Origin of the sequence: Streptomyces sp. NPDC058000, from assembly GCF_042886435.1 — a bacterium.
In the GTDB taxonomy this organism is placed as follows: Bacteria; Actinomycetota; Actinomycetes; order Streptomycetales; family Streptomycetaceae; genus Streptomyces.
Map to the genome: position 1 here is coordinate 1 of NZ_JBHVQS010000002.1, position 56,926 is coordinate 56,926.

Below are 56,926 nucleotides of genomic sequence, written 5' to 3' on the forward strand. Positions count from 1 at the left end.
GAGAGCTACCTCGCCGGACTCCATCTCCGCGCAGCGACCATCTGGATCGGCAGTCTCCTGCAAGCCGATTGATCACAACCACAGACAGCCCCTAGCCCTGGATGGACTTCCAGAACTCGTCGAAGGACATCTGGCCGTCGCCGTCGGTGTCCTTGGCCTTGATGACCGCTTCGGCCACCGGGCCGGTGACGAGGTGGTCGCCCATCTCGGCCATCGCGTGCTTGAACTCGTCCGGCGTGACCCGGCCGTCGCCATCCGCGTCGAACCGCGCGAACGTGGCCCTGGCCTGCTCTATGTCTGCCACGGGTGGTGCCCCTTCGTCGTGCCGCAGCCCGTTGTGTGCCGGAACTGCGGGGTGATCTGACCCGCGTACATTAGCGGACCGTCAAGAGCGGTCCCGGTGCGCCCTGCGGCGGGCGAGGTAGGGGGCGGTGCGGCTGCCGGGGGTGGCGGCGACCTCGTCGGGGGTGCCCGCGGCGACGATCCGGCCGCCCGCCGCGCCGCCGCCGGGACCGAGGTCGATGACGTGGTCGGCGCCCGCCACCACGCCCATGTCGTGTTCGACGACCACGACGGTGTGGCCCGCGTCGACCAGGCCGTGCAGCTGCCGCAGCAGCACTTCGGTGTCAGCGGGGTGCAGGCCGGTGGTGGGTTCGTCGAGGAGGTAGAGGGTGTGGCCGCGGCGGGCCCGCTGGAGTTCGGTGGCGAGTTTGATGCGTTGGGCCTCGCCGCCGGAGAGTTCGGTGGCGGGCTGGCCGAGCCGCAGGTAGCCGAGACCGACGTCCTGGAGGGTGCGCAGGCTCCGGGCGGCGGCGGGGACGTCGGCGAGGAACTCCGCGGCGTCGTCGACGGTGAGGCCCAGGACGTCGGCGATGGTGCGGCCGCGGTGGGTGATCTGGAGGGTCTCGGGGTTGTAGCGGGCGCCGTGGCAGTCGGCGCACGGGGCGTAGGTGCCGGGCAGGAAGAGGAGTTCGACGGCGGTGAACCCCTCGCCCTGGCAGGTCTCGCAGCGGCCGGCCGGGACGTTGAAGGAGAACCGGCCGGCGGTGTAGCCGCGGGCGCGGGCCTCGTCGGTGGCGGCGAAGACCTTGCGGACGGCGTCGAACAGGCCGGTGTAGGTGGCGAGGTTGGAGCGCGGGGTGCGGCCGATGGGCTTCTGGTCGACGCGGACCAGCCGGTCGACGGCGTCCAGGCCGGTGGCGGCGGTGAGCCGGGCGGGGACCGCCGGCCCGGTGTCCTGGTCGTCGGCGGCGGCCGGGTCGTCGCCGTCGGGGCGGGGGGCCGCGGCGCCCAGGCGGTCCTGGACGGCCTCCGCGAGGACCCGGGTGACCAGCGTGGACTTGCCGGATCCGGAGACGCCGGTGACGGCGGTGAAGACGCCGAGCGGGAAGGTGGCGTCCAGGTCGCGGAGGTTGTGCAGGGTGACGCCGTGCAGGGTCAGGGTGCCGGTGGGGGTGCGCGGGGTGCGCGCGGGTGGTGGTTCGGCGGCGAAGAGGAAGCGGCGGGTGGCGGAGTGCTCGGCGTCCGCGAGGGCGGCGACCGGGCCGCTGTGCAGGACCCGGCCGCCGTGTTCCCCGGCGCGCGGGCCGATGTCCACGAGCCAGTCGGCGCGGCGGACCACGTCCATGTCGTGCTCGACGACGAAGAGGGTGTTGCCGGCTTCCTTGAGGCGGCCGAGGACGGTCAGCAGGGCTTCGGTGTCGGCGGGGTGCAGGCCGGCCGAGGGCTCGTCCAGGACGTAGACCACGCCGAAGAGGCCGGAGCGCAGCTGGGTGGCGAGGCGGAGGCGTTGGAGTTCGCCGGCGGAGAGGGTGGGGGCGGGCCGGTCCATGCCGAGGTAGCCCAGGCCGAGTTCGGTGAGCACCTCGATGCGGGCGACCAGGTCGCGGGCGAGGGCCGGGGCGGGATCGTCGCCGCGGCGGGCGGCGGTGGGGCGGAGGAGTTCCGCGAGGGTGCCCAGCGGTAGGCCCGCGAGGGTGGCGATGTCGCGGCCTTCGAAGGTGACCGCCAGTGCCTCGGGGCGCAGCCGCCGGCCGTCGCACACCGGGCAGGGCTCGGCGGTCATGAACTGGCGGACGCGCTTGCGCAGCGTCTCGCTCTTGGAGTCGGCGAAGGTGTGCAGGACGTAGCGCCGGGCGCTCATGTACTGGCCCTTGTAGGGGCGTTGGATACGGCCGGCCTCGCGGACCGGGTGGACGGTGACGACCGGCTGTTCGTCGGTGAACAGGATCCATTCCCGGTCGGCGGGCGGCAGGTCGCGCCAGGGACGGTCGACGTCGTGGCCGAGGGCGGCGAGGATGTCGCGGAGGTTCTTGCCCTGCCAGGCGCCGGGCCAGGCGGCGATGGCGCCGTCGCGGACGGAGCGGGACGGGTCGGGGACGAGGGAGTCCTCGGTGACGCGGTGGACGGTGCCCAGCCCGTGGCACTCGGGGCAGGCACCGGCGGCGGTGTTGGGCGAGAAGGCGTCGGAGTCGAGCCGCTCGGTGCTGCCCTGCGGGTAGTCGCCGGCGCGGGAGAACAGCATCCGCAGGGTGTTGGAGAGGGTGGTGACGGTGCCGACCGAGGAGCGGGAGGTGGGCGCGGAGCGCCGCTGCTCCAGTGCGACGGCCGGCGGCAGCCCGCTGATCTCCTCGACCTTGGGGGCGCCGACCTGGTGGATCAGCCGCCGGGCGTACGGGGCGACCGACTCGAAGTAGCGGCGCTGCGCCTCGGCGTAGAGGGTGCCGAAGGCGAGGGAGGACTTGCCCGATCCGGACACCCCGGTGAACGCGACCAGCGCGTCCCTCGGGATGTCCACATCGATGCCGCGGAGGTTGTGCTCACGGGCGCCGCGCACCCGGACGTACGAGTCGGTCATCTCTCCATGATCGGACACCGTCCGCCGTGCTCGCGGCACCCGCACCGGGTGGGCGGGACCGTCAGCCGGCGGCGGTGGCGTCCCGGACCCGGTCGCGTGCCTCCTCCCAGGGGACGGGGGTGGCGACCAGTGCGCGGAGCGCCCGTATCTGACGCGGTGGCAGGGCGCAGGCCAGGACGCCGACGGCCTGGCCGTCGCGGCCGTAGAGCGCGACGGCGCGGCGGGCGTCCCGGTCCAGGACGGTGGTCTCCACCTGATCGGCGCCGCCGGTCAGGCCGTACGCCTGGAGCTTGAGGCCGTACTGGTCGGACCAGAAGTACGGCACGGGGGCGAACGGCCGGCGCTCCGGCGGCTCGGTGCCGTCCGCGGCGCCCTCGGGGGTCTCGGCGGGCGCTTCGGCGGCCAACTCGGCGACGAGGTTGCGGGCGGCGGCCATGGCCTGCTCGGTGGCGTTCATCCGGTGCTCGAAGCGGAGCGGGCGGCCGTGCACCGGGTGCTCCCAGCGGGCCACGTCGCCCGCGGCGTAGATCCCGGGGGCGGCGGCGCAGTACGCGTCGCAGCCCAGCCCGTCGGTGGTGTCCAGGGCCGGGTCGGCCAGCCAGCCCACGGCGGGCTCGGAGCCGATGGCGAGCAGCACCAGATCGGCGGGGAGCCGGCTGCCGTCGGCCAGTCGGACGCCGCTGACCTGCGCCGGCGTGCCCTCGGCGGCCGTGGCGTCCGCGGTGGTCTCGAACGCGGCCACCTCGCCGGTCAGCAGCCGGACACCGCGGGCCCGGTGCTCCTCGGCGAGCAGGTCTCCGATGCCTTCCCCGACGGCCGGGGCCATGGGCACCGGCTCCCGGCCGACCAGGGCGACCTCGTGCCCCAGCTCCCGGGCCACCGCGGCGGCCTCGCAGCCCAGGACGCCGTTGCCGACCACGACCAGTCGGCGGGCGCCGCCGGACAGCCGGTCGCGCAGTGCCAGCGCGTCGTCCAGGGTGCGCAGGGTGAAGACGCCGGCGAGGCCGTCGGCGGCGGGCAGCGTGCGGGCCGCCACGCCGGTGGCGATGATCACGCCGGCGCAGGCCAGCTGCTCACCGTCGTCGAGGGTGAGAGTGCGGGTGGCGACGTCGAGGCCGGTGGCCCGGGTGCCGAGCCGCAGGTCGAGGCCGAGCGGGGTGAGCTGCTCCGCGGTGCGCAGCAGGAGCCGCTCCGGCTCCCAGGCGCCGTGCAGCAGCTGCTTGGACAGCGGCGGCCGGTCGTACGGGAGGTGGGGTTCGTCGCCGATCAGGGTCAGTGGGCCGGTCCAGCCGGCCCGGCGCAGGGCCTCGGCGGCGGTGATCCCGGCGGCCGAGGCTCCGACGACGGCGATCGGGCGGGTCGTCATTCCTGCACCTCGATCACGGCGGCGGGGCAGATGGCGGCGGCCTCGTGGACCGCGGCGTGCTGCTCGGCGGGCGGTGCGGCGTCGAGGAGGACGACCACGCCGTCCTCGTCGCGCTGATCGAAGACCTCGGGGGCGATCAGCACGCACTGGCCGGCGGCGCAGCACTTGTCGGCGTCAAGGGTGATCTTCATGGCGGTGGCTCCGTGGGGGTGGGTCGGGTTGGTGGGTCGGCCGGTGCCGCCGGTCACCAGGTGACGGGCAGGGCGTGGCAGCCGTAGATGGCCATGTCCGTGCGGAACGGGATCTCGTCGACGGGCCCGGCGGGCCGCATCGTGGGGAAGCGGCGGAGCAGGGTGGCTATGACGACCTGGAGCTCGACCCGGGCCAGGGCCTGGCCGAGGCACTGGTGGATGCCGTAGCCGAAGGCGACGTGGTGCTGGGCGTTGGGCCGGCCGACGTCGAGGCGGTCGGGGTCGGCGAAGACGGTCGCGTCACGGTTGGCGGACGGGACGGCCACCACGACGCCCTCACCGGCCCGGATGAGCTGCCCGCCGATCTCGATGTCGGTGGTGGCGGCCCGGCGCGGGCCGTTGCGGATGATGCTGTGGAAGCGCAGCAGTTCCTCGACGGCGCCGCGGATCAGCGTCGGGTCCTGGCGGAGCCGCTCGGCGCTGTCGGGGTCCTGCATCAGGGTCAGGGCGCTGAGGCCGATCATGTTGGCGGTGGTCTCGTGGCCGGCGATCAGCAGGAGGGCGGCGAAGGCGGCGACGTCGTCGTGGGTGATCTCGCCGGTGTGCCGCTGCTCGACGATGAGCCGGCCGAGGATGTCGTCGCCCGGCTCCTTCTCCTTGGCGGTGACCAACGCGTCGAGGTAGTCGCGGAGTTCGATCCGGGCGGCTTCGCGCTCCTCGTCCGCGATGGTGCGGGAGAGCAGCTTGCCGGTGAGCCGCTGGAAGACGTCGTGGTCGTCGTAGGGGACGCCCAGCAGCAGGCTGATGACGAGCGAGGGGACGGGCAGGGCGAGCGCCTCGATCAGGTCCACCGGCTCGCCGGCCCGGCGCTCCATCGCGTCGCACAGTTCGTCGGTGAGGCGCTGGATCTCCGGGCGCAGCGCCTCGACGCGCTTGACCATGAACTCGCGGGTGACCATCCGGCGGAGCCGGGTGTGCTCCGGCGGGTCCATGCGGATGAAGCCGCGGTTGTTGGTGTTGCCGCCGCCGGTCATGCCGCTGAGTGGGTAGCCGTGGAGGGTGGTGTCGGAGCTGAAGCGGGTGTCGCCGAGGATCGCGCGGATGTCGGCATAGCGGGTGGCCAGCCAGGCCCAACTGCCGTCGGGGAGCGAGATCTTGGAGATCGGCTCCTCGGTGCGCAGGGTGCCGAACTCGGCAGGGGGGTCGAAGGGGCAGCCGCTGGGGGGTTGTACGGGCAGCGGCGCCGGGGCGTCGGGAACTGTCGTGTCGATCATCTCGGTCATCTCGCTCCTCGCGCGCACACCGGTCGGGTGTGCGCCATGAGTCGATCCTTCGCCTAACGAGCGTAAACTTACATGCGTAATGATCGGGTAAACGCCCCGGGGGTCGCGTCGGAACGTGAGGAACGGAACACCCCGCAGCCGGCCGGCGGCGGGGACGCGCAAGGCCCCGGCCGACGGGCGGCCGGGGCCTTGGGGGCCTCGGGGCTATGGGGATGAGCGGGGGCGGGAGCGTCACACGAGGCTCCCGGGGCGACGCCGGGGGGTGCGGGCCCGGGTTCAGCGCTCCAACAGCAGTTGGAGGATCTCCTCCACGAACCCGTCCAGTCGGCTGGTGTCCTTGCGGCTCGGCATGACCTGCCAGATCATCACCCGGCCGTGCACCGCCGACCACAGCAGGTACGGCGCCTCGGCGCGCGAGCCCCGCACCTGCCAGCCGGCCTCCTCGCAGGCGGTCAGCGCGTGGTGCCAGCTGCGGACCAGCAGCCCGGCCGGGTGCCCGGCGAGCCGTTCGGGGCCGACCGGGGTCTGCCGGGTCTCGTAGAGCAGGCGGTAGTTCGCCGGGTGCTCTATGGCGTAGCGGCAGTAGGCGCGGAGCTGGGCGCGCAGCCGGGCCACGGGGTCGTCCAGGTCGGCCTGCTCGGCGGCGTCGTTCATGGCGTGCGCCAGCCGCTCGTAGCTGACTTCCAGGGTGGCCCAGACCAGCTCGGTCTTGTCGGCGAAGTGCCGGTAGATGCTCGGGGCGGCGACCCCGGCCTCCCGGGCCACCGCGCGCAGCGACAGCGCGTCCTCGCTGCCGACCTCCTCCAGGAGGCGCTCGGTCGCCCGCAGCAGTTCATCCCTCAGGCGGTCGCCCTGCCCACGCGGGTTACGGGGCCGGACGGCCGCACTCTCGCTCACTGCCCTCCGGTCCTTTCTCTTCCTGGCCGATCCGGTCGTCAGCGGGGTCGGCACTCCTTCACCAGGGTTTCACACCACGGCGGCGGACCGTACCGGAGGACCACGGTCCGGTCCATCGGGCTACCGGAGGCCGGCGCCGCGAGCCCGCGCTCACCACCCCGGCACCGGCCCGTCGTCCGGGGCGCCCCGGCTGAGCACGGCCCGATCGATCTCCGCAGGGACGACCCTCGTAGCCGGGGGGTGCGGGCTCCAGGACCGGGATCTGCGGCCCCCGACGCCGTTCCGCCCGGAGCGGCCCGAGTGCGGCGAAGGGGGCACCGGGCTCGCCTTCGGCCGCGCGGACCTCGTCAGCCACCCCCTATGACGACGTCGGCCTCCAAGACCACAATCAGGTCTTGGAGGCCGACGTGCCGAAGCTGTAACGGCAAAGCCGTGGCTCAGCCGCCGATCGGGCCCAGGGGGATGTCCGAAACGGTGACGCTGAGGGACTTGATGGAACCGCCGGTCAGGATGGGCAGGCCGTTCGGGCCCGGGGCGAACTTGGCGGTCAGGCCCTCCAGGGAGCCGGAGACGGAGAGACCGCCCGCGACGTTGTCGAGGTCGTCGTCGGCTATCTCGCGGGTCTCAATGCCGTGGGTGTTGCTCATGATGATGAGCTTCCTTCTTCGCTAGTGGTGGGTCGCAATGCGCAGGCGGCATTGCGGCGGGAATTTGTTGAATGGCTCCCGCCGTGCGTCACATTGCCCGCTCGCGTGGGGTGCGGAGAACGAAACACCACTCTCTTCACTCGCCACACACACCAGGGCTTTAAGTGGAAGGTGAGCCTCAAGCAGGGCTCCGCGCGAGCCCACCGCATCCGGCGCTGCCGGAGGGCCGAACTGAGGCCGGATATGGCCCCTTTCGCCGCTATCTGCCCATGACCAATCCGGCCTTGCCCGCGCCCCTGCTCAGCACCACGTGGCGGATGTGGTGGCGGAGGGGTTTGAGGTCCGACCGTCCGGCGTTGATCGCCTTGTTCAGGTTGATCACGCGGCCGGCCGCTTCGTCCCACCACAGCGGGACGCATTCGGCCTTGGTGACCTCCCAGCGACCGCCGGGTGTGGTCGGGGGTGTGAAGGTGAATCGAGCGGCGGTACTCATCTTTCCGCTCTCGTCGTGATGGGTGCCTCCGATGAGGTCGCCCAGTCCGTAAGCGACCCAGGTACCGCTCTCGCGCACATGAGCCGCTACGCGTCGGCCTTCCGGTGTCCGGGCCGCCCAGGTACCGCGGACCTTTTCGTAGGGCTGCGGGGTGTGGGCGTGACTGCCGAGGATCAGGTCGATGTCGGGGCGGCCGTCGGTGCGGGCGGCGGTGAGGAGCCGGGCGAGCCGCAGCTGCCCGGCGTCGGGGGCGGTGCGGTACTCGGTGCCCCAGTAGGGGCTGACGACCACCACGTCGGCGCCGGCCCGGCGGGCGGCGCGGGCGTCGGCGAGGATCCGCCCGGGGTCGAGCGGGTTCATCATCCAGGGCGCGTCCTCCGGGGCCCGGGCGCCCTCGGCGTCGTAGGTGTAGGAGAGGTGGGCCACCAGGGCGCCGCCGGGGGCCCGCAGCAGGGCCGGGCGGGCGGCCTCGGCGGCGCCCCGGGCCGTGCCGGTGTGCCGCAGGCCGACCGTGTCCAGCGCGTCGAGGGTCCGGCGCACCCCGTTCTCGCCCTGGTCGAGGGCGTGACTGGAGGCGGTGGCGCAGGAGTCGAAGCCGGTGGCCTTGAGCGCGGTGGCGATCTGGGGCGGGGCCTGGAGCTCGGGGTAGCCGGTGAACGGGCCGTCCAGCGGGCCGAGCGGTGCCTCCAGGTGGCACAGCGCGAGGTCGGCGTGGGCGATGACGGGTGCGACGCCCCGGAGCATCGGCCGGAAGTCGTAGCCGCCGTCCACCGGGGCGTCGTCCTGCGCCGTGCCGACCGCGTCGGGGTGCGTGGGGATGACGTCGCCGGTGGCGACCAGGGTGAACGGCCGGGCCGGGGTGGTGCCCGCAGGGCGGGCGCCGGCGCGGCGGTGCGGCGCCGGGGAGGACGACGCGGCGCGAGGTGCGGGGTGCGGCGGGGCGGATCGCGGTGCGGGCGGTGGGGCGTCCGGCCGGGCGCCGCAGCCGACGGCCAGCGCGACGAGCAGTACCGCTGTCGCATACCGGGTTAACGCTCTCATGTCCGACAGATATCAGTCACTTCGGGCCGGAAATGACCGTACGGGGTGGTGTCCGTCGCTGTCCCTCGGACGGCCCCGGGCCGGGAGGGCGGAAGGGGCCCGTCGTGCCGGCAGTGACGCGGGGGCCGGGCGCGCGGGGCCCGACGGTCGTCCGGCCGCACGCCGGGCACCCGGCCGGACGGCTTCCGGCCACGACCTGTCCGCAACTCGCCCTATCCGCCCACCCGTTACATGATCGTCGGCATCAACCTGCTCCCTCCCCCGGCCTGTTGGCGGGCCGGTCCGACCGGCCGCACCTAGGGTGGCCCGGTATGAACGAGGAACCGCTTCATGTGACGGTGTGGGACGAGGGACTGCCCGGGGCGCCGCGGGCACTGCTGGTGCACGGCACGATGAGCTGGGGCACCGACTGCTTCGCCGGCCAGCGGCCGCTGGCCGGGATGTTCCGGCTGGAGGTGGTGGACCGGCGCGGCTTCGGCGACAGCCCCGACATCGAGCGCAGCGACTACGCGGTGGACGCCGAGGACCTCGGTCGGCTGCTCGGCGACGGGGCCCATCTGGTGGGGCACTCGTACGGCGCGGCGGCCGCGATGCTGGCCGCGGTGGCGCGTCCGGAGGCCGTCCAGTCGCTCACCCTGATCGAGCCGTCGCCGCTGCGCACCGCGGCCGCGCACCCCGTCGTGCGGGCGGCGGTGGAGCGGATCCGGGCGGCGTACGCGGGCGCCGAGGGGGCCGGGGAGGTGAGTCCGGAGGAGTACCTGCGGCAGTCCACCGAGGCGTACGGGATGCGGCTGCCACAGACCACGCCGCGGGTGCTGCGGGCGGTCCGGTCGGCGATGCGGGAGCGGCCCGTCTGGGACGCGCAGATCCCGCTGGCACCGCTGGCCCGGGCCGAGATGCCGAAGACCGTCATCAACGGGACGTGGGAGACCGCGCACCCCGAGTACCGGGCGTTCGTGGGGGATGCGCTGGCCGCCTGCGGGGAGTACCTCGCCGAGATGATCGGGGCCCGTCACGTGCAGGTGCCGGGCACCGACCACGCGCCGCACCAGGACCGGCCCGAGGTGGTCAACGAGGTCCTCACCCGGCTGTGGCAGAGCTGACCCGGGCGGCGGCGGGCAACCGGGGCGGCCGGTTCGGAGGGCTCCCGCCTGTCGCGCGGCGCCCTCAGGCCACCTCGATCCCGAAGTCGCCCACCAGCGCGGCCAGCCCGCCGGGGTAGCCCTTGCCGCCCAGGACGAAGTCCCAGTCGTCGCCGGCACGGCGGCGGAACGCGCCGAGCACCAGCGCCCGCTCGCCGGGCCGCCCGTCGGAGACCGGCAGCCGGTCCTGTTCGGTCCCGGTGCCGTCCAGCAGGCGGATGTGGGCGTCGGTGAAGCCGTCGAGATCGGCGTCCGGGTCGGTCTCCGGATCGACCGCGGCGACCAGGACCAGCCGGTCGGCGTCGGGCGGCAGGTCCGCGAAGCGCACCCGTAGGGCGGCGCGGTCCTCGGTCACGCCGGCCAGCATCCGCACCGAACCGTCCGGCGTGGCCGGGTTGTTGAAGAAGACGAAGTGGTCGTCGCCGAGCACGGTGGTGCCCTTGCAGACCAGGGCGCAGACGTCGAGGGCGGCCCGGCCGGACCAGTTCATGGCGAGGGTGGTGTGGTCCAGCGCCGGTCCGGTGGGCTCCGGGGTGTCGGGGCCGTCGTCTCCGGGGCCGAGGCGGCCGCGCAGCCCGTACCTGCCGAGCAGGTCGACGAGTTCGGGGCCGGCGATGAGGGTGAGCGGTTTGCCCTGGGCGAAGCGGTGTGCGCCGGGCCCGAACTGCGAGGTGGTGACCAGCACGCCCTTGTTGGCGCCTTCGGACTGGACGGTGCCGTACAGGTCGCGGACCGCGGTCGGCGGGACGGTGTTGCGGTAGCGCTTGACCTGCACGACGATCTTGCCGCCGCGGATCGGGTCGGGGTCCAGGGCGTCCACGTCGATCCCGCCGTCGCCGGACCGCTGGGTGGTGACCGCCCGCATCCCCATCGCGCGGAACAGCTCCGCGATCAGTTGCTCGAAGGCGAGCGGGTCCATGGCGAACAGGTCCGGTTCGCCGTCGGCGCCGTGGGAGACCACCGCGCCCCCGGCGATGTCGTCCGGCCGGCGCCCGGGGCGGACCGGGGTGCGCTGGTCGGGGCGGGCGGAGAGCTGTCCGCGGAGTCCGTCGGTGAGGCAGTCGAGGGCGCTGACCTGGGCCAGCTGGTAGGACTCGACGGCGTTCCGGGGGGCCAGGACGGTGGCGAGGAAGATCGTGGCGGGGCGGCCGGTGACCGGGTCCACGTCGTCGACGAAGCCGTTGAGCGCCACCGAGTCCAGGGCGCCGTAGGTGTCGGCGGCGAAGAGGTCGCGCAGGACCAGCAGGACGCTCTGGGCGAGCACTTCGCGGTAGAGCGCCCGGCACTGGGCGGCCGGGCGGGCGGTCTCCCGCTCCTCGTCGGCGGTGGGCAGGTAGCGGACGGCCTTGACGGCGGGGACGACGTCGTAGCCGGGCAGTTCCCAGTCGAGGACGAGCTGGCGGGCGGCGGTGTCGTAGCCGGCGCTGAGTTGGCGCGGGAAGCCCTCGGGCCAGGACGTGCCAGAGTACAGGGCGGCGGAGAAGTACTCCACGACCGCGTCCGCGTCGCCGGTGCGCAGGCCGGCGAGCAGTTCCTCGATACCGGCGTTGTGCCGGCGTATCCCGTCCAGGGCGCCGGCCGCCCACTGGTCGTACTGCTGCTGGTAGGCGGCCAGTTGGGCCTGGCGCCGGGCCTCGGCGGCCTGGGCCGCGTACCAGTCCTGTTCGAAGCGGGCGCGGGCCTCCTGCTGGTCGCGGTCGCGGCGGACGCCGGACCGCAGACCGCCGGTGGGCACCTGGTAGCGGGCCGGGTCGGGCATGGCCACCGGGGTGGCCAGCGCGCCGGGGGCGAACGGCTCGACGTGCTCGGGGCGGAGCAGGGCGGCGGCGGTGAAGGCGGGGGCCCGGCAGCCGTCGGCGAGCAGGTCGGTGAGGGCGGCGACGCGGGCGTCGAGTTCCTCGGTGCGGCGGCGGGCGTCGGCCTCGCGCTGGCGGCGGTAGGCCGTCTGCCGCTCGCGGTGCATACGGGCCATGGCGCGTTCGGCGGCGCGGGCCTGCCGTTCCTGTTCCCGCTGCTGTTGCACCTGCGCGCGGTGCGCGGCCTCCGTCCGGCGCTGCTGCTGGCGCTGTGCCTCGGCCCAGATGCCGAGTAATCCCTGGGAACGGCGGCTCATCTCGCGGTTCGTCCTCCCCCCGGGGTGGCGGCCCCCGGAACCCGTGGCGGCGGTCTCTGTGCCGGTCTGCCCTGGTCTGCTGTGGTGAGCCGACTGTAGCGGGGCGCGTACGGCCGCGATCAGGGGGTGACCGGCCCTGGTCGGCGCCCGGGCCGACGGTCGGCGCCCGGGGCCCGCGCTCCGGGAGAAATCACAGACATCTCGTGAAGTTCACGCCTTGATTTGAGAACTTCACATGTGATTCCGTTGGAAGCATCATGAGCGACGTGATTCCTGAGGCTGTGCTTCCTCATAACGCGACGGGCACCACGGGCCGCGCGACGCCCCGCCCGGTGGTCGGCGTCTCGCTGAAGCTGTACTTCGGCCTGGCCCAGACCCGGACCTGGCTCACCGAGGTCGCCGCCCTCGACGCGGTACTGGCCGGCCTCCCCCGCCCCGTCGACCTCTTCGTACTGCCGTCCTTCCCGGCGCTGGCGGACGCCCGGCAACTGCTCGCCGGCACCGGCGTCGGCTACGGCGCGCAGGACGTGCACTGGGCCGGCCCGGGCGCGTGGACCGGCGAGGTCTCGGCCGACATGCTCGCCGAGACCGGCGCCCGCTACGTCGAGGTCGGCCACGCCGAGCGCCGCCGGCACTTCGGCGAGACCGACCGGATCGTGGCCGCCAAGACCCGGGCCGCCACCGCGGCCGGCCTGGTCCCGGTGATCTGCGCCGGCGAGCGGCACGCCGCGGACCCGGCGGCGGCCGCCGAGGAGACGCTGACCCAGGTGCGGGCCGCGCTGGCCGGCGCCGCCCCGGGCAGCGAGGTGATCGTCGCCTACGAGCCGGTCTGGGCGATCGGCGCCGGCGAACCAGCGCCCGCCCGGCACGTCCGCACGGTCGCCGCGGCGCTCCGCGGCGCGCTGCGCGACCACGACGTACGCGGTCGGCTGATCTACGGCGGAACCGCGGGCCCCGGCACCTACGGAGAGCTGGCCGGTGCCGTCGACGGGCTGTTCCTGGGCCGGCTCGCCCATGACATCGAGGGCCTGCGCACCGTCCTCGAAGAGATCTCCCGCAGCTGACCCGAGTCCCTCCCAGCCCCCAGGAGCCCGCAGTGTCCCGTACGTACCCGATCGCGATCGGCGCCGACGACGCCGCCACCGCCATGAAGGACGCGATGGTCGCCTACCTCACCGCACACGGCCACCCGGTCACCGACCTGAGCGCCACCGCCACCGAGGACTACCCCGACGTCGCCGAGCGCGTCGCGCGGAGCGTGGCCCGCGGCGAGCACGAGCGCGCGGTGCTGGTCTGCGGCACCGGCATCGGCATGGCGATCGCCGCCAACAAGGTCCCCGGGATCCGCGCCGCGCAGATCCCCGACAGCTACAGCGCCGAGCGGGCCCGCAAGTCCAACGACGCGCAGATCGCCTGCTTCGGCAGCCGCACCATGGGCGTGGAGGCGGCGCTGGTGTGCCTGCGGCACTGGCTGGACTCCGACTTCGCCGGGGGCTCCTCGGCCCCCAAGGTGGAGAAGATCAAGCAGGTCGAGTCGCGCAACCTGCGCGCGGCCTGAGCCCGACGCCCGCGCTCCCCTCCCTCGACTCCCCCGACTCCTCCGACGTCCCTCTCCCGCTCCCGAAAGGCGGTCACGGCCATGCGCGCAGTAGTCATCGAGGAACCGCACCGGCTCCACGTCACCACCGTCCCGGACCCGACGCCCGGCCCCGGAGAGGTCGTCGTCAAGGTCGCGGCGGCGGGGCTGTGCGGAACCGATGTGCACATGCTGGCGGGCGAGTTCGGGCCGACCCGGTATCCGGTGATCCCCGGGCACGAGTTCGCCGGTGAGGTGGTCGCGGTCGGCGCGGACGTCACGGAGTTCGCCGCGGGCGACGCCGTCGCGGCCGACCCGGCGCTCTACTGCGGGGCCTGTCACTTCTGCGCCCTCGGCCGCGGCAACCTCTGCGAGCGGTGGGGCACCCTCGGCATCACCGTCGACGGCGCCTGCGCACAGTACGTGGCGGTGCCGGTCCGCAACTGCTACCGGCTGCCGGAGACCGTGCCGCTGGCGCACGCCCCGCTGATCGAGCCGCTGTCGACGATCGTGCGCGGCTTCGACCTCGTCGCCCCCAAGCTGGGCGACCACTTCCTGATCTACGGTGCCGGCACCATGGGCCTGCTCTACCTCCAGGTCGCCCAGCGCTCCGGCGCCGCCTCGGTCTCGGTCGTGGACATCAACGAGGACCGGCTGGCGGTGGCCCGCAAGCTCGGCGCGGACGCCGTCGCCGCCAGCGCCGACGCGCTGACCGCCGCCCACCCGCGCGGCTGGGAGGTGGTCACCGACTGCACCGGCAACATCCGTGCCATCGAGGACGGGCTGACCCGGCCGGCCCGCGGCGGCACCTTCCAGCAGTTCGGCTGCGCACCCGACCAGGAGACCGCGCGGTTCTCGCCGTTCCGGATCTACAACGACGAGATCCGGATCGTCGGCAGCATGGCCATCCTGCACAGCTACGGTCGCGCGGTGGAGCTGCTGGGCAAGGGCGTCATCGACTCCGAGACCATGATCACGCACCGGTTCGGGCTCGACGCGTACGCCACCGCCCTGGAGACCTTCCAACAGGGCACCGGCCGCAAGCTCCAGGTCCTCCCGAACGGGGCGGTGGCATAACGGCCCCGGCCGTTCAGCCGCCCAGTGCCGCCAGTTCCGTACCGGCCAGCAGGAACGCCCCCACCCCGAAGTCGGCGGTGGAGTCGTGGGTGACCGGCTGGCTCGACTCCGGCCGGTCACCGACGTTCTGGACGTAGCCCAGGAAGCCGTCGGGGTGCACGGCGGTGGCCGTCATCGCCGCCCAGGCGCGGGCGGCCACCGGCAGGTAGTCGCCGCGCGGGACGACCCCGGTGCGGATCGCGGCGGCCGTGGCGTAGGTGAAGAACGCGGTGCCGCTGGTCTCCGGGCCCGGCAGGTGCCCGGGGTCGGCGAGGTTCACGTTCCAGAACCCGTCCGGCCGTTGCACGGTGCGCAGCGCGGCCAACTGTGCGGCGAGGGTGCGGCGGTAGGCGGCCGTCGGCGCGAAGGTGTCCGGCAGCACCGCCAGCACCTTGGCGTGCGCGGCCGCCGCCCAGCCGTTGCCGCGGGACCACAGCACCGGTCTGCCGTCCGGGGAGGTGATCCCGCCGGGCAGGAACCGCTTGTCGCGGTACCAGAGCGCGCTGCCGGGGTCGTACAGGCCCGGCCCGCCCTCGGCGTCCCGGGTGTGGACGTACAAGGCGTGCATCGCGTCCCAGTAGGAGCGGTCGGCGCGCAGCGCGCCGAGCCGGGCGAACGGCGGCATCGCCATGTGCAGCGCGTCGTCCCACCACCAGTCGTCGTGCCGCTGGCCCGCGGCGTCGGTCATCCGCCGCACGGATTCCTCGATGGCCGCGAGCTTCGCGGGGTCGGGCGCGGGGTCCAGGGCGTACAGGTCGAGGTAGACCTGGCCGGCGCACTGGTCGTCGGCGTGCCGGGTGGTGGGGCCGTTGTGCAGTCCGTACCCGTGCCGTTCCGCCCAGCCGCGGGTGTAGGCGAGGTAGCGGGGTTCGCGGGTGAGGCGGTGCAGGGCCATCAGCCCGCAGAAGAAGGTGGCGCGGGCCCACTGGTTGTCACCGGGGTCGCGGTGCGCGCCGATCCAGTGGTCGGCGACCCTGCGCAGTACGGCGACGGTGCGGACGTGCCGGCGTTCCATGAACACCCCTCCGGGACGGAAGCACGGATATTCACGTACACGAACAGCGTTCTCTCCTCTGAGGAAGCGGGGCCATCGTGGCAGTCAACTCCCCCTGAGGGAAGGGACGGACGGCGACCGGCGGACAGCTGCGGAATTGCCTTCGCACGCCTGTACCCGTACCGTTGGCGCCGTGACTACCGGGTCGGCCATGGGCCATAAGCGAGTGGGGCACCCGGTCACTTCGTGACCGCGCGGCGGGTGAGAGACCCGCCCCACCCCTTCCTGCCTCTCCTTCGCGCGCATCCGTCGCGCCACTTCCCTCACTTCGCGCGGCTCTTCCGCGCGCTCTTCCCCTTCCCGCACCACGCACGCCGCCGCGCCGCGCCCTGTCGCGCCGCGCCGCCACCGTCGTGCGGTCACTTCACCCTGCCCGAGTGGCTTCGCCCCGGGCATCTCATACCTGGAGACGCACCCTTCATGCCCCATGACTTCAACCAGCAGGTCATCGACGAGTTCCGGGCCAACGCCGGCCGGGTCGGCGGCCCCTTCGAGGGCGGCCGGCTGATCCTGCTGACCACCACCGGCGCCCGAACCGGCACCCGGCACACCACCCCCGTCGGCTACCTCCCCGACGGGGAGCGGATCCTCGTCATCGCCTCGGCCGGCGGCGCACCGCACCACCCGGACTGGTTCCACAACCTTCTCGCCCACCCCCGTGCCACGGTCGAGGACGGGGTCTTCACCTACGAGGCGGCGGCCGAGGTGCTGACCGGTGAGGAACGCGACCGGGTCTTCGCCCGCGCCGTGGAAGCCAACCCGGGCTGGGCCGACTACCAGGCGAAGACCCGCCGCACCATCCCGGTGGTCGCGCTGGCCTCCGTCGAAACCGGTCCGCCGCGCTTCGGCGGGGCGACCCCGGGCCAGTCCGTCACCCTCATCCATGACGCCTTCCGGCGCGAACTCGGCACCATCCGCAAGGAGTTGACCGAATCGGGCAGTGTGCTCGGCGCCCAGCTGCGGATCAACTGCCTGACCCTGTGCCAGGGGCTGCACAACCACCACACCGGCGAGGACCGCGGGATGTTCCCCGCGCTCCGCCGCCACCGGCCGGAGCTCGCCCCCGTACTGGACCGGCTGGACGAGGAGCACCGGCACATCGCCGCGCTCCTGGAGGAGCTGCGCCACACGCTCGCCGAGCCGTCCGCGGCGCCGGGCGGGATCCGCGCCGAGGTCGAGCGGCTGACGGACGAGCTGGAGGCCCATCTCACCTATGAGGAGGAGCAGTTGATCCCGGTGCTCGACGCGATGGCCGGCTGAGCGCGAGCTCCGGGCGGCGGCCGCGGGGGTCATATCCGGCGGCCGTACCCGTCCCAGTAGGGGTCCCGCAGCTGCCGTTTGAAGAGCTTCCCGGACTCGTCCCGCGGTAGCCGCTCCTCGAACACCACGGCCCGGGGCACCTTGTACGCGGCGAGCCGCCGGGCGACGTGGGCGCGGACCGCCGCGGCGGTGAGCCGCACCCCGGCCTCGGTCTCCAGGTGCGCGGCCAGCGCCTCACCGAACTCCTCGTCGGGGATGCCGAACACCGCCGCGTCCCGCACCCCGTCCAGGGCGAGCAGGCAGCCCTCGATCTCCGCCGGGTAGATGTTGACGCCGCCGGAGATGACCAGGTCGTTGCGGCGGTCGCTGAGGTAGAGGTAGCCGTCCTCGTCGAGATGGCCGATGTCGCCGAGGGTGACGTGTCCGGGCTGGTCCGGCGCCTCCATGGCGGCGCGTTTGTCCGGGTCGCCGAGGTAGCTGAAGCGGGGCCAGTTCTCGGCGGGCCGGACGTAGATCTCGCCGGTGGCGCCGGGGGGCAGCACCTCCCCGTCGGGCCCGAGGACGAGGACCGCGCTGGTGCCCTGGGCGCGTCCGACGGTGCCGGGGTGGGCGAGCCACTCCGCGCTGTCGCACCAGGTCACCGCGCCGGTCTCGCTGCCGCCGTAGTACTCCCGCAGGACCGGCCCCAGCCAGTCGATCATGGCGTGTTTGATATGCGGCGGGCAGGGCGCGGCGGCGTGCACCACGGAGGTGAGCGAGGACAGGTCGTAGCGCTCGCGGACGTCCTTGGGCAGCCGCAGCAGCCGGACGAACATGGTGGGGACCACCTGCGCCTGCTCTATGCGGTGCCGTTCGACCAGCCGCAGGAACTCCTCGGCGTCGAAGCGCGGCATCAGCGTGATGTCCAGGCCGGCCGCCAGTGCCAGGACCGCGTGCTGGCTGGGCGAGGCGTGGTAGAGCGGCGCGGGTATCAGGGTCCGGCCGCCGGGGGCGACCGCGAAGTATTCCAGGAAGCTCGCCACCGCCTCGGTGAGCCGCTCCGGGTCGACCGGTTCGCGCAGAACTCCCTTGGGCCGGCCGGTCGTTCCGGAGCTGTAGATGACGGTGGGCGGCCGGGCCCCGACGGGCCGGGCCAACGGCGCCCGGTCGGCCAGCCAGTCGTCGAGGACTGGGTGCCGGCCGGTGACGGGCGGGGCGGCGGTCCCGCAGGCGGCCGCCACGCCGGGCGGCACCGCGACCTCGACGACCTGCACGCCGTCGGGCAGGACCGCGGTCACCGCGCCGAGCAGGTCGGTGTGGACGAAGACCACCGCGCTGCCGCTGTCGGTCAGCACGTGGCGCAGGTCGTCGGTGCGGAAGTGCCAGTTGACGGGGACGGCTGCGGCGCCGAGCTGGGCGGCCGCGGTGGTGATCTCCAGGTGCGCGGGCTCGTTGCGGAGCACCACGGCGACCCGGTCGCCGGGCCCGACTCCCAGGTCCGCCAGGCCCGTTGCGATCCGGGCGGCGCGGTCGAGGAATTCCGGATAGCCGCGTTCGTGGCCCGCGCAGCGGATGGCGGGGGCACGGGCGGCGGGCGGTGCGACGGCTTCCATGGTGCCTCCAGGGGGGAGCGGCCAGGACCGGCCACACCGGTCCGGCTCATTGAACAGCCAACCGCCGCGCGCCCACCAGAGCGCCCCGCGCCATCCCCGGCCGGCCGGCCCGGTGCTCCGATCGCCCCGTACCGGGCGCCGTCGGCGGTGGCCGCTCCTATCCTCGGGACCATGGGCAACAACGACATCCTGCGCACCCACGGCGAGGCGCTGAAGCTGTTCGGCACCCGGGTCCACGCCGTCCAGGAGGACCAGTGGGAGGCGCCCACACCGTGCACGGAGTGGTCGGTGTTCGACCTGGTCAACCACCTCACCGCGGAGCAACTGTGGGTGCCCCGCCTGGTGCGGGACGGGGCCACGATCGCCGAGGTGGACGGTGATTTCGACGGCGACCAGCTCGGCGAGGACCCGGTCGGGGGCTGGGACCGGGCCTCGGCGGCGGCCCGGGCGGCGTTCGCCGAGCCGGGCGCCCTGCACCGCTCGGTCCACCTGTCCTACGGCACCACCCCGGCCGACGCGTACTGCACGCAGCTGACCGCCGACGCCGTGGTGCACACCTGGGACCTGTCCCGGGCGATCGGCGCCGACGAGCGGCTGCCGGCGAACCTGGTGGCCGCGGCACTGCGCGAGGTGGAGCCGTACGCCGACGTCCTGGAGGGATCGGGGCTGTTCGCCGCGCCGGTGGAACCCCCGGCGGCCGTCCGCGGTGGGGTCAGTCGATGCCGCGGACGATATGCGGTTCGACGGGATCCTCCTCGCAGCCGGCCAGGCGCACCGGGGCGCAGCGGTCCCAGGCTTCGAGATTGCGGACTTCCTTGATACGCCCGGGGCGCTCGCCCTGCTTCAGACGGGGCTGCTTGTGTTGAGCCTTGTGCAATGCCACCACGCACTCCTTCTTCGAGGTATTGGTTCCGACGCGGTGGCGCCTTCGTTCACAGACCGGGAGGTCGGCCAGGGTGTGTGGCGTTCCCGCGACGGGCCAATGGTGTTGGCTTCTCCCAAGGAGGGTCGTCCGTCGCCCTCCAGGATATCGATGCCGCTCGTGGACCGCTCGACTTTTTCCGCCGATAACGGCACGTCTCGGGATCGCGGGGTATCCGCCCGGCGCCACGGCCCGCGCCGGGGCGCGGGAACACGCTGCGTCATTCACCCGACTGGCCGTCAGCCCCTCTTCCGCGCCGCGTTCGCGGGGCCCAGGTTGCCGGGTGCGGTGCCTTCCGTAGCGTGGGACGGTGGTCCGCGTACGGCAGGGGCGCCCGCGCGCCGTGTCCGTGCGGGGGTGGCCGCGGTGCTACCCATGGGCGGGTGGAATGGTTCTCGGATCCCGGCTCGTGGCTCGGGCGGCTGGTCTTCCAGCGTCTGCTCGCGGTGCTCTATCTGGTCGCGTTCGTCGCCGCGGCCCGGCAGTTCCGGGCGCTGCTGGGGGTCCGCGGGATGCTGCCGATCCCGGCCTTCACGGCGCGGGTGCCGTTCCGGCTCTCCCCGTCGGTCTTCCAGCTGCACTACTCGGACCGCTTCTTCGCGGCCTGGGCCTGGGGCGGGGCGGTGCTGGCGGCGGCGGTCGCGACGGGGGCGGCGGACGCGGTGCCGCTGTGGGCGGCGATGGCGCTGTGGGCCGTGCTGTGGGCGATGTACCTGTCCATCGTCAACGTCGGGCAGACCTGGTACGGGTTCGGGTGGGAGACGCTGCTGCTGGAGGCGGGGGTGCTGGCGGTCTTCCTCGGCAACGCCGACACCGCGCCGCCGGTGCTGATCATGTGGCTGTTGCGCTGGCTGCTGTTCCGGGTGGAGTTCGGGGCCGGGCTGATCAAGATGCGCGGGGACCGCTGCTGGCGCGATCTGACCTGCCTGTACTACCACCACGAGACCCAGCCGATGCCGGGTCCGCTCAGCTGGTTCTTCCACCGTCTGCCGAAGCCGCTGCACCGGGTCGAGACGGCCGCCAACCACGTGGCCCAACTCGTCCTGCCGGTCCTGCTGTTCACCCCGCAGCCGGTGGCCGGGTGGGCGGCCCTGGGGATGGCCGCCACCCAGCTGTGGTTGGTGCTGTCCGGCAACTTCTCCTGGCTGAACTGGGTCACCATCGCCCTGGCGCTGTCGGCCGCCGCCCCGCTGTGGGGCGGTCCTCCGCCGGCGCCGGGCGCGCCGCCGGTGTGGTTCGAGGCGGTGGTGACCGCGGCCGCCGTCGGCGTCCTCGCGCTCAGCTACCGCCCGGCCCGCAACCTGCTGTCCCGGGGCCAGTTGATGAACACCTCGTACGAGCCGCTGCACCTGGTCAACTCCTACGGCGCGTTCGGCAGCATCACCCGGGTGCGCCGGGAGATCGTCGTCGAGGGCACCGCGGACGCGGTGTCCGGGCCCGGTACGACCTGGCACGCGTACGAGTTCCACGGCAAGCCCGGTGAACCGGCGCACCTGCCCCGCCAGTTCGCCCCCTATCACTTGCGGCTCGATTGGTTGATGTGGTTCGCGGCGCTCTCGCCGGCCTACGCCCAGTCCTGGTTCGTACCGTTCGTGGCGCGGCTGCTGGAGAACGACCGGGACACCGTGCGGCTGCTGCGCCGCAATCCGTTCCCCGACCTGCCGCCGGCCCGGGTGCGGGCCCGGGTGTTCCGCTACCGCTTCACGACCTGGCGGGAACTGCGGGAGACCGGAGAGTGGTGGCACCGGACCGCGGAGCGGGAGTTCCTGCCTCCGGTGTCGCGGTCAGCTCTGTACGGAAGGCGATGACCATCTCGCGGGCGTGCCGCAGCCCGATCCGGTTGAAGTCCTTTTCCAGGACGTCGAGTTCGGTGAGGGTTCCGGTGCGGTCGCGGCCCAGCCGGGCGCGGGACTTGGCCAGGCCCAGCCGGGAGAGCGCCTCGCCGCGCGGCTCCTGCATCTCCCGGAACTCGCGCAGCGCGAGGGCGTAGGTGTCGCGGGCCTCGGCGTGGCGGCCGGCGCGGTAGAGGACGTTGCCGCGCATCTTGTGGTTGTAGGCGAGCGCGCCGGCCAGGTCCATGGTGCGGCAGATGGCCTCCGCCTCGGACAGCAGGGCCAGCGCCCGGTCCGGCTCGCCGCGGACGGAGAGCACGTCGGCCACCCCGCGCAGCGACCAGGCCCGGCCGCGGAAGTCGTCGGCGGCGGCGGCGATCCGGGCGGACTCCTCGAAGAGTTCCAGGGCCTTGCGGTGGTCGCCGGTGTTGCGGTGCATCTGGGCTATGCCGGACATCGCCCAGACCATGTGCCGGGCCTCGCCGTGCGCCCGGGCCTGTTCCAGGAGTTGTTCGTGCAGGTCGGCGACGGCGGCGTAGTCGCCCTGGATGCGGCCGGTCTCGGCGAGGCCGGCGAGGGAGTAGCCGTGGGCGAGGCGGTCGCCGCCGGTCTCGGCCAGCGTCACCGCGTGGGTGAGGAGCCGCCGGGCCAGTGCCAGGGTGCCGCACTGGCGGGCCAGGGTGCCGCCGCTCCACAGCGCCCAGGCCATGGCGGCGGGGTCGCCGGCGGTCCGGCCGCTGCGGTAGGCGGCGCGCCAGGCGGTGCCCGCCGCGTCCACCCTGCCCAGTCGCCGGTTGGCCTCGCCGACGGCCAGCTGGGCTCTGGACCGCTTGAGCGCGGTGTCCGCTTCGGTGAGTGTCCGGTGCGCGGTGGCCAGCACCTCCTCGTAGGAGGAGTTCACGCTCAGCGCCGAGCCCAGTTCGCCCTGGTACTCCGGGGCGAATGCCTTGCCGTACATCAATCCGTGACCTCTCGATCATGTGTTTGCGGTACCCATGAACGTACGGAAGGGGAGGGGTACGGCGAATCCGTCCACGTATGGGTTGTGATGTACGACTGGAGTGCTACGGGAGGGGTGGGTGGTCATCATCGGGACGTACGGGGTTCTCGGGGTCGGGGAACTGATGAGGGGTCACGAGCGGTGCTCTTGCGGGGTGGTGCGGGGCGGGTCACCCTGACGGGCACGGCACCGGAGGTGTGGCATGGGCGAGGCGGTCGGGGCACGCGACGGCATCGGGCGACGGCGGTTCGTCGGCGCGGTCGGGGCGGTCGGGGCCGTCGCGGCGGGAGTGGTGGGAGTGTCCACAGCGGCGGGAGTGGCCACAGCGGCGGCCGGGCCGGACTGGGGCGGCGCTCCGGTCCGGCCCGGGGAGCGGCGACTGCGGCCCCTGTTCCTGGGGACGTACACCTCGAAGCCGGGCGGCGGCACCGGCATCGGACTGGCCGGCTACGACCCCGACACCGGTGCGCTCACCGCCACCGGGGTGCTCCCGGGCGTCGCCGACCCGTCCTATCTGACCCTGGCCCCGGACGGCCGGACCCTCTACGCGGTCGACGAGCAGGAGGACGGCGCGGTGACGGCGGTCGCGCTGCCGCGGGACGGCGGCGGGCCGGTGGTGCTGGGCAGTCGATCCACCGGCGGGGCCGGGCCGTGCCACCTGTCGGTGCACCCCGGTGGGCGGTGGCTGCTGAGCGCCAACTACCTCTCCGGGAGCGTGGCCGTGCATCCGATCCACCCCGGCAGTGGTGCGCTGGGCCCGCGCACGGACCTGGTCGTCCACGACAGCCCGCCGCCCGGCCCCGGGCAGACCGGGCCGCACGCGCACCAGATCGTCACCGCTCCGGACGGCCGCCACGTGCTCGCCGTGGACCTCGGCAACGACACCGTCTACACCTACCGGCTCGACCCGCGGGCCGGGAAGCTGACCCAGGTGGCGTTCGCGGCGCTGCGGCCCGGCGCCGGGCCCCGCCAGCTGACCTTCCACCCGTCGGGGAGGTACGCCTATCTGGCGAACGAGGTCGACAACACCGTGGTGGTCTGCGGTTACGACCCGCGCAGTGGGCGGCTGGCGCCCGGGGCGCCGCAGTCCACCGGGACCGGTCCGGGCGTGAGCTATCCGGCGCAGATCCTGGTCACCCGGGACGGCCGGTTCGCCTTCCTCGCCAACCGTGGCCACAACAGCCTCACCCGGTACGCCGTGGCGGCGGCCGGGGCCCGGCTGCGACTGTTGGACACGGTGCCGGTGGGTGGCGACTTCCCGCGGCAGATCGCGTTCTCGCCGGACCAGCGGTGGCTGTTCGCCGCGAACCAGAAGTCGGGGTCGGTGACGGTGTTCGCGGTGGAGGCCCGGACCGGGGCACTGGTGCGGGTGGGTGAGCCGTTCGCGGCACCGATGGCGGTCTGCGTGCTGCCGCGCTGAGCGGCGGGGCCGCCGCGGACCACGGCGGCCGAATGACGGGCCGCGCCGGGTCGCGGCGGGTGGTCCGGCGCGGCTGAAACATTGCGGCAACAGGCACGCAGGATTGGCGCGTTAGCGTCGCGCCCCATGAGTACGGGAACCACAGCATCCGGCACCGGTGCCGCACCGGACACCCCGGCGCAGCGGCCGGACCCGGCGGGCCCGGGCGCACAGGCCGCCGGCACGGGCCTGCGGCAGGGCCTCAAACGCCGCCACATGCAGTTGATCGCGCTGGGCGGGGTGATCGGGGCCGGCTTGTTCGTCGGCAGCGGAGAGGTGGTCCGGTCCACCGGGCCGGCCGCGGTGGTGTCGTTCCTGGCGGCCGGCGGTCTGACCGTGCTGATCATGCGGATGCTCGCCGAGATGACGGTGGCCCGCCCGGCGCTGGGCTCCTTCTACGCGCACGTCCGGGAGACCCTCGGGCACCGGGCCGGGTTCGCCGTGGGCTGGCTGTACTGGTACTTCTTCGTGATCGTGGTCGCGGTCGAGGCGGTGGCGGGCGGCCGGATCATCCGGCTGTGGCTGCCCGGCGCCCCGCTGTGGGCGGTCAGTCTGGTGCTGATGACGCTGCTCACGGCGACGAACATGGTGTCGGCGCGCTCCTACGGCGAGTTCGAGTACTGGTTCTCCTCGATCAAGGTCGTGGCGATCGTGGTGTTCCTCTTCCTGGGCGCGCTCTACGTGCTCGGGCTGTGGCCGGGGTCGAGCGGCGGGCTGGCCCAGCTCACCGCGCACGGCGGCTTCGCGCCGGAGGGAATCGGTGCCGTGCTGGCCGCCGTGGTGCCCTGTGTCGGCTTCTTCACCGGTGCCGAGATCGTCACCATCGCCGCCGCGGAATCGGTCGAACCGGAGCGCGCGGTGGCCGGCGCCATCCGGTCGATCGTGCTGCGGGTGGTGGCGTTCTACGTGCTGTCGATCTTCCTGGTGGTCACGGTGGTGCCCTGGACGTCGAAGGCGATCGAGGTCAGCCCGTACGCGGCGGTGCTGGATCGGCTGGCGGTGCCGGCGGCCGGGACGGTGATGAACGCGATCGTGTTGATCGCGGTGCTCTCCTGCTTGAATTCCGCGCTCTACACCTCGTCCCGCATGCTCTTCGCGCTGACCCGGAACGGCGACGCGCCGCGCGGTTTCACCACGGTCAGTGCGAGCGGGGTGCCGCGCCGGGCACTGCTGGCCGGCACCTCGGTCGGATATCTGTCGGTGATCGCGGCGTGGATCTCGCCCGATGTCGTCTTCTCGTTCCTCATCAACTCCTATGGCGCCATTGCCCTGTTCGTCTATCTGGCGATCGCGGTGGCGCAGTTGCGGATGCGGCGCACACTGGAACGCGACGACCCGGCGCGGCTGACCCTGCGGATGTGGGGCTTCCCGTGGCTCAGCCGGCTGACCATCGCGCTGATGGCGCTGGTGATCGGGGCGATGGCGGTACTGCCGGACAGTCGGGCGCAGTTCTGGCTGAGCCTGCTCACGCTGGGTGTCGTCCTGGCCGCGTACGAAATCCGGCGGCGGGTCCGGCGCACCTAGGGCCTGTGCCGGGCAGGCCGTCCGCGGCGCCACGGACGGCCTGCCCTCTCCCCCGGGTCGCGACTCCCGGGTTTCCCCCCCCGGAATCCCCCCGGATTACCTATGGATTCCCCCGGAAAGCCATCGGAACGACCTGGGGATAATTCATCGATTCCCCCTTGCACTCCGTCGGCTTTCCCACGGCAATCCCTCGGTTGAGGATTTTCCACGGCGGCCGGTCAGCCGCCGTCGGTCACCTCGTACCGGATGCGTGGACCTGAAGTTGGGTGCCCGGATAGATGAGGTTCGGGTCCTCGCCGATGACCTGGCGGTTCTGGCGGTAGATTTCCTGCCACGGTTTTCCGTGGACGACGGCGATACCGCTCAGGGTGTCCCCCGCATTGACCACCACCGTGCCACCGGAAACGCGATGCCGGTCCTTCTTGTAGGGCTTTTCCTGGGGCTTGGGGTACTGGCCGTGGGTGCGCTTCGGTACGACCTTCTCCCGGGCCGGCAGGGTGTGCGCGGCGCCGCGGGGGATGCCGCGCAGCCCCAGTGAGGCCGAGCAGGCGGGCCAGGCGCCCCAGCCCTGGCGGGCCAGTACGCGTTCGGCGACCTGGATCTGCTGTGCCCGCGATGCCCGGGCGGCGCGTGACGCATAGCCGTGGCCACCGAAGGAACGCCAGGTCGAGTGGCCGAACTGGAGCCCTCCGGAGAAGCCGTTGCCGGTGTCGATCCGCCAGTTGCCGCCGCTTTCGCACTGGGCCAGGCGGTCCCAGGTGCCGCTGCTGACGGCTTCGGCCGGTTCCTCGGACACCGCGCCCAGCGCGCCGGCGGCCAGCAGGACGGCGACCGCGGTGACACCCCGGGCCCCCCGGCCGCGCAGTGCCTCGCCGCGGACGGTCCGGTCCGCCGGTTCGCGGACTTCCGCTGCCCGGCATACCTGCGGTTCCGGCGATTCCTGCGTGTCCGGTACCTGCTGAGTTTCCATGTTGGTGCTCCCGTCGCTTGTTGCTGTGCGTACTGATTTGTCGCTCACTTTCGAATGCCGGGAGGTGCCGGTATTTCGGTGAGCGCGCAGAGATGTCAGCGTTTTCGGCGAGTTCTGGGATTCTGGATCGTCGGGTGGTTTTTCTCCGGGCCGTCGAATTCGACGAGGAAGAGACAACCATGGGCCGCGTCGGCATCGGCAGAGCGCGCGGTAGCGCTTTCGGCGGCCGGCCTGCCCCCTCGCCGCCGGAAGGGGTGCGAAATCCTCCGCATGGCGCGCAGAACCGGCGGGTAGGGGCGCACCCCTCGTGCCCCGGGTGCCCGACCGACCGGCAATCGCCCGGACGTTCGACTCCGGGGGGTTACGCCCAGTGCATCCGCCGGCCTCGGTGCATACGCGCGGCGGGGGCCGCACGCACCGCGCACGGCCGACGCGGCGGTGCCACCACCCGGGTTTCACCGGGAGGTGGCAGGTCGTACGGCCCGCGGCGGCCCGCCGCGCGGCGCGCACCGGACCGGCGCACCGGCACCGCTCCAGGAGGCCCGCTCCGTGCGCCCCCACCCGTGTCGGCACGCTCCGCATCCGCGCGCGTCACCGCGCTGCCCGTGCGCCCCTCCGACCGGCCGACCCGCCGTCCCCGGGGGGCGGGGAGCGCCGCGCCAACGGGGTGGCACGTGCGCGGGGCAAGCGCACTACCCGTCGCCGGGGGCCAGGAAGTGCTGGAGCCGTTCCCGGAATTCGGCCTCGAAGGCGTCGTAGCGGGAGCGGAGGGCGGCGCCCGGCCAGGCGTCCGGGAGGAGGGGCGCGGGCAGCAGCGGATCGGTGAGGAGGTGGCGGAGGACCGCCGCCGCGACGGTGAAGCGGTCGGCGGGGGCCTCGGCGCGGTCCAGCGCGGCCAGCAGCTCGCGGGCGCGCGTCGCCCAGCCGTCCAGGTCCCACAGGCTCCGGGCCAGCGCGGCCGGGTCGGCGTCGGGGGCGCCGGTGAACCAGGTGCACTGCGCGGTGGCCGCCGCCGGGCGGGGCCGGTCGAGGTTGGCGGGCCGCAGCCAGCTGCCCTCGCGCAGTTCGGCCAGCCGGAGCGCGGCCATCGCCTGGCGCAGGGCGGTGCGTTCGGCGGGCGGGCGGCTGCCGTCCGCGGTGACCACGGCGATCTCCCAGGCGCCGTGCCACGGGCGGGTGCGCGGCGCGCGGCTCTCGTCCTGTCGGGCCTGGCGCGCCAGCAGTCGGGTGGTCAACGCGTAGCTGCCCGCGTGCTGCCGCAGGTCGCCGGCCGCGACCATCCGGGAGAGCGCGACCCGGACGGTGCCCTCGGCGATGCCGAAGAGTTCGCCGACCCGCACCAGCGCGCGCACCGGGAGCCGGGGCGGGTGATGGCCGAGGAGGGTGCTCAGCACGACGGAGCGGGCGGTCAGCGGCCGGAGGGCGAGTGGGGCGTCGTTCATAGGTCCGGGAAGTCTAGATCGTGCGGACGGAACAGCGCCTTACAGTCTTCCTCCAGTCGTTGAGAATCTGTAATGTCGCGGTATGACCGTCACCCATGAAGTAACCAATCAGGCCCCGCCGCTGACGGGTTTCAGCGCCGCGGACGAGCCGGCGTTGCTGGCGGCGCTGCGCCGGGAGGGCGGCGCGTGGGGCGAGCAGGAGGTGCTCGAACTCGGCGCGCTGGCCGGTTCGGCGGCGGTGCAGGACCAGGCGCGCTGGGCGGAGGAGCAGCCGCCCCGGCTGCACACCCACGACCGGTTCGGGCACCGGGTGGACGAGGTCGAGTTCCACCCGGCCTGGCACCAGTTGATGACCACCGCTGTGGAGCACGGCCTGCACGCCGCGCCGTGGACCGACCCGCGCCCGGGGGCGCACCTGGTGCGCGCCGCCAAGTTCTACGTCTGGTCGCAGGCCGAGCCCGGCCACGGCTGCCCCATCTCGATGACCTACGCCGTGGTGCCCGCCCTGCGTGCGGCACCGGACCTCGCCGCGCAGTACGAGCCGTTGCTCGCCGCCCGCAGCTACGACTTCGGGCTGCGCGCCCCGCTCACCAAGCACGGCCTGATCGCGGGCATGTCGATGACGGAGAAGCAGGGCGGCTCCGACGTCCGGGCCAACACCACCCGGGCGGTGCCGGCCGGGGACGGCAGCTACCGCCTCACCGGCCACAAGTGGTTCACCTCGGCCCCGATGAGCGATGTGTTCCTGGCGCTGGCGCAGACCGCCGAGGGGCTGAGCTGCTTCCTGGTGCCGCGGGTACTGCCGGACGGCACCCGCAACGGCATGCGGCTGATGCGTCTGAAGGACAAGCTCGGCAACCGCTCCAACGCCTCGTCCGAGATCGAGTACGAGGATGCCGTCGCCTGGCCGGTCGGTGAGCCGGGCCGCGGGGTGCGGACCATCGTCGAGATGGTGAACATGACCCGGCTGGACTGTGTGCTGGGCTCGGCGGCCGGGATGCGGGCGGGACTGCGGCAGGCCCTGCACCACACCGCCCACCGGCAGGCGTTCGGGCGGGAGTTGGACCGGCAGCCGCTGATGCGCTCGGTCCTGGCCGATCTGGCGATCGAGTCGGAGGCCGCCACCGTGCTGGCGATGCGGCTGGCGGCCGCGGTGGACCGGTCGCAGGCCGGCGACGCCGGGGAGGCGGCGCTGCGCCGGCTGGCGCTGGCGGCCGGGAAGTACTGGGTGTGCAAACGGGGCAGCAGCCACGTCGCGGAGGCCCTGGAGTGCCTGGGCGGCAACGGCTACGTCGAGGAATCGGGCATGCCGCGGCTGTACCGGGAGGCGCCGCTGCTGTCGATCTGGGAGGGCTCGGGCAATGTCGCCGCGCTCGACGTGCTGCGCGCCCTGACCCGCGAACCGGCCGCGCTGGACGCCTACTTCACCGAGGTCGAGACCGCGTCCGGCGCCGACCGGCGGCTGGACGCGGCGGTCGCCGGACTGCGCAAGGCGCTCGGCGAGCTCGGCGACCCGGAGCGGGCTCAGCTGATGGCCCGTTCGCTGGCCGAGCGCCTGGCGCTGGTGCTCCAGGGGTCGCTGCTGGTGCGGCACAGCACCTCGGCGGTCGCCGACGCGTTCTGCGCCTCCCGGCTGGACGGCGAGTGGGGCCACGCCTTCGGCACCCTGCCGCCCGGCGCCGACCTCGCCGGGGTCCTCGGGCGCGCCCGGACCGGCGGGGACGCCGCCTGATGCCCGGGGCCCCCGGCGCCGCCGTACGGGTCGAGCGGGCCGGTCCGGTGACGACGGTGGTGCTGTCCCGGCCCGCCGCCCGGAACGCCGTGGACGGCCCGACGGCCCGTCAACTCGCTGACGCGTTCCGCGCGTTCGACGCCGATGAGCGCGCGCGAGTGGCGGTGCTGTGGGGCGAGGGCGGCACGTTCTGCGCCGGTGCCGACCTCAAGGCGGTCGGCACCGCGCACGGCAACCGTGTCGCGCCGGACGGCGACGGGCCGATGGGCCCGACCCGGATGCGGCTCGGCAAACCGGTGATCGCGGCGGTCGCCGGGCACGCGGTGGCCGGTGGGCTGGAGCTGGCGCTCTGGTGCGATCTGCGGGTGGCGGAGGAGGACGCGGTCTTCGGGGTGTTCTGCCGGCGGTGGGGCGTCCCGCTGATCGACGGCGGCACGGTGCGGCTGCCCCGACTGATCGGCGCGGGCCGGGCCATGGACCTGGTCCTGACCGGGCGTCCGGTGCCGGCCGCGGAGGCCCTGGACATCGGGCTGGTCAACCGGGTGGTGCCCACCGGTACCGCCCGCACCGCGGCGGAGCGGCTGGCCGCGGAGCTGGCCCGCCTCCCGCAGGCGTGCCTGCGCAGCGACCGGGCCGGCCTGCTGGACCAGGAGGGCCGGGCCGAGGAGACCGCCATGGCCGCCGAACTCCGGTACGGGCAGGCCGTGTTGGCCGAGGGCCTGGCGGGCGCGGCGCGGTTCGCGGCGGGCTCCGGACGGCACGGGGCGGCGGACGACGCCCGATGACCGACGACGACCTGACCTACCCGGAGCGGGGCGGCACCCGGCGCGCCCCGCTGCCGCCCGGCTACCACCACGTGCGCGAGGCGGTCCGGTGAGGAGGTGTTCGGCGTCGAGCGCCGCCCGGACGGCTCGGTGCGGCTCACCGTCACCGGATCGGCGTCGAGGCCGGTGGCCACCGTCGGCCACCGGCCGTCATGGCGTGCGAGACCGTCAGTCCTCGCCCTTGTGGTGGACGTTCAGGCACAGCGCCCAGCCGTCGGTGTAGCTGTTCGGCGAGGGCGATCCCCCGGCGTGGGTGGCGGCTGTCCAGTACGCCGGGCGGGCGGTGCCGTCGCTGACCGGGTTGCCGGCGGAGTCGCTCGGGAAGCTGCCGTTGAGGTGGGGGCCGCCCGAGGTGGTCTTCGTGAAGTCGGTCGTCGTCACGTTGCCACCGCTGATGGCGGCGCCGCCGCTGACCAGACTGCCGTCTTCGGGGACGCAGCCGACGGTCACGGTCTGCCCCGTGGCGGCCTGGTCGGGCCCGCTCACCTCGCGGAAGTGGACCGTCGTGACGGCGTGGCCGAGGTTGTTTCCGTGGCCTTCGCCGCAGATCGCGTAGGCGTAGGTGGTGTTGTTGTCGTCGCGTCCGCCGCCGATCCCGCCGACGGCCGTCCAGGAATCGGGGTTGGTCTCGCCGTCGGCCGCGGCCTTCCTGCCGAAGTCGTGTGCGGCGTCGTCGAAGGTGGGGAAGCTCGCGATCGGCTTGAGGCTGCCCACGCTGGCCGGGGTGGTCCGGGCGCCGCCGCCGAGCAGGACCGTGTCGACCGGGCAGGTCGCCGTGACGAGACGGTCCGAAAGGCCGGTGGAGGGACCGGCGATCTTGTTCATGACCACCTGGGTGTGCCTGATCAGGTTGCTCTCGAAACACATCGCGTAGGGAGTGGTGGAGAAGGAGGGGCTGCTGTGGCTCCCGCTCCCGCCGAACGCGAGCCAGTGCGTCACATCGGTACCGACGACGCCGGGCGCACCGGTGTACTCGGTGGCGCCGTCAGGGCTGGGCGCGATGCCCATCACATGGTTGCCGTTGGAGTCCGGGCCGGTGCCGATGGCCTGATCGACCCCGCCACCGGTGATCAGGCCGTGGTCGCAGGCCGCGTGGGACGAGACCCCGGTGAAGGCGGTCGCCGGGCCGACGGTGGCCCCGGGAGTCCGCACGGTGACATCGACGGTCGCGGCGTCCGCGGTTCCCGGTACCGTCACGACCAGCACCGCGCCCAGGACCGCCGCCGCCCGGGCGGCGGAGCGCAGCGAGTTGTTCTGCCTCATCGGTTTTCCTTTCTGAAGTCGGCTGTCAGATGCCGTCGTTGGCACACAGCGCCCAGGCGTCGGTGTGGGTACCGGTCGACGCCTGTCCGCCGGTGTGCCCGAAGGCCGTCCAGTACGCCGCCGTGGTGGTCCCGTCGGTGACCGGGTTGCCGGCGGAGTCGCTGGGGAAGCTGCCGTTGAGGTGGTCGCCGCCGGAACCGGGTCCCGTGAAGTCGGTGGTCGTCACGTTGCCACCACTGATGGCGGCGCCGCCGCTGACCAGGTTCCCGTCGGTGGGGCCGCAGCCGACGGTCGCCGTCTGGCCGGTGCTGCCCGTGGTCGGGCCGGCCACCTCGCTGTAGTGGACCTTCACCGCGACACCGCTGACGTTGATGCCGCTGCCGCTGCAGATCGCGTACGCGTAGGTCTCGTTGGTGCTGTTGCCGGTGCCGGCGTCCCACCCGACGGCGGTCCAGGAGTCGGGGCCGGTCTCGCCGTCGGCCGCGGCTTTCTTGCCGAAGTCGTGTGCGGCGTTGTCGAAGGTGGGGAAGCTCGCGATCGCCTTGAAGTTGCCGACACTGGCCGGGGTGGTCCGGGCGCCGCCGCCGAGCAGGACCGTGTTGGCCGGACAGGTCGCCGTGACAAGGCCGGCCGTCGAGGCCGTGGTGGGCGCGTTGACCTTGTTCATCACCACCTGGGTGTGGTTGATCAGGTTGCTGGCGAAGCACATCGCATAGGGGGTGGTGGCGAACGCGGAGTTGAGCATGCCCCCGGTTCCGCCGATGCCGAGCCAGTGCGTCGCGTCGGTGCCGACGACGCCGGGTGTGCCGGTGTACTCGGTGGTGCCGTCGGCGCTGGGCGCGCTGCCCATCACGTGGTTCCCGTTCACCCCGGCGCCGGTGCCGATGGCCTGGTCGACCCCGCCGCCGGAGGTGAGACCGCTACTGCAGTCCGCATGGGTCGATATCTCGGAGTCGATGGTGGTGGGTCCGCTGGTGGCCCCGGGTGTCTTCACGGTGACGGCAACGGTGTTGGCGTACGCCGTTCCTGACACCGTCACGGTCAGCAGGGCCCCCAGGACCAGTGCTTTCCCCATGCCGGAGCGGAGCCAGACTCTCTTGCTCATCGGAGTCTCCTTCTTCAGCCGCCTACCTGGCGAACGAGCGCACACTCTGCCGCAGATGTGAGGGCGAAGTCTCCTGTCGCATGGCACAAGCAAGGGGATTGCCGCCTGTGCGAGGGCACATCAGGCGGTGCCGCACCGTCCGGGCCGAGCCGGCACTCGGCCGAGACCTGCCTCACCGTCCACAACCTCCCCGGACAGAACACCCGTCCGGGGGGGCACGGCCGTACCCCGCGGTAGCGCCGTCACCGCACGTCACGGTCGCCGTCCTGGCCGCCGGGAATGCGGGCCACGTGGCCCCCGCCTAAGGTGTTCGCATGGCCGAGCGGCCCCCCGACCCCTCCGCGGAGGGCTACGACCCCCGCACCGACCGGGCCGCGCCCCGGGTCGAGGAGGCGGCACCCGGGGTGTCCCACCACGAACCGATCGGCCTGCGCGAGCGGCTGTCGCTGAACCGGATGGGCACCTTCGACTGGGACCTGGACAGCGGGTTCATGGACCTGGACCCCGGCGCCATGGAGGTCTTCGACCTGCGCCCCGGCGAGTACGACGGCGCGCCGATGTCCCTGATCGCCCGGGTGCCCCCGGAGGAGGGCCTGCGGCTGGACGCGGCACTCTCCCAGGCCCTCCAGGACGGCAGCTCCTCCTACGGCGCGTACTTCCGGATCCAGTGCCGCGACGGGACCCGGCGCTGGACCCACTCCCAGGGCCGGATCCTGCACAACGCGCAGGGCGTGGCGTACCGGATCATCGGCATCGTCCGGGAGGCGACCAGCGAACTCGCCGACTCCGCGCTGCTGCGCTCGCTCCAGCAGGAACGGCAGCGGCAGACCGTGATGGTGCAGCAGACCACCGCGGCGCTGGCCCGCGCGATGTCGGTGAAGGACGTGACGCGGGTGCTGACCGGCACCGGCGGCGCCCGCCGGTTCGGCGCGGACGCGCTGGTGCTGGGCCTGGTCGAGAGCGACCGGTTCGAGGTGATCGCCACCGCCGGGCTGGACGGCGAGGTGCCCGCCGACATGATGAACTCGCGGCTGGACGACACCCTCCCGCTGTCCGACGCGGTGCGCTCCCGGCGGCCCAGCTTCCTGAGCACCCGCGGTGAGCTGGTCGCCCGCTATCCGCTGCTGCGCCCCTCCGTCGACGTACTGCCGACCGGAAGTGCCGCCTTCCTGCCGCTGATCGCGCAGGACACCGTCCTCGGGGCGCTGGGGCTGTTCAACCACGAGCCGGCGGTGCAGTCGCCGGAGGCCCGCAACCTGGCGCTGGCACTGGCCGGTGTGGTGGCGCAGTCCTTGCAGCGGGCCACCCTCTTCGACCAGGAGCGGGAGTTCGCGACCGGGCTACAGGCGGCGATGCTGCCGCGCCGGCTGCCGCCGATCGCCGGCGGCGAGGTCACCGTCCGCTACCACCCGGCGAGCGTCGGCCGGGACGTCGGCGGCGACTGGTACGACGTGATCGCGCTGCCGCAGGGCCGCACCGGGCTGGTGGTCGGCGACGTCCAGGGACACGACACGCACGCCGCGGCCGTGATGGGCCAACTCCGGATCGCGCTACGCGCCTACGCCAGCGAGGGCCACGCGCCGGAGACGGTGCTGGTGCGGGCCTCCCGCTTCCTGGCGGAGCTGGAGACCGAGCGGTTCGCGACCTGCACCTACGTCCAGGCCGACCTGGAGTCCGGAGCGCTGCACATCGCCCGGGCCGGCCATCTGGGCCCGCTGATCTGCAACACCTCCCGGCACATCGACTGGCCGGAGATCAGCGGCGGGCTGCCGCTGGGCCTGGCCACCGCCTTCGGGCAGGACCACTTCCCGGAGACCCAGCTGTTCCTGGAGCCGGGGTCGACGCTGCTGCTGTGCACCGACGGGCTGGTCGAGCAGCCCGGCCAGGACATCTCGGCCGGGATCGACGCCCTGTCCGCCGCGGTCCGCACCGGGCCCGCCGCACTGGACGCGCTCGCCGACCGGCTCTCCGACCACCTGTGGGCCGAGCCCGGTTCGGACGACGACATGGCGCTCCTGCTGCTGCACCGGAACGTGATCCCCGGGGAGGCCGCCACGCCCCGGCTGCGGCTGCACGTCCACCAGGCCGACCCGGCGGGCACCGCGGAGGTCCGCTCGGCGGTGCGCCGCACACTGGACCAGTGGCGGGCGGGCGCGGTCACCCACGACGTGGAGGTGGCCGCCTCGGAGCTGATCGCCAACGCGCTCACCCACACCGAGAGCGGCGCGCTGGTATCGGTGGAACTACTGCCCGGTTCCCCGTGCCGGATCCGGCTTGAGGTCGAGGACCGGTCCAGCCAGTGGCCGCGGCGCCGGCGGCCCGGCGAGACGGCGACCTCCGGGCGGGGACTGCTGCTGGTGGAGGCGCTGGCCGACCGCTGGGGTGCCGAGCCGCGGGGTTCGGGCAAGGCCCTGTGGTGCGAGTTCGTGGTGCCGGACGGCCCGACCGGTAGCGGAGTCTGAACTCCCGTATGCGGCCCGGGAGATGAGCGATGCGGACGGTCCGGGCCCGGCCGGCGGAACCGGCCCTCCGGCCGGGGTGATCGTGCCAGGATGGCGACGATCGTTCGTCATGCAGGGGGAGGGCATCGATGAGTGGCAGACCCGCCGGCCGGTGGTTCCCGTACGGGCCCGGCAGTCGCGCCGTGCTGATCGGTACCGGTCGCTTCACCAGCCCGGACCTGCCGGGCATCCCGTCCGTCGCGGCCAACCTCCAGGGCCTGTGGGCGGCCCTCACCCACCCCACGCAGGGGCTGCTGGCCCCGGAGCACTGCCGGGTGGTGGCCGACCCCACCGACCAGTCGGCCGTCGGGGCGGCGCTGGCCCGGGCGGTGCGGGAGGCCGAGGATTTACTGCTGGTCTACTACACGGGGCACGGCGTATTGGACGACACCGGGCTGTTGCACCTGGGGCTGGTGCACACCGACCTCGACCAGGTGGGCTTCTCCGCCGTCCCGATCGAGCTGGTGAAACGGCATGTGGGCGAGGCCCGGGCGAAGTCCCGGGTGCTGGTCGTGGACTGCTGCTTCTCGGGCCGGGCGGTCTCCGCGATGGCCGAGCCGGCCGGCCTGGCCGTCGGCCAACTCGACCTGGCGGGCACCTACACCCTGACGTCCACCACGCGCACCGCCCCGGCCCACGCACCCGTCGGGGAGGCGTACACCGCCTTCACCGGCGCCCTGCTGGACGCGCTGGCCGCGCCGGTCCCGCTCACCCTGGACGAGGTGCACGGGGAGGTCGACCGGGCGCTGCACGCCCGGGGGCTGCCGCGGCCGCAGCGCCGGTCGGCCGGGGCGGCCGGGTCCTTGGTGCTGCTGCGGGGGCCGTCGGGGGTGCCGGGTACGGCGGGCGCGCCCCGCACCGCGGGCCCGGTGCCGCCGCCCCCGCCGCCCAACGGCCCGCCGCCCGGCCCACCGCGGTTCGACCTCGGCGCCCCCGTCCCACCGCCGCGGCCGCCGCGGCCCGCGCGCCGCGGCCGGACGGTGCTGATCGCGGCGGCGGTGGGCGGCGCCCTCGCCGTCCTGCTGGCGTCGTCGCTGGTGCGGGGGTTGTTCGGAAACAACGGGGGAAGCGACAGCAATGCCGGCGACCGCCCCGGGGCCGGCGCCCACACCACCCCCGGCGGACCGCGCAGCTCCCCCGGGAACCCTCCGCCGGACGCCGGCACACCCACGCCGGAGTCCGACCGCACCGCGGCCACCGAGAAGGTGGTCTACCGCGACAAGCAGCTGACGTGGCGGGCCGCGAGCTGCCTGGGCAACACGTTCCAAGCACTCGACCTCGACACGGCGTCCATCACCTCCGGCCTGGCGGCCACGTCGTCCGACGCCGACCTGGACTACGCGGGTTGTCTGAAGGGGATGTACGGCGCCCAGGCCGTCATCGAGGTCAGCGGCGGCATGATGAGCCCGGTGCGGGCGGGCACCGCCGACGCCCGGACGAGCACCGCCGGGGCGTGCCGGGCGGCCGCCGAGGGCAACCCGGTCGGCCCGCACCCCAACGCCGGGAAGATCGTCCCCGGCACGGTCTGGTGCGTGGTGACCACGCAGAACCAGGTGGCGAAGGTGACGTTCACCAAGGTGGACACGGCGGACGGCAGCAGCGGCGCGGGGCCGGGCAACCCGACCTTCGGACTGACCGTCACCCTGTGGGCGGCGCCCTGACCCGGGCCGGTCGCCCGGCCGGGTCGGGCAGCACGCCACCGGGAACTACTCCTCCGGCCCGTACCACAACGTCGTCATGTTGCAGAACTCCCGCATGCCGTGGCCGGACAGCTCCCGGCCGTAGCCGGAGCGTTTGGCGCCGCCGAACGGGAGGCCGGGGTGGGAGGCGGTCATGCCGTTGAAGTACACCCCGCCGGCCTGGAGGTCCGTGGCCAGGCGCTCCTGTTCGTCGGCGTCCCGGGTCCAGGCGTTGGAACTGAGGCCGAACGGTGTGTCGTTGGCGAGCGTGATCGCCTCGTCCAGGTCGGCGACGCGGTACAGCGTGGCGACCGGGCCGAACGCCTCCTCGTGGTGGATCCGCATGCTCGGGGTGATGCCGGCGAGCACGGTCGGCTCGTAGAACCACCCGGCGTGGCGCTCGGGCGGGCGGCGGCCGCCGCACAGTGCCCGGGCGCCCTGGTGGACCGCGTCGTCGACGAGTTCCTCCAGGTCGGAGCGGCCCTGTTCGCTGGAGAGCGGTCCGACGTCGGTGGCCTCGTCCATCGGGTCGCCGACGGTCAGCGCGGCCATCCCCGCGGTGAACCGTTCGGCGAAGGCGTCGTGGACGTCGGTGTGGACGATGAACCGCTTGGCGGCGATGCAGGACTGGCCGTTGTTCTGGACGCGGGCGGTGACGGCGACCCGGGCGGCCTTGTCGAGGTCGGCAGAGGGGAGGACGACGTAGGGGTCGCTGCCGCCGAGTTCCAGGACGGTCTTCTTGATCTCGTCGCCGGCGGCTGCGGCGACCGCGCGGCCGGCGGGTTCGCTGCCGGTGAGGGTGGCGGCGGCGATCCGTGGGTCGCGCAGCACGTCCTCGACGGCGCCGGAGCCGATCAGCAGGGTCTGGAAGCAGCCGTCGGGGTAGCCGGCGCGACGGAACAGTTCCTCCAGGTAGAGCGCGGTCTGCGGGACGTTGGAGGCGTGTTTGAGCAGTCCGGTGTTGCCGGCCATCAGGGCGGGCGCGGCGAACCGGACGACCTGCCAGAGCGGGAAGTTCCAGGGCATCACCGCGAGGACGGTGCCGATCGGGCGGTAGCGCACCACCGCGCGGGCCGCGCCGGAGTCGTGGACGTCGGCGGGGTCGGGCCGCTCGTCGGCGAGGAGCGCCTCGGCGTGGTCGGCGTACCAGCGCATCGCCTTGACGCATTTGGCGGCCTCGGCGCGGGCCTGGGCCAGCGGTTTGCCCATTTCGGTGGTGATGGTGCGGGCGACGCCGTCCCGGTCGGCTTCGAGCAGGTCGGCGGCGCGGTGCAGGAGTTCGGCGCGGCGGGCGAAGGATGTGCTGCGGTGCTCCTGGAAGGCCAGGTCGGCGCGGACCAGGCGGTCCTCGATCTCGCCCGCGTTGAGCGCGTCGAAGATCTTGAGGGTCTCGCCGGTGGCCGGGTTGACCGTGGCGATGGCCGTGTTGGCCATGGTCGGCACCTCCTTGCGGTGTGGTGCGGTGGCAGGGCGGGGACGCCGGAGCCGGGCGCTAGGGAGGTCCGGGCGGCGCCTGGGTGAGCGGCCGGGGGGCCGGGGACGGCTCCGGGACCGGGTCGGGGTCGGGTCCGGGCGGACGGGGCACCGGTGAGGGCTCCGGCGGAAACGGGTCCGGCGGCGCCGGCGGGGTGGGCGGCCCGGGCAGCGGCTCGGGCGGCACGGGGCCGGGGGGCGGCTCCGGGACGGGGCCGGGCGGGGGCTCCGGAACGGGACCGGGCGGGGGGCCTCCGGGATCCGGGGGGACCGGCGGGGGCTGGCGGTCGCAGTCGGGTGTGCGGTCACGGCGGACGAGCGGTTGCCGCTGCACGGCGGGCCTCCGGGATGAGACGACTGGTGGCTTATGAGCCCCCGTACCCGAGTCTCGCCCGTCCATGGCCCGGACGCACGGCGGATTCCGGCGCCGGGCCGGGCCGGTCCCCGTCACCGGCCGGCCCGGCGCCCACCCGTCACGGCTGCGGGTCCCGGGCGTCGTACCGGGCGAAGGCGCGGCGGCCCAGCCCCAGCACCGTAACGACCAGGAGGCAGGCCAGGCCGCCGCCGACCACCGCGGTGGCCGGCGAGGTCAGGTCGGCCGCGGAACCGGCGAGGAAGTCGCCGAGCCGGGGGCCGCCGGCGACCACCACGATGAAGACGCCCTGGAGGCGGCCGCGCATCTCGTCCGGGGTGGCGGCCTGGAGCATGGTGCTGCGGAACACCATGGAGACGGTGTCCGCACAGCCCGCGACGGCCAGGAAGAACAGGCCCAGCCACAGGTGCCGGGAGAGCCCGAACGCGGCGACGGCGGCGCCCCAGGCCGCCACCGCGACGAGAATGGCCAGGCCGTGGCGGCGGATGCCACCGAGCCAGCCGGAGAACAGGCCGCCCAGGACGGCGCCGACCGCGGGGGCGGCGACCAGCAGGCCGACGGTCTTGGCGTCGCCGCCGAACCAGAGCGCGGCGATCGCGGGGAACAGTGCGCGGGGCTGGGCCAGCACCATCGCCGCGAGGTCGGAGAAGAACGTCATCCGCAGGTTGGGGCGGGTGGCGAGGAACCGCAGGCCGTCCAGGACGGAGGCGCGGCGGGCCGGTCCTTCGCCCTGCTCGGGCCGCATGGCGGGCAGGCGCCACATCGCGTAGAGCGAGGCGCTGAAGGCCACCACGTCGATGAGGTACGCCGCCTGGTAGCCCCACAGGCCGACGATCACGCCGCCCAGCATCGGCCCGCCCATCAGGCCGAGGTTGGAGGTGAGCGACTGGAGGGCGTTGGCGGCCGGTAGCTGCTCGGTGGGCAGCAGGCGGGGGATCATCGACGAGCGGGCCGGGGAGTTCATCGCGAAGCAGACGGCCTGGAGGGCGACGGCGGTGTAGAGCAGCCAGACCCGGTGGTAGCCGGCCAGTGCCGCGACGGCCAGCGTGACGGACATCGCGGTGGCACCGGCGGCACTGTAGAGGCCCAGCTTGCGGCGGTCGACGGTGTCGGCGATGGCGCCGCCGTAGAGCCCGAAGACGACCAGCGGGACCAGGGAGCACAGGCCCACCAGGCCGACGGAGAAGGTGGAGCGGGTGAGGGCGTAGACCTGGAGGGAGACCGCCAGCGCGGTCATCTGCTGACCCATCCAGGAGACGGTGTTGCCGCACCACAGGCGGCGGTAGTCCGGCGAGGTGCGCAGCGGGGTCAGGTCGGCAAAGATCCGCCCGCGCCTCGGTATTCGGGGCTTTTCGCCCTTTCCGGCCTGGTCGTCGGCCGGTGCGTCAGAGGTCGTTGTACGTGGCACGCAGCAGTAAACCACGCCACCCGGCCGCGGCGGAATAGGTGAATGAGCCGACTGCCCCTTACCGCTCGGCCACCGTCGGACCGTCGTCCGGCAGCCCGTACACCCGGCGCGCGGTGCCCGCCGCGATCATCGCCGCGACCCGCCGCGCGTCCGCCGCCGACCAGGCCCCGGACGCCGTCCAGCCGCCCAGCACCTCCCCCAGCGCCGACCGGAACAGTGCGCTGCCCACCGCGTACAGCTCCGGCAGGCCGTAGGCGTCGGTGGAGAACAACAGCTTGCCGAACGGCACCAGTTCCAGGAATTCGGCGAGCACCGCGGTGGCCCGCGGGCCGACGTGGGTGAGGGTCAGCCCGACGTCGGCGTAGACGTGCGGGAAGACCCCGGCCAGGTAGGCGGCCTGCCGGTGGTACGGGTAGCAGTGCAGCAGCACCAGGTCGGTGCCGGTGTCCGCGGTGGCCCGGACGAGGTCGGTGAGCAGCGCCGGATCGGCGTGATCCAGCCGCAGGTCGGAATCGCCGAAGCCGGTGTGCAGTTGGAGCGGGCGGCCGGTGGCGACGGCGAGCCATACGAGGTGGCGCAGCAGGACCGGGTCGGTGAGCCGGGGCGCGCCCGCGGCGAGCCAGTCGCGGGCCGCCGTGCGCACCGCGGCCGGGCCGGGCGGCGCGGGGTCCAGGGCGAGGCCGTGCCGGTAGGCGACCACCGACTTGAACGCGACCGCGGTGTCCGCCGCCGCCCGCACGGCGCGGGCGAGGTCGCCGGCGAACTCCTCGGCGGCGTCCGCCGTGCCGGCCCCGCGGTGGCCGGCCGCGGTCCGCTCGGCCAGCGCTTCCAGCCGCACCACCTCGCGTCCGGTGCCGCCGCCCGCACCGGCCGTCTCGGCCGGCCCGGTCAGGTCGCCGGGCAGCCCGGTGTCGACGAGGTAGACGCCGATCCCGGTGGCGGTCAGCAGCCGCCGCCGGGTCTCGTCCGGGCCCAGTTCGCGGCGGCGGGCCAGATAGTGCTCGGGCGGGCAGTGCGCGGGCAGGTCGAGCAGCGGCGGACACCAGCGGCGGACCGCGAACCCGGTCTGGGTGTCGAAGAAGGTGGTGCCCGCCGCGGGCGGCCGGTCCGATTCGGTGAGGAACGCGGCGAACGTCCCGGGGTCCGGTTCGTGCCGGATCACCCCGTGGCAGTGGTGGTCCACCAGCGGCGGCAGTCCGTCCAGCACCTCGGCGCCGGTGGCGTGCGCCGGCGGCAGTGCGTCGGGGGTGCCCCGCCCCGGGGCGTCCGCGGCCCTCACCAGCGCCAGCGGGTGGCCGCGGCGATCTCCTCCGGTTCGCGCTCCGCGAAGTGGGCCTCCTCGGCTCGCCGGACCGCGAGCACCGCACCGTGCAGCACCTCGCCGAGCGCCTCCCGCAGCAGCGTCGACTTCTCGAACCGGTCGGCGGCCTCGGTGAGCGTGGCGGGCAGCCGGACGATGCCCCGCCGGGCGCGCTCGCGGACACCGAGGACACCCGGGTCGCCGGTCTGCGGGGCAGGCAGGTGGGTCGCGGTGTCGATGCCGTGCAGCCCGGCGGCGATCACCGCGCCGACGACGAGATAGGGGTTGGCGGTGGCGTCGAAGGGCTTGATCTCCGCATGGCCGCCGTCGGGGTCGTCCGGGGCGCCGGTGACCAGCCGGAGCGCCGCCTCGCGGTTCTCCACGCCCCAGCACTGGTAGACCCCGGCCCAGTGGGAGGGCTGGAGCCGCAGGTAACTGGCGGGCGAGGGGCAGCCGATGGCGAGCAGGGCGGGCAGCGCGTCCAGGATGCCGGCGAGGAACGCCACCGCGTCGGGCGCCAGACCCCAGTCGGCGCCGGCGGCCCGGTGCAGGCTCGTCCCCTCGCGGTAGAGGCTGAGGTGCAGGTGGCAGCCGTTGCCGACCTCGCCGGCCACGACGGACGGGGCGAAGGTGGTGCGCAGCCCGTGCCGGGCGGAGACCGCGCGGATCGTCTCGCGGACCAGGACGACGTCGTCGGCGGCGCGCACCGGGTCGCCGGGGACGGTGCTGACCTCGAACTGGCCGGGCGCGTACTCGGGGTGCAGCTGGAGGACCTGGACGCCTTGGACGGTGAGGGCTTCGGTGACGTCCCGGAGGTAGTCGGAGAGCTCGACGACCCGGGTCATCCCGTAGGCGGGGCCGGTGCAGGGGTAGTCGAGCAGCTCGGCGTCGGCGGGCCCCTCGGGGGCGCGGGTGACCACCCACTCCGTCTCGAAGCCCATCCGCAGGTCGAGGCCGGCGGCGGCGGCCCGGTCGACCATCCGGCGGGCGAACAGCCGCTGGCAGGCGGGGTGCGGCTGCCCCAACTGGTCGTAGCGGTCGACCGGCGCCCAGGCCCAGCCGGGCTGCGCGGCGAGGGTGGTGAGCCGGTCCAGGTCGGGGAAGAGCCGCAGATCGCCATCGGGGCCACCGAGGTGATCGGAGGCGGTGACGGCGTCGTCGGAGGTGAAGACGTCGAAGACCGGCGACATCCCGACGCCACGTTCCGCGACGTCCGCCAGCCGCGCTGCCGGAATCGACTTGACCCGGTTGATGCCCGCGTTGTCCACCCAGGTCAGCGCCACGTTGCCGACGCCCTCCGCGTCGAGGCGCGCCGCCAACTGGCGGGCGCTCTCGCGCTCTTCGGCCCGCGATCCCATAGAACAGTCCTTACGTGGCCGTGCCGATCCCTCGGCGCCCGTTCCCACTGAGTGCCCGGATCGGCCAGCGCCTCCCGGTCAGGGGCAGTTGAACTCGCACCATACGCACTTTCCACCGCCGCGCGGCTCCACTCCCCAGACGTCCGCCAGTCGATCGACGAGGAGCAGACCGCGACCGGAGACCCCGGCCTCGCCCGGTTCCCGGCGGCGCGGCAGGCTGCTGGACCCGTCCTCGACCTCCAGCCGCAGCCGCCGTTCGGCGCCGTGCGGCATCCGGATGTTCACGACGGCCTCACCGTCGGTGTGCAGCAGGGCGTTGGTGATCAGCTCGTCGGCGACCAGCTCGATCTCGTCGGCGCGCTCGCGGGCGCCCCAGGCGCGGACCGCGGCCCGGATCATGTGGCGGACGGCGGAGAGCGCCTCGGGGTCGGCGGGGGCGATGTGCTGCCGGAAGCGGCCCACCGTGTCGTGCTCGGGCGCGCCGAGGCGACGCAGCAGGAGCAGCGCCATGTCGTCCTCGCCCGGCCGGTCGTCCGCCGACTCGCAGAGCCGGTCGGCGAGTTGCTGGACGTCCTGCGGGCCGTCCCGGACCTCCCGCGCCAACTGCCGCATTCCGGCGTCCAGATCGGCGCCGGGCTCCTCGACCAGCCCGTCCGTGCACAGCACCAGGGTGTCGCCGGGGGCGAGGTGAACGGTGGTGACCGGGTAGTCCAGCAGTCGGAACTCGGACGAGATGCCCAGCGGCAGCCCGCCGGCCACCGGGAGTCGGCGGCAGATGCCCTCGGCGTGCCGCACCATCGGGTCGAGGTGGCCGGCCCGGACGAACCGGGCGGCGCCGGTGGTCAGGTCGGCGTCGACGTAGGTGCAGGTGGCGAAGCGGTCGGTGTCGAGTTCGTTGAGGAACGCGGAGGCCCGGGCCATCACGGTGGCCGGCGCGTGCCCCTCCGCGGCGTAGGCGCGCAGCACGATCCGCAGCTGCCCCATGAGCGCGGCGGCCTGGGTGTCGTGGCCCTGGACGTCGCCGATCACCGCGGCGACCCGGCCGTCCGGCAGCGGGATCACGTCGTACCAGTCGCCGCCGATGTCCCGGCCCATGCGGGCGGAGCGGTAGCGGACCGCGATCTGCGCCTCGGGGAAGCCGGGGATCCGGCGCGGCAGCATGGCCTGCTGGAGGCCGGCGGCGATCTCGTGCTCCTGGTCGAAGAGCATCGCCCGGGCCAGGCTCTGCGCGATGCTGCTGCCCAGCGCGACCAGCACGTTGCGCTCCGGGTCCCGGAAGTCGCTCTCGCGCTCGAAGAACAGCCCGATCACCCCGATCGGGCGCCCCTGGGCGATCAGCGGCAGATACGCGGCGGAGCTAACGTTGAGCGGCTCGATGGCCGGCCACAGGCGCGGGTAGTGGGTGCGGAACTGCTCCCGGCTGTGGACGAACCGCGGGGTGAGGGTCCGCACCACCTCGCTCATCGGGAACTCGTCACCGATCCGGGTGTACTCCAGGTCCGGTACGAAGCTGCCCGCCCTGCCCTCGGAGACCAGCCGGATCCGCCCGGCCTCGACCAGGCCGAGGATGACGTTCTCGGCGCCCAGCCGGCTCAGCCCCTGCTCGTCGGCGAGCACGCCGATCACCTCGCCGACCGTGCGGGCATGTGCCAGGGCGGCGGTGGTGCGCTCGACGATGCTGGTGTGCCGGCGACGCTCCTCGGTGACCGCGATCCGCTCGGCGGCCTGCGCGTACTCGTCCGTGGCGTCGCGGACCACGCCGATGATGCGGCGGGGCCGGCCGGTGGGGTCGCGGCGGATGCTGCCCTGGGCGTGGGTCCAGCGCAGACCGCCGTCCCGCAGCCGGATCCGGAAATAGGCTCCGTAGGAGTGACTGCCGTCCTTGAGCGCGCGGGCCACCAGGGCGTCGAGCCGGGCCGCCTCGTAGCCCGGGACCCGGCAGCCGAGGCTCTCCGGGCGGTCGTCGTACTCCGCCGGCCGGAGGTCGAAAACCTCCAGCGCGGGCGGATCCAGATGCATCAGCCCGCTGTCGAGGTCCCAGTCGAAGCCGCCCATCCCGTTGAGCGCCAGGGTCAGGTCCGGGTGGGCGGGCCAGTCGTCCGGCACCGACACGGTGGGCCGCTTCGCTCCCCGGTCAGCCATGCCGTCACTTTGCCACATTCACCCTTATTGCGGCTTATCCAAGGGCAGGGCGATGGTTGCCGAGCGCCAGTGTGGTGGTTTGCCATGCTCGACTGCGGCGGCTTGCAGGCCCCAGCTTTGCGGCTTGTACGGGTCCGCTGCTGCGGTTTGCGCAGCTCCGACCTCGTGGCTTGCGCAGCTCCGCTGTTGCGGTTTGTCGAGCTCCGCTGTTGCGGCTTGTCCCGCGCCTCCGGTGCGGACCGTCCCACCCCATCCGTCACATCACTGACTCATGCATCAGTGCCCCCTCAACACCGCCCCACGCATACGGAACGAACAGCGGTTTTCTACCCTCGTAACCCGGGGAGCCGTTGCGATGTTCTCAACACCCTGTTAGCGTCCCCGGCCATGAGCGAAGACCCCGGGGACCGGATCGCCGACGACACCGGACAGGTCACCGACCGCGTCCGGCAGGTGATCGCACGGCTCGGATGCAGCCATCGGGAGTTCGCCCGCCGGATCGTGATGGACCCGTCCAAACTCTCCCGGTCACTGGGCGGCACCCGACGCTTCGCCCTCGCCGAGATCGTCCGGATCGCCGACATCGGCGGGGTGGACACCGGCTGGCTGCTGGGTGCCCCGGAACGCCCCGCGGCACCGCCCGAGCGCGGCCCGGCCACGGTCCCCGAGGGCGGCCGTCCACTACAGATCGTCCGGGAGACCGTCCGCCTGATCGCCGAGCACGGCTTCCACGCCGTACGGGTCGCCGACATCGCCGCCGCCTGCGGCACCAGCCCGGCCGCCGTCCACTACCACTTCCCCGGCCGCGACGAACTCCTGGAGGCCGCCGTCCGCTGGTGCATGGACGAGGACACCGAACGCCGCGCGGCCGGCCTGACCGCCGCCCCCGACGCCCGCGCCGAACTCCTGCACCTGATCGCCCTGCAGACCCCGCGCACCGCGCAACAGCGCCGACAGTGGCTGGTCTGGCTCGACCTGTGGGCCCAGGCCGCCCGCGACACCGCCGTGGGGCGCCTCCACGAGCACTACTACCGGCAGTGGCGCACCACCGTCGCCGACGTCCTCCGGCGCGGCATCGACCAGGGCGTCTTCCGCCCCGTCGATCCCGACGTCACCGCCCTCCGGCTCACCGCGCTCATCGACGGCCTGGCCACCCAGGTCCTGGCCACCGCCCCGGACAGCACCAGCCCGGACACCATGCACGCCGCCCTGCTGGCGTTCGTCGAGAACGAACTCGACGCGCACCGGCCGGACCCGGCCGCCGACCCGACCCGCCCCTGACGGCCACAGCATGCGGGCGGGGCTACGGCCCCTCCCCGGACAGCCCCCCGGCGCCCGCGCCACCGCGTTCCCCGTGCCACCTCGTGCCCGCGCGCCCGGTGCCCCGACGCCCCGGGAGAGCAGGGCCACGTCCCGACCCACCGCACGCCGCCCCGGCTGCTGCCGGCCCCCGCCGAACGACTGCCCTCCCCCGCCGCCCACGCCCGTCCGACCCGAAGGGATCCCATGACCACCCCCACCAGCGAGGTCATCATCACCTGCGCCCTCACCGGCGCAAGTGACACCGTCCGCCGCTCCCCGCACGTCCCCGTGACGCCCGAGCAGATCGCCACGTCCGCCGTCGAAGCGGCCGCCGCGGGCGCCGCGGTGGTGCACATCCACGTCCGCGACCCCGAGACCGGCGCCCCGTCCCGCGACCCCCGCCTCTACGCCGAGGTCGTCGACCGCATCAAGCAGACCGGCACCGACGTCGTCATCAACCTCACCGCCGGCATGGGCGGCGACCTGGTCATCGACCCGGAGCGCCCGCTCACGCAGCTGCCCGGCACCGACCTGGTCAGCGGCCTGGAACGGCTGCCGCACGTCGAGGACCTGCTCCCCGACATCTGCACCCTGGACTGCGGCTCCCTCAACTTCGGCGACGGCTCCACGCTCTACGTCTCCACGCCCGACATGCTGCGCGCCGGCGCCAAGCGGATCCAGGAACTCGGCGTCCGGCCCGAGCTGGAGATCTTTGACACCGGTCAACTGTGGTTCGCCAAGCAGCTGCTCGCCGAGGGACTGCTGGACGACCCCACCGTCTTCCAGCTCTGCATGGGCATACCGTGGGGCGCCCCGGCCGATCCCGGAGTGCTCCAGTCGATGGTGAACATGCTGCCCGAGGGCGCCCAGTGGGCCAGTTTCGCGCTCGGCCGGATGCAGATGCCCTGGGTCGCCCAGTCGATCCTGCTCGGCGGCAACGTCCGTGTCGGTCTGGAGGACAACCTCTACCTCAGCCGCGGCGTCAAGGCCACCAACGCCCAACTCGTCGAACGCACCGTCCAGATCACCGAACTCCTCGGCGCGACCGTGGCCACTCCGGCCCAGGCCCGCACCCGGCTGGGCCTGAAGCCGCGGGATTGAGGCAACGGGGTTGAGGATGCGGAACTGAGGGTGCGGGGGCTGACATCCGGGCGGACCCCAGGGGCGCAGCCTTCGCCGCTTCGCCCCGCGCACCCTCACTCCCTCGCCCCTTCGCACCACGCCCACGCCCACGCCCACGCCCACGCCCACGCCCCGACGTGCCGTACCCCGGCGTTCCGTATCCCGGCGTTCCGTATCCCGGCGTTCCGTATCCCGGCGTTCCGTCACTCCACGGTCCGTCACTCGAACTCCCGCCCCCAGGAGGCAGCACCCCATGCCCTACCCCCCCTCCACCACCCCCGAGGCCGCACGCCGCGTGGCCTGTATAGGCGCCGGCGTCATAGGCGGCGGCTGGGTCGCCCACTTCCTCGCCCGCGGCTACGACGTCACTGCCTGGGACCCCGCCGACGACGCCGCGGACAAGCTCCACCGCCTGGTGTCCGCCGCCTGGCCCGCCCTGGAACAACTGGGTCTCGCCGACGGCGCCTCCCCGGACCGGCTGACGGTCGCCCCGACCCTCGCCGAGGCCGTCGCCGCTGCCGACTTCGTCCAGGAAAGCGCCCCGGAGAAGCTGGAGTTGAAGCGTTCGCTCCTCGCCGAACTCGACGCCGCCACACCCCCCGGCGTAGTCATCGCCTCCTCCACCTCCGGCTACCCGATGACCGACATGCAGACCGCGGCGGCCGACCCGTCCCGCCTGGTCGTCGGTCACCCCTTCAACCCGCCGTACCTGATCCCGCTCGTCGAGGTCGTCGGCGGTACGCAAACCGACCCCGCGGCCGTGACCTGGGCGTCCCGCTTCTACGACCTCGCCGGCAAGTCGGTCATCACCATGGACCGCGAACTCCCCGGCTTCATCGCCAACCGCCTCCAGGAGGCACTGTGGCGCGAGGCCCTGCACATGGTCGCCAACGGTGAGGCCACGGTCGAGGACATCGACGCCTCGATCACCGAAGGCCCGGGCCTGCGCTGGGCGTTCATGGGCCCCTGCCTGACCTTCGCACTGGCCGGCGGCGAGGGCGGTATGGCCCACATGCTCGACCACTTCGGCCCCTCCCTGAAGTCCCCCTGGACCCGCCTGGAGGCCCCCGAACTGGACCGCGAACTCCGCGACGCCATGGTCGACGGCTGCGCGACCGCCGCCGGGGACCGCACCTACGCCGACCTGGTGGCCGAACGCGACCAGGGCGTCATCAACGTCCTCCGCGCCACCGGCCGCCTCCCCCACACCAGCCACCCCAACAGCCCCACCCCCCACCAGAGCCCCAACACCCCTGGGAACCCTGCCTGATGAAGCCCCAGCCACCCACGCCACCTGCGGCGACTACGACAGCTACGGCAACGACGGCGACCACGGGTGCCTCCTCTCCGGCTTCGCCTCCCCCCGGGGGCCCCTCCCCCCTCCCCCACCCCACCCCGCCCCCACCCCTCCCCCTCTTCCGTCAGGTCGTCCAGGAAAGCTGGATCGACTACAACGGCCACCTCAGCGAGGCGTACTACGTCCTGGTCTTCGGCTTCGCGACCGACGCCCTGATGGACGCATGTGGTCTCGACGCCGACTACCGTGCCCGCACGGGCTGCTCCCTCTACACCGTCGAGGCCCACGTCCGCTATCTCGACGAGGTCCCCGACGGCAGCCAACTGGCCGTCCACACCACGGTGCTGGGCGTGGCCGCCAAGAAACTCCGCGTGGTCCACGAGATGTACCGCTGCGATCCCGCCGGCGCTCCCAGCGGCACTCCGGTGGCCACCGAGGAGCTCTTCACCCTCCATATCGACCAACGCCAAGGGGCTGCCGTCCCCTTCCCCGACGCCACCCACGACCATCTCGCCGCTCTCACCACGCCGGCCCCGGACTGGGCCGGTCACGGAATCCGACCGGTCGGCACCTGACCGTCGAGGCCGGCCGCAGCGCGTACGGCCGGTGCCCCCAAATCGCCGTGCCCTCCGGACGCGATGGTGTTCTGATCACCTGTCATGCGTCATCTGCGACCTCCCCCCTCCGATGAACGCGATCTCCTGACCAGGACGGAACGGAACCTGGCCGAGCACGCCTGCCACCTGCACCGGAACCTGGCGGGCGCAACCGTCACCGAGGCCCCTGACCTCCTCGTCGCGGACAGCGGCCTCGCCGACGACACCTTCAACGTCGTCGCCGGGGCCCGCTTCACCCCCGCCACCGCCACTCGCCGGATCGCCGATACCGTGCGGGCGGCGGCCGGGACCGGCCGCCCCTTCTCCTGGTGGGTGGGCCCCGCCTCGACACCGCCGGACCTGGCGGCCCGGCTCGCGGCCACCGGTCTCCCCCCTTCCGCACACGAGACGGCCATGTGGGCCGAACTCGACGACGCTCTCCCTTCCCCCTCCCTTGATCTCCTGGACATCCAGCAGGCGACCACCCCCGAACAGCTCTCGCACTACGCCGCGGTCCTCGCCGCGAACTGGACCCCGCCCGCCGACACCGTCCTCCGCTTCTACGAAGGGGCGGCCCGGCAAGCGCTGGCAGCCGACTCTCCAGCCCGCTTCCTGGTCGGCTACGCGGCCGGCCGCCCGGTCGCTTCGGCCGAGATCTTCCACCACGCCGACGTCGCCGGGATCCACAACATCTGCACCCGGGCCGACCACCGCCGACGCGGATACGGCACTGCCCTCACCCTGGCCGCACTTCACATTGCCCGCGCCATGGGCACCGGCATCGCCGTTCTACAGGCGTCCCCGGACGGCGAACCCGTCTACCGCCGACTGGGCTTCCACTCCTGCGGCCGGTTCACCGAACACCCCCTCACCCCCTGAAATCCGCGAACCGCACGACCGACACGACAGCCACGATCAACGTGACCGGCATGACCAGCACAATCAACGTGACCAGCACGATCACCACGAACCACCAGCATCGCGACCTGCACGACCCAACCGCCGGTCCCCCCTCTCATCAAGGAAGCACAGCAGGAGCGCCGGAAGACACACCCCCCGGGTCCGTCCAGCTCAGCCCTTCGTCAGCGCCTCGCCGACCCGGAGTGTCATCTGGAGCTGGGTGGCGTCCCTGTGGGTCGGGTTGAAGGCGAGCACCGCGCGGCGCTGCTGGTCGCGGGTGGCGATCATGACGGAGGCGTAGCCGTACCGTTCGCCGGTCTTGCCCCAGAGCGTGATGCCGTTCATCGTGACGGTCTGCAGGCCGGCGCCGTACCGGGCCGGGCTGCCGTCGACCATGCGCACGCCGTCGGGCAGGGTGAACATGTGCTCCAGGACAGGTCGCGGTAGCAGCGCGCCGGAGAACAGGGCGGTCTGGAAGCGGTCCAGATCGCCGGTGGTCGATATCATCTCGCCCTCGCCCCAGGCGGATGTCTGGTCGTAAGCGGTGATGTCGAGCAGGCTGCCGTCGGTCATTCTCATGTAGCCGTGCACGTGGGGGCCGTGGATGCGGGGGTCCTTCCCGGGCAGTGAGGTCCGGCGCATACCGAGCGGGTCCAGGATGCGGCTGGCGATCACCTCGCCATAGCGACGACCGGTCAGGCGCTCGATGAGCAGGGCGAGGAGGACGTAGTTCATCCCGCGGTACTCCTGCTTGCTGCCGGGGGTGAACTTCATCGGGCCGTGCGAGATCAGGGAAACCAATTGTTCCGGGGTCCACCTGTCGTAGCGGTGGCGGGCGATGCCTTCGGGGGTGGACAGGTCCGGTGCGCCGTCGCGCGACTCGTCGGGCAGGCCGCTGGTGTGGTTCAGCAGCTGGGTGATGGTGATGGGCGGGAACGCGGGCGGGAGGAGGCCGGGAAGGTAGCGCTGCACGGGCGCGTCGAGCACGAGCCGGTGTTCGGCGGCCAGTTGGAGGACCACCGTGGCGACGAAGACCTTGGTGATGCTGCCGATGCGGAAGGTGTCGTGCTCGCTGATGGGCCGGCCGCTCGCCCGGTCGGCGACGCCGGCGGTGCCGTACCAACGGCCCGCGGAGCCGGTGACCCGGAGCTGGGCGCCGGTGACCTCGGGGTGTGCCAGGTCGGAGAGGGCGGCGCGCAGGGCCGTGACGTCCAGCGGCGGGAGCGGTGCGGGTGGGACCGGTGGTGCCGGCCGGGGCGCCGCGGCGGCGGGGCGCGTCGAGCCGACGGCGGCGAGGGCCGCCGCACCCACCACTGCCGCACCGATGACCGCTCTGCGGGAGAGGTGGGCCGGGCCGGCGGAAGGGACCGAAGCGGGGGACGGAGAGGCGGATGCCGTTACGGAAGTCGTCACGGATGTCGTGTGGGAACTCGCGTGGGAAGTCGTGCGGGAGGTCACCTCAGAGGTCCCGTCGAAAGGCGTGTCTGAAGGCGTGCCCGAAGTCAGGTCTGGCGTCATGTCTGAAGTCATGTTTGACACTGTGCCGATCGCGGGGCGCGCCGGCCTCAGGGATCTCCCTGAACCCACCCGGATGCGACCCTGAGGGTGTACCCATCCGACTCACGAACGGAGATCAGGGTTATGTCCACACAAGGTCACCGCATTGAGATCAAGCACGGCACCGAGCACGTCCGGGTCGTGGTGAACGGGCAGGTGCTCGCCGAGAGCCGGCGACCGCTGCTGCTCTTCGAGACCGGCTGTCCGGTGCGGTACTACCTGCCGCCGGAGGATGTCCGTACCGATCTGCTGACGCCGTCTGCGACCCATACCGTCTGCCCGTTCAAGGGCACCGCTTCCTACTGGTCGTTCGAACAAGGCCCTGAGGACCTTGTCTGGGCCTACCCCGAGCCGCATGCCGAGGTCGCGGAGATCAAGGATCATCTCTGCTTCTACGAGGTGCAGTTGGGGTAGTGGCGGCGGTCCCTTCCGCACCACGAAGCAACGTTAGGAAAGTTTCCTGACAATTATCGTATCGACTTCTTGACGCGTACATGGTGGTCCCTTCAGGATCCCTTGGGACGGCTCCCCCATGCCGATCCAGGAGACGGATATGACGTCCATCCCCCGCGCCGAGCAGCCGATGCGGAAACCGGCGCAGCGCAAGACGGTCATGCAGCGTAAGAAGGTCAAGCAGCACAAGCCGGCCGGGCGGCCGAAGTCCGCGGCTGGCGGCCCCCGTTGGGGCATACCCGCCGCCGCGGGCGCGGCCCTCGCGCTCGTCGGCGGCGTGGCGCTGTGGTCCGCCCCCGGCCGTGCGGACGCCGCGCCGGACCGCGTCCCGGGTGCGCCCGCCGCCGGTTTCACGGCCGTCGCCGCCGGCGACATCGCCGAGCGGTGCACCGCGAAGGACAGCAGCTGCGAGCACGTCAAGACCGCGGCGCTGGTCAAGAAGATCAACCCGGCGTTCGTGCTGACCATGGGCGACAACCAGTACGACGACGCCCGCCTGAAGGACTTCAGGAACTACTACGACAAGACCTGGGGCGCCTTCAAGGACAAGACGCACCCGGTCGCCGGCAACCACGAGACCTACGACCCGGCCGGCGCCCTCGCGGGCTACAAGGCGTACTTCGGCTCGATCGCCTACCCCAAGGGCAAGCCCTACTACAGCTTCGACCAGGACAACTGGCACTTCATCGCGCTGGACTCCAACACCCTGGACTCCGCGGAACTGGCCTGGCTGAAGGCCGACCTGGCCGCCACCGCCAAGAAGTGCGTGGCCGCGTACTGGCACCATCCGCTCTTCTCGTCGGGCGAGCACGGCAACGACCCGGTCAGCCGACCGGTATGGAAGCTACTCCACGACGCCAAGGCCGAGTTGGTCCTCAACGGGCACGACCACCACTACGAGCGGTTCGCCCCTCAGGACCCCGACGGCAAGGCCGACAAGAACGGGATCGTGGAACTCCTCGGCGGAATGGGCGGCGCCCACCCGTACAAGATCGAGGAGGTCCAGCCCAACAGCGAGAAGCGGCTCACCGACACCTTCGGCGTGGTGCGGCTGAACTTCACCGACAACGGCTTCTCCTGGGACCTGATCGGCACGGACGGCGAAACGAAGGACAGCAGCCCGTCCTACCAGTGCCACTGACCGACCGACCGCCTCAAGAGGCCGGGCCGGACCACACGGGCACCCAGGTCCTCCCCTCCTTCCCTCCTCCCCTCCTACACCCACCAGGTCTGATCGATGTATCTCGCGACCACGGACGCGGCCGCGACGGCGAAGGTGACGCGGGGCCGCGTCGGCGGGCCGGTACTGGCCCTCGGCGCGGTCAGCCTGGTCACCGACGTCTCCTCCGAGATGGTAACCGCCGTGCTGCCCCTCTACTTCGTCCTCCAACTGGGTCTCTCCCCACTACAGTTCGGCTTCCTCGACGGCCTCTACAACGGCGTCACCGCGCTCGTCCGGCTGCTCGGCGGACGCGCCGCCGACCGCGGTGGCCGGCACAAACTGGTCGCCGGAGCCGGTTACGCCCTGTCCGCGCTCTCCCGGCTGGGGCTACTGCTCGCCGGCGGCGGCACCCTGGGCATCGGTGCGGCGCTCGCCGCGGACCGCGTCGGCAAGGGCGTCCGCACCGCCCCGCGCGACGCCCTGATCTCGCTCAGTGCGCCGCCGGACGCGCTCGGCCGGGCCTTCGGCGTCCACCGGGCGATGGACACCACCGGCGCCCTCCTAGGGCCGCTCGCCGCGTTCGCGCTCCTCTGGGCCACCGCCGACGCGTACGACGCGGTGTTCGTGGTCAGCTTCTGCGTGGGGCTGCTCGGGGTGCTGCTGCTCGTCGCCTTCGTCCCGGGGAGCGCCGCCCTGCCGGCCCACCACCAGGAGCCGCATCCCGTGCCCCGCTCCCAGGGTCGGTTGCTCGCCCCGCTCCGCGATCCCGTCTTCCGGCGCATCTGCACGGCGGCGGGACTACTGGGCGCGGCGACCATCGGGGACGCGTTCCTGTACCTGCTGCTACAGCGCCGGCTGGACTTCGCGGTGAGCTGGTTCCCGCTGCTGCCGCTGGGCGCCGCAGCGGTCTACCTCCTGCTCGCCGTGCCGGCCGGCCGCCTCGGGGACCGGATCGGCCGCCGGATCCCGTTCCTGTGCGGGCACGCGGCGCTGCTCGGTGGCTATCTGCTCTTCCTGGCCACCGATGCGGGGCCGGTGCTCCTGGTGGGCGTCCTGCTGCTGCTCGGTGTTTTCTACGCGGCCACCGACGGGGTGCTGATGGCGCTGGCCGGACCGGTACTGCCGGCCACCCACCGGGCGAGCGGGATGGCGCTGCTCCAGACGGGCCAGGCACTGTGCCGGCTGCTGGCCGCGGCGGGCTTCGGCGCCGCCTGGACGCTGTGGGGCACCGGCCCGGCCCTGGTCACCGCCGCCCTCGCGCTGGCCGCGGCACTGGCGGCCGCCACCGTCCTCCTCCCCGGCCGGGCGGGGCGCGGCCCGGCCGGCCCCGGGCACCCCGGCGCCCAGCAGCCGAGCCCCGCCCCGCCCGCGGAAGACCCGTCCTCGGAAGGCCCAGACCCGGAAAACCCGGACCCGGACGGCCCGGATCCGCAAGACCCGGATCACACCGGCCCACCCCCGGAGCGCCCCGGCCCGGAGGCCCCCCACCCCGAAAGGCGACCGTTGCGCCCATGACCCGCCCGAGTCCCGCGGACCACCCCGACCATCCCCCGCACGGGTCCCCCGAGACCCGCATGACCCCCGAGGCACACGAGGCGCACGAGGCGCACGAGGCGCACAAACCCTCCGCGCCCCACCAGCCCCCACCCCTCTCCGCTCGTCCCCGCCGGGCCCGGATCCTCGCCGTCGTGACCGCGGGGACACTGCTGGCCGCCGTCGCCGTCGGCTACACCCTCGCCTCCGCCCGGCGCGCCCAACCGACCGACACCGCCTCGGCCTTCGGCCTCGACCACGGGCGGCTGTACTTCCGCAGTACGGGCGCGGGGTCCGGCCGCGTGGCCAGTCTGCCCGCCCCGGCTCCCGGGGGAGGCACGCGCGGCCCGGCGCCCGGGGACGACCGGCGCACCACCGGCGGACCCGTCTGCGAGCGCTTCCACGCAGCCGCCGGCACCGGTCTCTGTCTCCAACGGCGCCCCGGCATTCCGCCCAGGTCGTACGCGGTCGTCCTGGATGATCGGCTCCGCGAGCGGCGCCGGATCGCGCTCACCGGCATCCCCAACCGGGCCCGGGTCTCGGCCTCCGGGCGGATGCTGTCCTGGACCATGTTCGCCACCGGCGACTCCTACGCGACCACGTCGTTCTCCACCCGGACCTCCATCCTGGACACCCGCTCCGGCTACCTCATCAAGAACATCGAGGAGATCCCGCTCACCCTCGGCGGTCGCCGGTACCACTCCCCCGACGTCAACTACTGGGGCGTGACCTTCGCCCGCGACGACAACCTCTTCTACGCGACCGTCTCGACCCACGGGAAGACGTATCTGGTCCAGGGCGACCTGCGGACCTGGGCGGCGCACACCGTCCGCGAGAACGTGGAGTGCCCCTCGCTGTCGCCCGACAACACCCGCCTCGCCTTCAAGAAGCGGGTCCGGGCGGGTCCCTCCGATCCATGGCGGCTGCACGTCCTGGACCTGCGGACCCTGCGGGAACACCAGGTCGCCGAGACCCACAGCGTGGACGACCAGGCCGCCTGGCTGGACGACCGCACCCTGGCGTACGCGTTGCCCGGCCGGGACGGGCGGCGGAGCGACGTCTGGACCGTCCCGGCGGACGGCGGCGGGGCACCGTCCCTCCGGGTGCCGGACGCGTCCTCCCCGGTCCGCGTCCCCTGACACCGCTCGTGGGCCGCCGGTGGGCCCTCCACCGCCGATTTCGGGGCCGCCGGCCGCCTCCCGGTGACCCCGCGGCGACGGCGACCGTCCCACGGCGCACAATCGAAGGGTGAATGCCCCGGAGGACCACCGACACACCACCCGGTACGAGGAGGGCGGTGCCCCCGCATCCCTCTCCCGTGACCGCGACGAGCAGGGCCGGGCCCGTAACGCCCGACCCCGGGACGGGCTTGGCCGGCCGCTGCCCTACGGATCGCCGGGGGTTGCCCGGCAGCCCGAGGGGGTGCCGCGGACGCCCGATGAGGCACTGACCGAGGCGCAGCGGCTGCTGGACGCCGGGATGCCGTTCCACGCCCACGAGGTCCTGGAGGACGCGTGGAAGGCCGCTCCGGAGGCCGAGCGGCAACTGTGGCGCGGGCTGGCGCAGCTGGCCGTGGGGCTCACGCACGCGGCGCGCGGCAATGTCACGGGGGGTGCGGCACTGCTGGGACGGGGTGCGGCGGCACTCGCCCCGTATGCCACGGCCGCCCCGTACGGCATCGACGTCGACGGACTGACGGCCTGGGCACGGGACCTGACCGGCACTCTGGCCGGGGTCCCGGCGAACGGGGCGGCCGGTACGGTCTCCGCCTCCGGGGCGGCTCCCCGGCTGCGCGCCGGTTAGGCGGTCGGCCGGGGCCGTGGCCCGGAGGGTCGGCCGGCGTCACGATTCGTCGTCATCCGCGTCGTCGGAGCCGCTGCGGCCGGCCGGTTCGGAGCGCGTCACGGTGTTGAAGCCCCAGTCCAGCAGCGCGCCCGCTTCCTTGTAGACGCCGTTGGCCTCGCCCGACTGGGGGTTGAGCACGGTGGCGATCAGGGTGTGGCCGTGGCGACGGGCGGCGGCGACGAGGGTGTTGCCGGCTTTGCTGGTGTAGCCGTTCTTGACGCCGA

Annotated in this window: 46 protein-coding genes (1 of these 46 cut by a window edge); 23 read left to right on the plus strand and 23 right to left on the minus strand. The window is 73.4% G+C overall.

Features of this window, described 5'->3' with window-relative positions; translation table 11 throughout:
* Positions 1–91: 91 nt before the first annotated feature.
* From ACFVT2_RS02820 to ACFVT2_RS02855, 8 genes are all read right to left on the minus strand, one after another.
* The gene (locus tag ACFVT2_RS02820; RefSeq protein WP_390011249.1) at positions 92–304 is read right to left on the minus strand and encodes an EF-hand domain-containing protein; all 213 of its coding nucleotides are present in this window, start codon (positions 302–304) and stop codon (positions 92–94) included.
* Positions 305–385: 81 nt separating this feature from the next.
* Positions 386–2,857, minus strand: coding sequence for an excinuclease ABC subunit UvrA (gene uvrA, locus ACFVT2_RS02825; protein WP_390011252.1), 2,472 nt, complete (start codon positions 2,855–2,857; stop codon positions 386–388).
* A 61-nt stretch (positions 2,858–2,918) separates the two neighbouring features.
* Positions 2,919–4,223, minus strand: coding sequence for an NAD(P)/FAD-dependent oxidoreductase (locus ACFVT2_RS02830; RefSeq protein WP_390011254.1), 1,305 nt, complete (start codon positions 4,221–4,223; stop codon positions 2,919–2,921).
* The gene (locus tag ACFVT2_RS02835) at positions 4,220–4,414 is read right to left on the minus strand and encodes a ferredoxin (protein WP_390011257.1); all 195 of its coding nucleotides are present in this window, start codon (positions 4,412–4,414) and stop codon (positions 4,220–4,222) included. The genes ACFVT2_RS02830 and ACFVT2_RS02835 overlap by 4 nt, the downstream gene beginning before the upstream one ends.
* Before the next feature lie 53 nt (positions 4,415–4,467).
* A complete protein-coding gene (locus tag ACFVT2_RS02840) occupies positions 4,468–5,697 on the minus strand; it encodes a cytochrome P450 (RefSeq protein WP_390011260.1) in 1,230 nt (409 codons plus the stop codon).
* 276 nt (positions 5,698–5,973) lie between these two features.
* Complete coding sequence (locus ACFVT2_RS02845; protein WP_390011262.1) at positions 5,974–6,594, minus strand: TetR/AcrR family transcriptional regulator; 621 nt, start codon at positions 6,592–6,594, stop codon at positions 5,974–5,976.
* A gap of 437 nt (positions 6,595–7,031) precedes the next feature.
* Positions 7,032–7,241, minus strand: coding sequence for a hypothetical protein (locus tag ACFVT2_RS02850; RefSeq protein ID WP_390011264.1), 210 nt, complete (start codon positions 7,239–7,241; stop codon positions 7,032–7,034).
* Between the two features lie 259 nt (positions 7,242–7,500).
* The gene (locus ACFVT2_RS02855) at positions 7,501–8,775 is read right to left on the minus strand and encodes a CapA family protein (protein WP_390011266.1); all 1,275 of its coding nucleotides are present in this window, start codon (positions 8,773–8,775) and stop codon (positions 7,501–7,503) included.
* A gap of 311 nt (positions 8,776–9,086) precedes the next feature.
* Between ACFVT2_RS02855 and ACFVT2_RS02860 the strand changes: the two genes are divergently transcribed.
* Positions 9,087–9,878, plus strand: coding sequence for an alpha/beta fold hydrolase (locus ACFVT2_RS02860; protein ID WP_390011269.1), 792 nt, complete (start codon positions 9,087–9,089; stop codon positions 9,876–9,878).
* Positions 9,879–9,942: 64 nt separating this feature from the next.
* Here ACFVT2_RS02860 and ACFVT2_RS02865 read toward each other — a convergent pair whose 3' ends face one another.
* Positions 9,943–12,030 (minus strand): restriction endonuclease, encoded by a 2,088-nt coding sequence (locus ACFVT2_RS02865; RefSeq protein ID WP_390011271.1) that lies wholly within the window; start codon positions 12,028–12,030, stop codon positions 9,943–9,945.
* Positions 12,031–12,296: 266 nt separating this feature from the next.
* On the opposite strand from ACFVT2_RS02865, the gene ACFVT2_RS02870 reads away from it, so the two are divergent.
* The 3 genes from ACFVT2_RS02870 to ACFVT2_RS02880 all read left to right on the plus strand — a co-directional run bounded on the left by ACFVT2_RS02870 (position 12,297) and on the right by ACFVT2_RS02880 (position 14,683).
* On the plus strand, positions 12,297–13,094 hold the full coding sequence (locus tag ACFVT2_RS02870) for a triose-phosphate isomerase (RefSeq protein WP_390011274.1): 798 nt from the start codon (positions 12,297–12,299) through the stop codon (positions 13,092–13,094).
* 32 nt (positions 13,095–13,126) lie between these two features.
* On the plus strand, positions 13,127–13,588 hold the full coding sequence (locus ACFVT2_RS02875) for an RpiB/LacA/LacB family sugar-phosphate isomerase (protein ID WP_390011276.1): 462 nt from the start codon (positions 13,127–13,129) through the stop codon (positions 13,586–13,588).
* Between the two features lie 81 nt (positions 13,589–13,669).
* On the plus strand, positions 13,670–14,683 hold the full coding sequence (locus ACFVT2_RS02880) for a zinc-dependent alcohol dehydrogenase family protein (RefSeq protein WP_390011279.1): 1,014 nt from the start codon (positions 13,670–13,672) through the stop codon (positions 14,681–14,683).
* Positions 14,684–14,696: 13 nt separating this feature from the next.
* On the opposite strand, the gene ACFVT2_RS02885 is transcribed toward ACFVT2_RS02880, so the two are convergent.
* Complete coding sequence (locus ACFVT2_RS02885) at positions 14,697–15,737, minus strand: glycoside hydrolase family 88 protein (RefSeq protein ID WP_390011282.1); 1,041 nt, start codon at positions 15,735–15,737, stop codon at positions 14,697–14,699.
* Between the two features lie 459 nt (positions 15,738–16,196).
* On the opposite strand from ACFVT2_RS02885, the gene ACFVT2_RS02890 reads away from it, so the two are divergent.
* Positions 16,197–17,036, plus strand: a complete 840-nt coding sequence (locus tag ACFVT2_RS02890) for a nitroreductase/quinone reductase family protein (protein ID WP_390011285.1) — start codon at positions 16,197–16,199, stop codon at positions 17,034–17,036.
* A 29-nt stretch (positions 17,037–17,065) separates the two neighbouring features.
* Here ACFVT2_RS02890 and ACFVT2_RS02895 read toward each other — a convergent pair whose 3' ends face one another.
* The gene (locus ACFVT2_RS02895) at positions 17,066–18,628 is read right to left on the minus strand and encodes an AMP-binding protein (RefSeq protein ID WP_390011287.1); all 1,563 of its coding nucleotides are present in this window, start codon (positions 18,626–18,628) and stop codon (positions 17,066–17,068) included.
* 171 nt (positions 18,629–18,799) lie between these two features.
* Between ACFVT2_RS02895 and ACFVT2_RS02900 the strand changes: the two genes are divergently transcribed.
* Together ACFVT2_RS02900 and ACFVT2_RS02905 are read left to right on the plus strand one after the other, a co-directional pair.
* Entirely contained in the window at positions 18,800–19,447 is a 648-nt protein-coding gene (locus tag ACFVT2_RS02900) for a TIGR03086 family metal-binding protein (RefSeq protein WP_390011289.1), read from the plus strand.
* Between the two features lie 486 nt (positions 19,448–19,933).
* Positions 19,934–21,358 (plus strand): lipase maturation factor family protein, encoded by a 1,425-nt coding sequence (locus ACFVT2_RS02905; protein WP_390011292.1) that lies wholly within the window; start codon positions 19,934–19,936, stop codon positions 21,356–21,358.
* Here ACFVT2_RS02905 and ACFVT2_RS02910 read toward each other — a convergent pair.
* Positions 21,252–22,340 (minus strand): tetratricopeptide repeat protein, encoded by a 1,089-nt coding sequence (locus ACFVT2_RS02910; RefSeq protein WP_390011294.1) that lies wholly within the window; start codon positions 22,338–22,340, stop codon positions 21,252–21,254. The genes ACFVT2_RS02905 and ACFVT2_RS02910 overlap by 107 nt on opposite strands.
* A gap of 244 nt (positions 22,341–22,584) precedes the next feature.
* On the opposite strand from ACFVT2_RS02910, the gene ACFVT2_RS02915 reads away from it, so the two are divergent.
* Both ACFVT2_RS02915 and ACFVT2_RS02920 read left to right on the plus strand, forming a co-directional pair.
* Positions 22,585–23,802 carry a lactonase family protein gene (locus ACFVT2_RS02915; RefSeq protein ID WP_390011297.1) on the plus strand — a complete coding sequence of 406 codons (1,218 nt, stop codon included), beginning with the start codon at positions 22,585–22,587 and terminating at the stop codon, positions 23,800–23,802.
* 126 nt (positions 23,803–23,928) lie between these two features.
* Positions 23,929–25,365: an amino acid permease gene (locus ACFVT2_RS02920; protein ID WP_390011300.1), complete on the plus strand. Its 1,437-nt coding sequence runs from the start codon at positions 23,929–23,931 to the stop codon at positions 25,363–25,365.
* 232 nt (positions 25,366–25,597) lie between these two features.
* Here ACFVT2_RS02920 and ACFVT2_RS02925 read toward each other — a convergent pair whose 3' ends face one another.
* Together ACFVT2_RS02925 and ACFVT2_RS02930 are read right to left on the minus strand one after the other, a co-directional pair.
* Entirely contained in the window at positions 25,598–26,335 is a 738-nt protein-coding gene (locus tag ACFVT2_RS02925) for a transglycosylase family protein (RefSeq protein ID WP_390011302.1), read from the minus strand.
* A 692-nt stretch (positions 26,336–27,027) separates the two neighbouring features.
* Entirely contained in the window at positions 27,028–27,777 is a 750-nt protein-coding gene (locus ACFVT2_RS02930) for a PaaX family transcriptional regulator C-terminal domain-containing protein (protein ID WP_390011305.1), read from the minus strand.
* 82 nt (positions 27,778–27,859) lie between these two features.
* Here ACFVT2_RS02930 and ACFVT2_RS02935 point away from each other — a divergent pair, with 82 nt between their 5' ends.
* Entirely contained in the window at positions 27,860–29,509 is a 1,650-nt protein-coding gene (locus tag ACFVT2_RS02935) for an acyl-CoA dehydrogenase family protein (protein ID WP_390011308.1), read from the plus strand.
* On the plus strand, positions 29,509–30,294 hold the full coding sequence (locus ACFVT2_RS02940; RefSeq protein WP_390011310.1) for a crotonase/enoyl-CoA hydratase family protein: 786 nt from the start codon (positions 29,509–29,511) through the stop codon (positions 30,292–30,294). The genes ACFVT2_RS02935 and ACFVT2_RS02940 overlap by 1 nt, the downstream gene beginning before the upstream one ends.
* Positions 30,295–30,501: 207 nt before the next feature.
* On the opposite strand, the gene ACFVT2_RS02945 is transcribed toward ACFVT2_RS02940, so the two are convergent.
* Together ACFVT2_RS02945 and ACFVT2_RS02950 are read right to left on the minus strand one after the other, a co-directional pair.
* Entirely contained in the window at positions 30,502–31,596 is a 1,095-nt protein-coding gene (locus tag ACFVT2_RS02945; protein ID WP_390011312.1) for a hypothetical protein, read from the minus strand.
* 25 nt (positions 31,597–31,621) lie between these two features.
* Entirely contained in the window at positions 31,622–32,701 is a 1,080-nt protein-coding gene (locus ACFVT2_RS02950; protein ID WP_390011314.1) for a hypothetical protein, read from the minus strand.
* A 314-nt stretch (positions 32,702–33,015) separates the two neighbouring features.
* Here ACFVT2_RS02950 and ACFVT2_RS02955 point away from each other — a divergent pair, with 314 nt between their 5' ends.
* Together ACFVT2_RS02955 and ACFVT2_RS02960 are read left to right on the plus strand one after the other, a co-directional pair.
* On the plus strand, positions 33,016–35,163 hold the full coding sequence (locus ACFVT2_RS02955) for a SpoIIE family protein phosphatase (RefSeq protein ID WP_390011317.1): 2,148 nt from the start codon (positions 33,016–33,018) through the stop codon (positions 35,161–35,163).
* 128 nt (positions 35,164–35,291) lie between these two features.
* The gene (locus tag ACFVT2_RS02960) at positions 35,292–36,863 is read left to right on the plus strand and encodes a caspase family protein (RefSeq protein ID WP_390011319.1); all 1,572 of its coding nucleotides are present in this window, start codon (positions 35,292–35,294) and stop codon (positions 36,861–36,863) included.
* Between the two features lie 45 nt (positions 36,864–36,908).
* On the opposite strand, the gene ACFVT2_RS02965 is transcribed toward ACFVT2_RS02960, so the two are convergent.
* From ACFVT2_RS02965 to ACFVT2_RS02985, 5 genes are all read right to left on the minus strand, one after another.
* Positions 36,909–38,315 carry an NADP-dependent succinic semialdehyde dehydrogenase gene (locus ACFVT2_RS02965; RefSeq protein WP_390011322.1) on the minus strand — a complete coding sequence of 469 codons (1,407 nt, stop codon included), beginning with the start codon at positions 38,313–38,315 and terminating at the stop codon, positions 36,909–36,911.
* A gap of 512 nt (positions 38,316–38,827) precedes the next feature.
* Positions 38,828–40,069 (minus strand): MFS transporter, encoded by a 1,242-nt coding sequence (locus tag ACFVT2_RS02970; protein WP_390012197.1) that lies wholly within the window; start codon positions 40,067–40,069, stop codon positions 38,828–38,830.
* A 124-nt stretch (positions 40,070–40,193) separates the two neighbouring features.
* The gene (locus ACFVT2_RS02975) at positions 40,194–41,339 is read right to left on the minus strand and encodes an amidohydrolase family protein (RefSeq protein WP_390012199.1); all 1,146 of its coding nucleotides are present in this window, start codon (positions 41,337–41,339) and stop codon (positions 40,194–40,196) included.
* 71 nt (positions 41,340–41,410) lie between these two features.
* A complete protein-coding gene (locus ACFVT2_RS02980) occupies positions 41,411–42,793 on the minus strand; it encodes a glutamine synthetase family protein (RefSeq protein ID WP_390011324.1) in 1,383 nt (460 codons plus the stop codon).
* 78 nt (positions 42,794–42,871) lie between these two features.
* Positions 42,872–44,935 carry a SpoIIE family protein phosphatase gene (locus ACFVT2_RS02985; protein WP_390011327.1) on the minus strand — a complete coding sequence of 688 codons (2,064 nt, stop codon included), beginning with the start codon at positions 44,933–44,935 and terminating at the stop codon, positions 42,872–42,874.
* Positions 44,936–45,322: 387 nt separating this feature from the next.
* On the opposite strand from ACFVT2_RS02985, the gene ACFVT2_RS02990 reads away from it, so the two are divergent.
* From ACFVT2_RS02990 to ACFVT2_RS03010, 5 genes are all read left to right on the plus strand, one after another.
* On the plus strand, positions 45,323–46,216 hold the full coding sequence (locus tag ACFVT2_RS02990; RefSeq protein ID WP_390011329.1) for a TetR family transcriptional regulator C-terminal domain-containing protein: 894 nt from the start codon (positions 45,323–45,325) through the stop codon (positions 46,214–46,216).
* Between the two features lie 225 nt (positions 46,217–46,441).
* The gene (locus tag ACFVT2_RS02995; protein WP_390011331.1) at positions 46,442–47,338 is read left to right on the plus strand and encodes a 3-keto-5-aminohexanoate cleavage protein; all 897 of its coding nucleotides are present in this window, start codon (positions 46,442–46,444) and stop codon (positions 47,336–47,338) included.
* Positions 47,339–47,612: 274 nt separating this feature from the next.
* Complete coding sequence (locus ACFVT2_RS03000) at positions 47,613–48,629, plus strand: 3-hydroxyacyl-CoA dehydrogenase NAD-binding domain-containing protein (protein WP_390011333.1); 1,017 nt, start codon at positions 47,613–47,615, stop codon at positions 48,627–48,629.
* Positions 48,629–49,231, plus strand: a complete 603-nt coding sequence (locus tag ACFVT2_RS03005) for a thioesterase family protein (RefSeq protein WP_390011336.1) — start codon at positions 48,629–48,631, stop codon at positions 49,229–49,231. Before ACFVT2_RS03000 ends, ACFVT2_RS03005 begins: the two co-directional genes overlap by 1 nt.
* 84 nt (positions 49,232–49,315) lie before the next feature.
* The gene (locus tag ACFVT2_RS03010) at positions 49,316–50,131 is read left to right on the plus strand and encodes a GNAT family N-acetyltransferase (protein WP_390011338.1); all 816 of its coding nucleotides are present in this window, start codon (positions 49,316–49,318) and stop codon (positions 50,129–50,131) included.
* Between the two features lie 192 nt (positions 50,132–50,323).
* On the opposite strand, the gene ACFVT2_RS03015 is transcribed toward ACFVT2_RS03010, so the two are convergent.
* A complete protein-coding gene (locus tag ACFVT2_RS03015) occupies positions 50,324–51,478 on the minus strand; it encodes a serine hydrolase domain-containing protein (protein ID WP_390012202.1) in 1,155 nt (384 codons plus the stop codon).
* A 315-nt stretch (positions 51,479–51,793) separates the two neighbouring features.
* Here ACFVT2_RS03015 and ACFVT2_RS03020 point away from each other — a divergent pair, with 315 nt between their 5' ends.
* The 5 genes from ACFVT2_RS03020 (at position 51,794) to ACFVT2_RS03040 (ending at position 56,660) form a co-directional block, all read left to right on the plus strand.
* Entirely contained in the window at positions 51,794–52,123 is a 330-nt protein-coding gene (locus ACFVT2_RS03020; protein WP_390011341.1) for a DUF427 domain-containing protein, read from the plus strand.
* 139 nt (positions 52,124–52,262) lie between these two features.
* On the plus strand, positions 52,263–53,303 hold the full coding sequence (locus tag ACFVT2_RS03025; RefSeq protein ID WP_390011343.1) for a metallophosphoesterase family protein: 1,041 nt from the start codon (positions 52,263–52,265) through the stop codon (positions 53,301–53,303).
* 96 nt (positions 53,304–53,399) lie between these two features.
* Complete coding sequence (locus ACFVT2_RS03030) at positions 53,400–54,839, plus strand: MFS transporter (RefSeq protein ID WP_390011346.1); 1,440 nt, start codon at positions 53,400–53,402, stop codon at positions 54,837–54,839.
* Positions 54,836–55,996, plus strand: a complete 1,161-nt coding sequence (locus tag ACFVT2_RS03035) for a hypothetical protein (RefSeq protein ID WP_390011348.1) — start codon at positions 54,836–54,838, stop codon at positions 55,994–55,996. The genes ACFVT2_RS03030 and ACFVT2_RS03035 overlap by 4 nt, the downstream gene beginning before the upstream one ends.
* 109 nt (positions 55,997–56,105) lie before the next feature.
* Positions 56,106–56,660 (plus strand): DUF309 domain-containing protein, encoded by a 555-nt coding sequence (locus ACFVT2_RS03040; RefSeq protein WP_390011350.1) that lies wholly within the window; start codon positions 56,106–56,108, stop codon positions 56,658–56,660.
* A 39-nt stretch (positions 56,661–56,699) separates the two neighbouring features.
* Here the strand turns inward: ACFVT2_RS03040 and ACFVT2_RS03045 are convergent, their stop codons facing one another.
* Positions 56,700–56,926: the final stretch of a D-alanyl-D-alanine carboxypeptidase family protein gene (locus ACFVT2_RS03045; protein WP_390011352.1), read on the minus strand. Its footprint extends 739 nt past the window's final position; only the last 227 of its 966 coding nucleotides appear in the window; its start codon lies beyond the right edge, outside the window; it ends in the stop codon at positions 56,700–56,702.

Bases quoted from the DNA above. Each gene is read 5' to 3' on its own strand.
- uvrA (WP_390011252.1), bottom strand. From the start codon at position 2,857: ATGACCGACTCGTACGTCCGGGTGCGCGGCGCCCGTGAGCACAACCTC.
- ACFVT2_RS02830 (WP_390011254.1), bottom strand. From the start codon at position 4,223: ATGACGACCCGCCCGATCGCCGTCGTCGGAGCCTCGGCCGCCGGGATC.
- ACFVT2_RS02835 (WP_390011257.1), bottom strand. From the start codon at position 4,414: ATGAAGATCACCCTTGACGCCGACAAGTGCTGCGCCGCCGGCCAGTGC.
- ACFVT2_RS02840 (WP_390011260.1), bottom strand. From the start codon at position 5,697: ATGACCGAGATGATCGACACGACAGTTCCCGACGCCCCGGCGCCGCTG.
- ACFVT2_RS02850 (WP_390011264.1), bottom strand. From the start codon at position 7,241: ATGAGCAACACCCACGGCATTGAGACCCGCGAGATAGCCGACGACGAC.
- ACFVT2_RS02855 (WP_390011266.1), bottom strand. From the start codon at position 8,775: ATGAGAGCGTTAACCCGGTATGCGACAGCGGTACTGCTCGTCGCGCTG.
- ACFVT2_RS02860 (WP_390011269.1), top strand. From the start codon at position 9,087: ATGAACGAGGAACCGCTTCATGTGACGGTGTGGGACGAGGGACTGCCC.
- ACFVT2_RS02865 (WP_390011271.1), bottom strand. From the start codon at position 12,030: ATGAGCCGCCGTTCCCAGGGATTACTCGGCATCTGGGCCGAGGCACAG.
- ACFVT2_RS02880 (WP_390011279.1), top strand. From the start codon at position 13,670: ATGCGCGCAGTAGTCATCGAGGAACCGCACCGGCTCCACGTCACCACC.
- ACFVT2_RS02885 (WP_390011282.1), bottom strand. From the start codon at position 15,737: ATGGAACGCCGGCACGTCCGCACCGTCGCCGTACTGCGCAGGGTCGCC.
- ACFVT2_RS02890 (WP_390011285.1), top strand. From the start codon at position 16,197: ATGCCCCATGACTTCAACCAGCAGGTCATCGACGAGTTCCGGGCCAAC.
- ACFVT2_RS02895 (WP_390011287.1), bottom strand. From the start codon at position 18,628: ATGGAAGCCGTCGCACCGCCCGCCGCCCGTGCCCCCGCCATCCGCTGC.
- ACFVT2_RS02900 (WP_390011289.1), top strand. From the start codon at position 18,800: ATGGGCAACAACGACATCCTGCGCACCCACGGCGAGGCGCTGAAGCTG.
- ACFVT2_RS02910 (WP_390011294.1), bottom strand. From the start codon at position 22,340: ATGTACGGCAAGGCATTCGCCCCGGAGTACCAGGGCGAACTGGGCTCG.
- ACFVT2_RS02915 (WP_390011297.1), top strand. From the start codon at position 22,585: ATGGGCGAGGCGGTCGGGGCACGCGACGGCATCGGGCGACGGCGGTTC.
- ACFVT2_RS02920 (WP_390011300.1), top strand. From the start codon at position 23,929: ATGAGTACGGGAACCACAGCATCCGGCACCGGTGCCGCACCGGACACC.
- ACFVT2_RS02925 (WP_390011302.1), bottom strand. From the start codon at position 26,335: ATGGAAACTCAGCAGGTACCGGACACGCAGGAATCGCCGGAACCGCAG.
- ACFVT2_RS02930 (WP_390011305.1), bottom strand. From the start codon at position 27,777: ATGAACGACGCCCCACTCGCCCTCCGGCCGCTGACCGCCCGCTCCGTC.
- ACFVT2_RS02935 (WP_390011308.1), top strand. From the start codon at position 27,860: ATGACCGTCACCCATGAAGTAACCAATCAGGCCCCGCCGCTGACGGGT.
- ACFVT2_RS02940 (WP_390011310.1), top strand. From the start codon at position 29,509: ATGCCCGGGGCCCCCGGCGCCGCCGTACGGGTCGAGCGGGCCGGTCCG.
- ACFVT2_RS02945 (WP_390011312.1), bottom strand. From the start codon at position 31,596: ATGAGGCAGAACAACTCGCTGCGCTCCGCCGCCCGGGCGGCGGCGGTC.
- ACFVT2_RS02950 (WP_390011314.1), bottom strand. From the start codon at position 32,701: ATGAGCAAGAGAGTCTGGCTCCGCTCCGGCATGGGGAAAGCACTGGTC.
- ACFVT2_RS02955 (WP_390011317.1), top strand. From the start codon at position 33,016: ATGGCCGAGCGGCCCCCCGACCCCTCCGCGGAGGGCTACGACCCCCGC.
- ACFVT2_RS02960 (WP_390011319.1), top strand. From the start codon at position 35,292: ATGAGTGGCAGACCCGCCGGCCGGTGGTTCCCGTACGGGCCCGGCAGT.
- ACFVT2_RS02965 (WP_390011322.1), bottom strand. From the start codon at position 38,315: ATGGCCAACACGGCCATCGCCACGGTCAACCCGGCCACCGGCGAGACC.
- ACFVT2_RS02980 (WP_390011324.1), bottom strand. From the start codon at position 42,793: ATGGGATCGCGGGCCGAAGAGCGCGAGAGCGCCCGCCAGTTGGCGGCG.
- ACFVT2_RS02985 (WP_390011327.1), bottom strand. From the start codon at position 44,935: ATGGCTGACCGGGGAGCGAAGCGGCCCACCGTGTCGGTGCCGGACGAC.
- ACFVT2_RS02990 (WP_390011329.1), top strand. From the start codon at position 45,323: ATGAGCGAAGACCCCGGGGACCGGATCGCCGACGACACCGGACAGGTC.
- ACFVT2_RS02995 (WP_390011331.1), top strand. From the start codon at position 46,442: ATGACCACCCCCACCAGCGAGGTCATCATCACCTGCGCCCTCACCGGC.
- ACFVT2_RS03000 (WP_390011333.1), top strand. From the start codon at position 47,613: ATGCCCTACCCCCCCTCCACCACCCCCGAGGCCGCACGCCGCGTGGCC.
- ACFVT2_RS03005 (WP_390011336.1), top strand. From the start codon at position 48,629: ATGAAGCCCCAGCCACCCACGCCACCTGCGGCGACTACGACAGCTACG.
- ACFVT2_RS03010 (WP_390011338.1), top strand. From the start codon at position 49,316: ATGCGTCATCTGCGACCTCCCCCCTCCGATGAACGCGATCTCCTGACC.
- ACFVT2_RS03020 (WP_390011341.1), top strand. From the start codon at position 51,794: ATGTCCACACAAGGTCACCGCATTGAGATCAAGCACGGCACCGAGCAC.
- ACFVT2_RS03025 (WP_390011343.1), top strand. From the start codon at position 52,263: ATGACGTCCATCCCCCGCGCCGAGCAGCCGATGCGGAAACCGGCGCAG.
- ACFVT2_RS03030 (WP_390011346.1), top strand. From the start codon at position 53,400: ATGTATCTCGCGACCACGGACGCGGCCGCGACGGCGAAGGTGACGCGG.
- ACFVT2_RS03035 (WP_390011348.1), top strand. From the start codon at position 54,836: ATGACCCGCCCGAGTCCCGCGGACCACCCCGACCATCCCCCGCACGGG.